Source organism: Pseudomonas sp. GW456-12-10-14-LB2 (genome assembly GCF_002884345.1).
Classification (GTDB): Bacteria; Pseudomonadota; Gammaproteobacteria; order Pseudomonadales; family Pseudomonadaceae; genus Aquipseudomonas; species Aquipseudomonas paraglycinae.
Window position 1 is genome coordinate 1 of record NZ_POHV01000033.1, and the last position, 57,219, is coordinate 57,219.

Below are 57,219 nucleotides of genomic sequence, written 5' to 3' on the forward strand. Positions count from 1 at the left end.
CGCCGATCCACACCAGCAGCACCACGGCCACCGGGATTTCGAACGCCACGCCGAAAGCGAAGAACAGCGTCATGACGAAATCGAGGTAACTGGTGATGTCGGTCATCATTTCCACGCCGGCCGGGGTGGCCGAGGCGAAGAACTTGAAGATCAGCGGGAACACGAAGAAGTAGGCGAACGCCATGCCGGTGTAGAACAGCAGGATGCTGGAGATCAGCAACGGCACTGCGACGCGCTTTTCGTGCTTGTATAGGCCCGGCGCGATGAAGCCCCAGATCTGATGCAGGATCACCGGGATCGCCAGGAACAGCGAGACCATCATCGTCAGTTTCAGCGGCGTCAGGAACGGCGACGACACGTCGGTGGCGATCATCGTCGCGCCGGCCGGCAGGTATTCGCGTAGCGGCGTCGAGACGAAGGTGTAGATCTGCTGGGTGAAGGCAAACAACCCGGCGAAGATGATGAAGATCGCCGCGACGCAACGCAGCAGGCGGGTGCGCAACTCGGTGAGGTGCGAAACCAGCGGCATGTGCTGGTCGTTTTCGGGGAGATCGCTCATGGGGCTCGCGGCGGCAATGTTGGGTCGTGAGGCGCTGGTGTGGTCGGCGCGGCGGTTGGTGTTACGTGTTCAACCGAGGCTGGCGCGACGACAGGCGCTGGTTCGATTGGCGCTACAGCAGGTGCCGCTGGCGTTGGAGCGGCAGGGCTGTGAATCGTCTGCTCACCCACGTGCTCGACCGGCGTCGGCTCCTGCTGAACCGGCGTGAAAATCTTCCGCGCCTCCTGTTCCAGCGACAGGATGTGCTCGTTGTGCAGTTGCCGACGGATTTCGTCGGCACCGATTTCACGCTCAACTTCCTGTTTGATCGCGTTGAAGCTGCGCTTCAGCCGTCCGACCCACAGGCCGGCGGTGCGTGCAGCGCCCGGCAGACGCTCGGGACCCAGCACCAGCAGGGCAACGAGGCCGACGAGCAGCAGTTCAGAGAAGCTGATACCAAACATTAGTCAGTGCTCACACGTCTTTGCGGATCGGCTCTTCGACTTTCTGCGCCTGCACGTCGATGGTGTGCGGCGGGTTGGCCTGAGCGGTGGCTTGCGGCTGAACCGGCGGCACCGGTTGCGCAGGCGTGACGGTCGGATCGGCCGGTTTCTCGTCGTCGTTCATGGCTTTACGGAAGCCCTTGATCGACTCGCCGACGTCGGTGCCGAGGTTTTTCAGTTTCTTGGTACCGAACACCAGTACCACGACCACCAGGATGACGATCCAGTGTTTCCAGTCAAAAATGCCCATGTTGCTGTTCCTCTCTAATAGTTGTTCAGGCGGACGGGCGCGAGGCTTTCTCGACGTGTCCGGACAGGCCGAAACGGCGATCCAGTTCATCCAGCACCGCCTGCGGATGCTGCCCCAGCTGGGCGAGCATGACCATGCTGTGGAACCACAGGTCGGCGGTCTCGTAGATCACGTCGCTGCAGTCGCCGCTGACGGCGGCGTCCTTGGCGGCGATGATCGTTTCGACCGATTCTTCGCCGACCTTTTCCAGAATCTTGTTCAAGCCCTTGTGATACAGACTAGCCACATACGAACTGTCGGCAGCAGCGCCCTTGCGCTCTTCCAGCACCTGAGCGAGGCGGGTCAGGGTGTCACTCATGTTTGTGTCCTGCGGAGTAAATAGCGTGCGGGTCTTTCAGGACCGGGTCGACCGTTTTCCAGTCGCCGTTTTCGAAGACGCGGTAGAAGCAGCTTTGACGGCCGGTATGGCAAGCGATGTCGCCGATCTGTTCGACCATCAGGATGATGACGTCGGCGTCGCAGTCCAGACGCATTTCATGCAGCGTCTGTACGTGGCCGGACTCTTCGCCCTTGCGCCACAGCTTGCCACGGGAACGTGACCAATAGATGGCACGGTTTTCCGCCGCGGTCAGCTCCAGGGCTTCGCGGTTCATCCAGGCCATCATCAATACGCGTCCGGTCTTGTGATCTTGGGCAATCGCCGGCACCAGGCCATCGGCGTCCCACTTGATCTCGTCCAGCCAGTTTTTCATCTTCGACTCCGACAGCGAACCCACACTTCAATAGTCGGGCTCAGGCGTTGAAACAGTGTGCCAGCCGATCACGGAACTGGCTATCGGCGAACGACCAGATACAAGCCGACTGCCACCATGATCCCGGCGGGCCAATGCCCCAGTTCGTGCATCGGGCCACCGGCGGCGAGGATCGTACCACCCGCCAGATGGGCGCTGCCGAGCAGGCGCAGGAACCAGTCGTCCTTGCGCTTTTTCCACGGCGGTGGCGGGTCGTTGGCGTGAGGTTGGGACATGCGTTCGAGCAGGTCGCGGGCCATGTTGGCCAGGTGCGGCAGTTGTTCGAACTGGCTCTGGACGTTGCCGATCAAGGCTTTCGGGCTGACGCGCTCGCGCATCCAGCGTTCGAGGAACGGCTGCGCGGTGTTCCACAGATCCAGATCCGGATACAGCTGACGGCCCAGGCCTTCGATGTTCAGCAGGGTCTTTTGCAGCAATACGAGTTGCGGCTGCACTTCCATGTTGAAGCGGCGCGCGGTCTGGAACAGGCGCATCAGCACCTGGCCAAATGAAATATCTTTTAATGGTTTTTCGAAGATCGGCTCGCACACGGTACGGATCGCCGCTTCGAATTCGTTGAGCTTGGTTTCCGCCGGCACCCAGCCCGAATCGATGTGCAATTGCGCCACGCGGCGGTAGTCGCGCTTGAAGAAGGCGAACAGGTTGCGCGCCAGATAGTCCTGGTCTTCCGGGGTCAGGCTGCCGACGATGCCGCAGTCGATAGCGATGTACTGCGGGCTCCACGGGTTGACGGTGCTGACGAAGATGTTGCCCGGGTGCATGTCGGCGTGGAAGAAACTGTCGCGGAATACCTGGGTGAAGAAGATCTCCACGCCACGTTCGGCAAGCATCTTCATGTCGGTGCGCTGGTCGGCGAGGGTCGCCAGATCCGTCACCTGAATCCCGTAGATGCGCTCCATCACCAGCACTTTCGGCCGGCACCAGTCCCAATAGACTTGCGGCACGTACAGCAGCGGCGAGCCTTCGAAGTTGCGTTTCAACTGGCTGGCGTTGGCTGCCTCGCGCAACAGGTCGAGTTCGTCGTAGATGGTTTTTTCATAGTCGCTGACCACGTCCACCGGGTGCAGCAGACGAGCGTCGGCGGAGACCTTTTCGGCGGCGCGGGCGAGGATGAACAGCCACGCCAGATCCTGGGCAATGATCGGTTTCAGGCCCGGGCGGATCACCTTGACCACTACTTCTTCACCGGTCTTCAACTGCGCGGCATGCACCTGCGCCACCGAGGCCGAGGCCAGCGGTTCGACGTCGAAACGGCTGAACACTTCGCTGATCTTCTTGCCCAGTTGCTCTTCGATCAGCTTGACCGACAGCTGCGAATCGAACGGCGGCACGCGGTCCTGCAACCGCATCAGCTCATCGGCGATGTCTTCTGGCAGCAGGTCGCGGCGGGTCGAAAGGATCTGCCCGAACTTGATGAAGATCGGCCCCAGGTCCTGCAAGGCCAGGCGCAGGCGTGCGCCACGGCTCAGGTCCAGCGGCTTGCGCGGGAACCAGCGCCACGGCAAGACGTAGCGCAGCGCCAGCAAAAACCACGGCAAAGGCAGATCGAACAGCAGGTCATCGAGGCGGTAGCGGATCACGACGCGCTGGATGCGCAACAGACGGCGGACGGCGAGCAGCTTCATGCGTTATCGCTTGGGTCGAGGGATCGGGAAAGGCGCTCGAAGCGCGCCTCGAGACGTTCCAGATCGAGTTTGATCCGGTCCAGTTCGCTGAAGCGGGCTTCGGCTTCGCGCTGCCCGACGAGGGTGCGCGATTCTTCGGCCAGGTATTCGGCGAGGTTCTGGTTGAGGCTGGCAAATCCTTGTTGATACCAGCGGGCGCGGCTGCGTAGGTGACCGCCGACCAGTTGCGTGGCGACAGGTCCCAGCCAGCGCGAGAGTTCGTACTCCCAGTCCAGCTCCAGATCCTGCAGCACGCCCGCCAGTTCCAGCAGCACGCCGCTGTCACCGTCGAGTTCGACTTCCGGTGCGTGCAGCACCGCGGTCTTGTCCTTGCTCAGGGCCAGTTTCACCAGACTCGAAGCGGGGGCACGCAGGGTGCAGTCGACGCCGGTTTCCCAGTGGGACGCCAGCATCAGGCCTTCGTCGCTCGGCAGGATGAACAGTTGCAGCGCCGGGCTGCGGCAATCCACGGCAATCACTTTGCCGGTCAGATGCGCCAGTCGCGGCAGCGCCGTGCTGTCGAGACGCAGCACGCGGTTCAGGCCGAGTTCGACGCTGGCGAGCAGCCCGGTCAGCAGCATCAGGGTTTGATGCCGCGGTGCAGGGCGACGATGCCTGCGGTCATGTTGTGATAGGTCACGCGGTCGAAACCGGCGTCGACCATCATCGACTTCAAAGTTTCCTGATTCGGGTGCATGCGGATCGATTCGGCCAGGTAGCGATAGCTTTCCGAGTCATTGGTGATCAGCTTGCCCATCAGCGGCATGAAGGCGAACGAGTAGGCGTCGTAGGCCTTGGACATCAGCGCGTTGGTCGGCTTGGAGAATTCCAGCACCAGCAGGCGGCCGCCCGGCTTAAGTACGCGCAGCATCGAACGCAGGGCGTCTTCCTTGTGCGTCACGTTGCGCAGGCCGAAGGCGATGGTCACGCAGTCGAAATGGTTGTCCGGGAACGGCAGCTTTTCCGCGTCGGCCTGGACGAACTCGACGTTGCCCGAAACACCGACATCCAGCAGGCGGTCACGACCGACCTTGAGCATGGATTCGTTGATGTCCGCGAGAACCACCTGACCGGTCGGGCCGACCAGGTGCGAGAATTTCTTGGTCAGGTCGCCGGTGCCACCGGCAATGTCCAGCACGCGGTTGCCGGCGCGCACGCCCGACAGTTCGATCGCAAAACGCTTCCACAGACGGTGCATGCCGCCCGACAGAAGGTCGTTCATCAGGTCGTACTTGGCGGCCACGGAGTGGAACACCTCAGCGACTTTTTCCGCTTTCTGGCTTTCCGGAACGTTTTTGAAGCCGAAGTGAGTGTTGGGTTCGGCATCGCTGCCTTTGCGCTGATCAGTCATATCGCTGTCACCAAAAGAGAATGCGCGACATTCTAATCCCCAAGCCATGCTTTGTCTTGGAATGGCTAAAGGTAAGATGGGCAACCTTCGGGACGATTTGCCGCAGTGGCGGTCAAGATTCGTTGCAGGCATTCATAGCCCCATTCAAAAAGCAGGAGTCATTCAATGGCCCATATCAGTGTTGAGCGTGCCCACAGCCTGGGCAAGGAAGCGGCCCGCGAGAAAGCCGACAAACTGGCGCAGAAACTCTCCGATCAATATGGTCTGGAGCCGCAGTGGTCGGGCGATGTCCTGAACCTCAAGCGTTCGGGCGTGAAGGGCGCGGTGCATGTGGCCGAGGATTCGATCCGGGTCGACGTGGAACTGGGCCTGATGATGTCGGCCATGAGCGGCATGATCAAAGCCGAGATCGAAAAGGCGCTGGATAAAGCGCTGGTCTGATCAGGACAAAACGGGGAGCTTCGGGCTCCCCGTTTTTTTCTCGTGCACCTGCCTTTTATGTCAGTTGTTAGGGTGCCGTTTCTAATTTTTCTCCCTACTTTGTGCCTGAGCCCGACACTCGTCAGGGCAGTTCCTCAAACCTTCTGCGCGTGAGGTGCACCATGGCCAAAGTCATTTTGAAGAAAAAAATCGACGCTTCGACTTCCGCTCTGAGCGACGTCAAATCCTATGCCCGCAAGATCTGGCTGGCAGGCCTGGGTGCCTACACCAAGGTCGGTCAGGAGGGCAGCGAGTACTTTCAGGAGTTGATCAAGGCTGGTCAAACTGTTGAAAAGAAAGGCAAAAAAGCCGTCACCGAAAAACTCGAAGCGGCCAACGCCGAGATCGATGAAGCCAAGAGCGAAGTCAGCTCTTTCAAAGGCCGGGTCGAAGTTCAGCTCGACAAGGTCGAGAAGGCGTTCGACACGCGTGTGGCCAGTGCCTTGAATCGTATCGGCATTCCGTCTAAACATGACGTTGAGGCACTCTCTGCTAAGCTCGATGAGCTGACGGCATTGCTCGAACGCGTCGCGCGTAAATCTTAAGGAGAACGGGATGGCTGGTAAAAAGAACACCGATAAAGAAGGCAGCTCGTGGATCGGAAAAGTCGAAGACTATTCCCGCAAGATCTGGCTGGCTGGTTTAGGCGTGTACTCGAAGATCGACACTGACGGCAGCAAGCTCTTCGATACATTGGTCAAAGACGGCGAGAAAGCCGAGAAGCTCACCAAGGCTGCAGTCGGCAAGAAAGTCGATGCTGCCAAGGATTCTGCAAGCTCGGCAAAATCGCGCATCAGCGGCGTGAAAGATCGCGCACTGGGCACCTGGGATCAGCTGGAAGGGGCTTTCGACAAGCGCCTGAACAGTGCGATTTCGCGCCTGGGCGTACCGAGCCGCAACGAGGTGAAGGATCTGCACAAGAAGGTCGATACCCTGACCAAGCAGATCGAAAAACTCACCGGCCTGAAAGCTCAGCCTGTCGCGGCCAAAACCGCAGCAGCCAAGCCTGCGGCCAAAACCGCTGCCAAGCCACTGGCTAAAGCCGCCGCCAAACCGGCCGCAAAACCAGCAGCCAAAACCGCTGCCGCCAAGCCTGCAGCGAAAGCCGCGGCCAAACCGGTTGCTGCCAAGGCCGCCGCCAAGCCGGCTGCAAAATCAGCCGCTAAACCTGCGGCCAAGCCAGCAGCCAAACCAGCAGCGAAAACCGCAGCAGCCAAACCCGCCGCCAAGCCTGCCGCCAAACCGGCTGCGGCGAAAAAGCCTGCAGTGAAAAAACCGGCCGCGCCGAAAGCCGCTGCACCGAAAGCTGCAGCACCAAAACCGGTGACCACACCGCAAGCACTGGCAAGCACGTCGAACTCCGCCTCGGCTCCAACCCCGGCGCCTGCTCCGACTGCTGCATCGACGCCGTCGACGCCAACCAGTCAGTCCTGATTTTTCAGGGCTCAAGAAAACGCCCGGCCTGTGAAGGTCGGGCGTTTTTTATATCTGATCCAAGAGCCCCTCACCCCAGCCCTCTCCCGGAGGGAGAGGGGGCCGATTGGGGGATGCTTCAGTCTTACGTCGGCCTGAAAGTGAAGCATTGAATCCATAATCGATAAGGTCTTTCAGGTCGATGTCTAGCGTAAGACAACTCCGTAGGTTCCCTCTCCCTCCGGGAGAGGGCTAGGGTGAGGGCAGCGATCTACCTGACTCACTCGTGATCTTCGAGGTACTGCAAAGCCATCCTCTCCGTCGCCACCTTCACCGGCGGCAACAGATGCGGCGCCACCAGCATCATGATCTGGTACACCACCAGCCGCACTTCCCCTTCGCGATCGAGAATCCGCTGATAGTCCAGCGAGAACAGCAGCGTCATGGTGATCTGCTCCACCAGTTGCCCCAGCGCCTGGGTGTCGCTGACCAACTGCCCCGACGCCTTCAACCGCGCCAGCAATGACGCCAGCGTGCGCTTGAGCACGTTGAGGAACTGGCGAATGCCCTTGGCCAGTTTCGGCAGGCGCCCGGCCAGGTTCGACAGGTCCTGGAACAGAAAACGGTACTGCGCCAGCCGTTCGACGATCAGGTGCAGGAACAGCCAGTAATCCTCCGGCGCCAGTTCGACATCGGCGGGAGGGTCGAGCAGCGGGGCGAGGTCGTTCTGGAAGCGCTCGAACAGTCCGAGAATCAGCGGTTCCTTGCCGTGGAAGTGGTAGTAGAGGTTGCCGGGGCTGATCCCCATTTCATTGGCAACCTCCATGGTGGAGACGTTCGGCTCGCCCTTTTCATTGAACAACTGCAGGGCACATTCGAGGATCCGTTCGCTTGTTTTCATCCAGTCTTCTTAAAAGGGCTTGAGTCAGTCAGCGCACACGCACATAGGTGCCGGGTGCCGCTTCCATCGGTGGATAATTGGCGTTGCCGAGGGTCATCTGGGTTTCGCGCAGGGTGCCGGAGCGCTGCTGGACCCACTCCAGCCATTGCGGCCACCAGCTGCCGTCGACTTTCTTGGCGTCGTAGTACCAGGCGCGCGGATCACCGCTGAGCTTTCCGTTCTCGACGTAATGGGCTTTCGGGTTGCCCGGCGGGTTGAGGATGCTCTGCACGTGGCCGCTGTTGGACAGCACGAAGCGCCGCTCACCGCCCAGCAACAGCGTCGAGCGATAGACCGCATCCCACGGCGTGATGTGGTCGTTCATGCCGGCCACGCTGAAACTGTCGACCGTGACCTTTTGCAGATCAATCGGCGTGCCGCACACTTCCAGGCCACCCGGGTGGGTCAATGGGTTGTGCTTGAAGAAGTCCAGTATGTCGCCGTGAAACGCGGCGGGCAGGCGGGTGCTGTCGTTGTTCCAGTAGAGAATGTCGAACGCCGGTGGCTCCTTGCCCAGCAGGTAGTTATTGACGAAATAACTCCAGATCAGATCGTTGGGGCGCATCCAGGCGAACACCTTGGCCATGTCGCGACCGTCCAGCACGCCTTTCTGATAGGAGCGCCGCTTGGCCGCTTCGAGCGTTTGCTCATCGGCGAACAGGGTGGCCGGGGTATTCATCTCACTGTCGAGCAGGCTCACCAGATAGGTGGCGCTGGAGACCCGCCGCAACTGCCGCTTGGCCTGCAGATGCCCTTGCAGCGCCGCGATGGTCAGCCCGCCGGCGCAGGCGCCCATCAGGTTGACCTCACGGGCGCCGGTGATCGCCCGGCAGATGTTCATCGCTTCTTCCACGGCTTCGACGTAGGTCGACAGGCCCCATTCGCGATGGCGCACATCCGGGTTGCGCCAGCTGATCATGAAGGTCTGCAAGCCGTTCTTCAGGGCGAACTGGACGAAGCTGTTGCTCGGGCTGAGGTCGAAAATGTAGTACTTGTTGATTTGCGGCGGCACCACCAGCAGCGGTTTCGAATACTGCTTTTCGCTCATCGGCCGGTACTGGATCAGCTCGAGCATTTCGTTGCGAAACACCACCGAGCCGGTGGTGGTGGCGACGGTCTTGCCGACTTCGAATGCCTGTTTGGTCACCTGGCGCGGCAGGCCGTCGTTGTGCAACAGGTCGTCGATCAGATGGCTGAGACCGCGCACCAGACTGTGGCCGCCAGAGTTGAACAGTTCCTTGACCGCCAGCGGATTGAGCAGCGTGTTGGAAGGCGCCACGGCGTCGTTGAGCAGGGTGAAGGCGAAGTGTGCGCGGGCGCGGTCGTCGTCGCTCATGCTGCTCTCGTCGATCCAGCTCTTGACCTGTTTCTGCCAGGCCAGATAAGCCTGAAGGCTGCGCCGATAGAACGGGTTCAGGCTCCACGCCGGATCGGCGAAGCGACTGTCCTGCGGATTGGTCGGGTGGAGGGTTTCGCCGAGCAGCACGCGTCCGAGCGCGCCTCCCAGCTTCAAGGCGTGTTTTGCACTGTGGATCGGATTGCGCAGCCCGTGGGCCGCAACGTTGCGCAAGGTCGAGATCAGGTCGCGGCCGCGCAGACCGGTCATGGCACTCTGTGCATTGATGAACACGGCGGGGCTGGGCACGACGCCCGTCGCTGGTTTGTCACGCATGACTCAACACTCCTTCGTCTTCAGGCCAAAAACAAACACACCGAACCAGAACACCATAGACGCTGTTGCGGGTTGCTGCCTGCGTGGCCTCCTGCCACGCACCTGTCCAGACGCGTTGCAAAACGCTGTCCATAAATCCGTGCCGGGACGGTTATCCGCCCAGCGGTGTCGGGTGCGGATGCATCACCGCACGCTGACGTTCCTCCTGGAGGAATTTCATGATGATCGGCGCCACCGCCTCGGCCCGGGTAATCAGGAACAGATGCCCGTCGTCGATGATGTGCAGCTGCGCGTTGGGGATTCGCCAAGCGAGCATGCGCATGTTGATCAGCGGGATCAGCGGATCGTCATCGCCGGCCAGCACCAGCGTCGGCTGGTGGATCTTGTGCAGCCAGTGAATGCTGGTCCAGCCCAGGCCGGCGAACAGTTGCCAGTAGTAACCGAGCTTGCCCGCCGAACGCACCTTGGCCGCATGGCTGGCGGCGAGTGTCGGGTCGCGGCGGAACGAGCCGCCGTAGATCATCGGGGCGATGCGGATCACATGGGACGGCTGGATATAGCGCCGCGGGCTGGCCATCATCCACAGCACTTTCGGCTTGCCCGGCACCATCACCGCACCGGCGGCGGTCGCCGCCAGCACCAGCTTCTTGCAGCGCTCGGGATAGTCGTAGGCAAACTGCTGCGCCAGCGCGCCACCCCAGGACACGCCGATCACGTTGACCTGTCCGTAGTCGAGGTAATCGAGCATCCGTGCGGTGAGTTTCGCCAGTCCCGGAAAGCGATACGGTCGGCTCGGCGTCGAGGAACCGCCGACACCGGGCACGTCGAAGGCGATCACTTCCAGGTCCGGATCCAGCGCCGCGACAAAAGGAAACACCAGCTCCAGGTTGGCGCCGATGCCGTTGAATATCAGCAAGGGCGTCAAGTGAGGCTTGCCGGGGCGGACCGCCGTACGGATAGTCTGGCCATCCAGCTCGACAGTTCGAAAGATGAACGGGTGCGGCATGCTTCAAGGCCCTGTGGGTCGATCTTTATGTCAGCCTCAATCCCCTGTGGGAGCGAGCCTGCTCGCGATAGCGGTGTATCAGTCAGCACATTGTTCCGGCTGTCGACGCCATCGCGAGCAGGCTCGCTCCCACAGTGTGGGGCGAGGTGTGTCGGTTACCGCTCGTGAACGTAAGTGCCCGGTGAAGCTTCGCCTGCCGGATACGCTTTGTTGCCCAGCTTGGTCGGCGCCTTTTTCAGCTCGCCCGAGCGCGCGGCCTGCCATGCCTGCCAGTACAACCACCAGGAGTCGGCGTGTTTGGTCGAGTTTTCCTGCCAGTCATCGGCATTCGCGGTCATTTCATCGCTGGTCATGTAGCGCGATTTCGGGTTGCCCGGCGGGTTCAGAATGCTCTGGATATGCCCGCTGCTGGACAGCACGAATTCGACCTTGCCACCAAACAGCTGCGCCGACTTGTAGCAGGACTTCCACGGGGTAATGTGGTCGTTGGTGCCGGCCAGCGAGAAGATGTCGGCGGTTACCTGCTTGAGGTCGATCGGCGTGCCGCACACTTCCAGTGCATTGGGGCGGATCAGTGGGTTGTTTTTGAACATCTCGATCAGGTCGCCGTGGAACGCCGCCGGCAGTCGAGTCGTATCGTTGTTCCAGAACAGGATGTCGAACACCGGCGGCTCGTTGCCGAGCAGGTAGTTGTTGACCCAGTAGTTCCAGATCAGATCGTTGGGGCGCATCCAGGCGAAGACCTTGGCCATGTCTTTGCCTTCGAGCACGCCGGCCTGATACGAATGGCGCTTGGCGGTCTCCAGGGTCTGCTCGTCGACGAAGAGCGCGACGTCGCTGTCCAGCGTTGTATCGAGCACGCTGACCAGCAGGGTCAGGGCGTTGACCTTGTTCTCGCCGATCGCCGCGTAGTGGCCGAGCAGGGCGGTGCAGGTGATACCGCCGGAGCAGGCACCGAGCATGTTGACGTCCTTGCTGCCGGTGATCGCGGTGACCACGTCGACCGCTTCCTTCAGGGCTTCGATGTAGGTCGAGAGGCCCCACTCACGCTGTTCCTTGGTCGGGTTGCGCCAGCTGACGATGAAGGTCTGCACATTGTTGCGCAGGCAGAAACGCGCCAGGCTCTTGTCCGGGCTCAGGTCGAATACATAGAACTTGTTGATCTGCGGCGGCACCACCAGCAGCGGGCGCTCGTGCACCTGCTCGGTGATCGGCTTGTACTGGATCAGTTCCAGCACATCGTTGCGAAACACCACCGCGCCTTCGGTCACGCCAAGGCTCTTGCCGACCTCGAACGCGCCCATGTTGACCTGGCTCGGCATGCCGCCGTTGTGCACCAGATCCTTGGCCAGATGCGAGAGGCCGTCGAGCAGGCTCTTGCCGCCGGTCTCGAAGAAGCGTTTGACCGCTGCCGGATTGGCTGCCGTGTTGGTCGGGGCCATGGCCTCGGTCATCAGGTTGATCACGAAGTGGCCACGCGCGATGTCCTTGGGCGAGAGGCTGCTGTCGTCGATCCAGGCATGGAGTTCCTTGCGCCATGCCAGGTAGGTTTGCAGATAACGTTTGTACAGCGGGTTCTGACTCCACGCCGGATCGACGAAGCGACGGTCATCGCCCGCCGGTTGCAGGTCGGATTTGCCGAACAGCACGTTCTTCAGTTCGAGGCCGAACTGGGTGACGTGTTTGACACTATGGATCGGTTGTTTGATGGCCTGGGTCAGCACCATTCGAGCAGAGGCCAGCAGATCTTTTCCGCGAAGCCCAACGACAGGATTCAGCCCCAGGGTGTTTTCCGAGGCCTGGTACTTCAAATCATCGTTATTCTTGTTACTCATCTACGACGCTCCATTGTCCTGAGACAAGTACCCGGTTTTCTGCTGTGCAGTTCCACAGCCAATGCCAGGTACTACTGCTCGGGTGACCGTTGATTCTGCATAGCTGCTTTACAGTCGTAGAGCACTGCAGGGAACTTGCCAGTTCCATTGGTTACCCGAGATTGATTTTTTTCGCAAGCAGCCGATCCCGGGCCGCTTTAGCGGAGCATTCAAACAGATGAATCTAGAAAATGCCCTCTAAACAGTCCAGGGCGCGGACTAGAGCATCAGCTTGACGACGGACTGGTCCGGGTCGCGGGTTTTGCCGGCGGCTTTGAGCTCGGCCAGATAATCCGCCCAGAGTGCGTCATAACGTCGCCCCAGCTCGTACAGATAATCCCAGGTGAACAGACCGCTGTCGTGACCGTCGTCGAAGGTCAGTTTCAGTGCGTACTGACCGGCCGGTTCTACCTTGGTCAGGCCGACGTTCAGCTTGCCGAATTGCAGGATCGGTTTGCCGTGGCCCTGAACCTCGGCGGAGGGGGAATGCACGCGCAGGAATTCGGCGGGCAGGGTGTATTCCTCGCCGGACGCGTATTTGAGCGACAGGGTTTTCGAGGCTTTGTGCAGTTTGATGTCGGTGGGAAGCATAGAAAAAAGCCTTTAGCTGCAAGCTACAAGCGGTAAGCTTAACTCAGCTTGCCGCTTGTAGCTCGGAGCTGGCAGCTCTACAGAATATAACGGGACAGGTCTTCGTTCTGCGCCAATTCGCCCAGGTGGCTGTTGACGTATTCGGCATCGATCTGGATCGCCTTGTCGTCGTGGGCGCTGGCCAGATCGCCGGCGCTGAACGATACCTCTTCCAGCAGACGCTCGAGCAGCGTGTGCAGGCGACGGGCACCGATGTTCTCGGTCTTCTCGTTGACCTGCCAGGCGATTTCCGCCAGACGCTTGATGCCTTCCGGCTGGAACTGGATGTTCAGGCCTTCGGTTTTCAGCAGCGCGCAGTATTGCTCGGTGAGCGAGGCGTGCGGTTCGCTGAGGATGCGTTCGAAGTCCTGCGGGCTCAGGGCCTTGAGTTCGACGCGGATCGGTAGACGACCTTGCAGCTCCGGAACCAGATCGCTCGGCTTGCTCAGGTGGAACGCACCGGAGGCGATGAACAGGATGTGGTCGGTCTTGACCATGCCCAGCTTGGTGTTGACGGTGCAGCCTTCGATCAGCGGCAGCAGGTCACGTTGCACGCCCTCGCGGGACACATCGGCGCCGCCGACATTGCCGCGCTTGGCGACCTTGTCGATCTCGTCGATGAACACGATGCCGTGCTGCTCGACCGCTTCCAGGGCCTTGGCCTTCAACTCTTCTTCGTTGACCAGACGACCGGCTTCTTCATCGCGTACCAGCTTCAGCGCTTCCTTGACCTTGAGCTTGCGGGCCTTCTTCTTGCCCTTGCCCATGTTGGCGAACAGGTTCTGCAACTGGTTGGTCATTTCTTCCATGCCAGGAGGCGTGGCGATCTCGATGCCGGCCATTTCGGCGACTTCGATCTCGATTTCCTTGTCATCCAGCTGACCTTCGCGCAGGCGCTTGCGGAACAGTTGGCGGGTGTTGGAATCCTGGGTCGGCGCTTCTTCGTTGCTGAAACCCATGCGTGCCGGTGGCAGCAGGGCGTCGAGGATACGGTCCTCGGCGGCGTCTTCGGCACGGTGGCGAACGCGGGTCATTTCCTGCTCGCGCAGCATCTTGATCGCGGCGTCGGCCAGATCACGGATGATCGATTCGACGTCACGGCCGACATAGCCGACTTCGGTGAACTTGGTCGCTTCGACCTTGATGAACGGTGCGTTGGCCAGCTTGGCCAGACGACGGGCGATCTCGGTTTTACCGACACCGGTCGGGCCGATCATCAGGATGTTCTTCGGGGTCACTTCAACGCGCAGCTCTTCAGGCAGCTGCATGCGGCGCCAGCGGTTGCGCAGGGCAATCGCGACGGCGCGCTTGGCATCGTCCTGGCCGATGATGTGGCGGTTGAGTTCGTGGACGATTTCGCGGGGAGTCATGGACATAATAATTGACGGTCCTCAAGCAGAAACAAGCCGTGGCACAGGGGCCGCGTCAGGCTTATTCAGCGAGATCCTGCTCCTCAATGGTCTGGGTGTGGTTGGTGAATACACAGATGTCGCCGGCGATGCCGAGAGCGGTCTCGACGATTTCGCGGGCCGACAGGTCGGTCTTCTTCAGCAGCGCGCTGGCGGCGGCTTGCGCGTAGGCGCCACCGGAACCCATGGCGATCAGGCCGTCTTCGGGTTCGACCACGTCACCGTTGCCGGTGATGATCAGGGATGCGTCCTTGTTGGCGACCGCGAGCATCGCTTCGAGGCGGCTCAGGGAGCGGTCGGTGCGCCATTCTTTGGCGAGTTCGACGGCGGCGCGAACCAGGTGGCCCTGGTGCTTTTCAAGCTGGCCTTCGAAACGTTCGAACAGGGTAAAGGCGTCGGCGGTGGCACCGGCGAAACCGGCGATGACTTCGCCGTGGTACAGGCGACGAACTTTCTTCGCGTTGCCTTTCATCACGGTGTTGCCGAGAGAAACCTGGCCGTCGCCGCCCATGACGACTTTGCCGTGGCGGCGGACTGAAACGATGGTGGTCAAGGGAAGAGTCTCCACACTGCGGGGCGAAAATGCCTTATGCCCATTCATATGGGGGTGGTGGAGAGGATTTCAACTGCGGGGCGGGAGAGGGGACGAGCGGTGGTTTGCAAGTGATCGCTCCCACGCAGAGCTACATGATCGTTCCCACGCTCCGCGTGGGAATGCCTCAATGGACGCTCCGCGTCCCCGCGGCAAGGGACGCGGAGCGTCCCGGGCTGCATTCCCACGCAGAGCGTGGGAACGATCGGTGGGGGAGGATCAGCGGCTCTGGCGTTGTTGTAACAACAGGTTGCTGAAGCCCGCGCCCGCCAGTTGTTTCTGGGCGGTGGTCAGTTGTTCGCGGTTGCTGAACGGGCCGACCAGTACGCGGTACCAGGTTTCATCCTTGACCGTCCCGGACTCAACCGCGACCGCCTGGCCAAGCAGAATGATCTGCGCGCGGACCTTGTCGGCATCTGTCTCTTTGCGGAACGAGCCGGCCTGCAGGAAGAACTTGGTCACCGGTGCAGCCTTGGTCACCGGTGGCGCTGGTGGCGGGGTGATCCCGGCCAGTGCAGCCTGTGCGCGTGCGGTGTCGATTTTCGCCGCTTCCGCCGGGGTCACCGGCGTGGTCGGGATTGCCGGCACTTGTGGCGTCGGCAGGGTTTTCTCCGGCACCGCGTCCGGCGGCACGATCACTTCCGATTCCGGCAGCAGGGTGTAGAAGTCGTACTTCGGCTTCACCGGTTGCGTCGGGCTCGGCGGGGTCTTGTTGGCCTCGGCGATCTTGCTGGCTTTCTGTTGTTGCTGTTGCTCGACCTTCTCGCGCTTGACCGTGTCGCTGCCCTTGCCCGGCTCCAGTTTCATCAGGAACACGATGAACGCGCCGACCGTCAGGCCGATGGCCATCCACAGCCAGCCCGGAATCGGCTGCTTCGCTGGAGCTTGGTAACGGCTGGCGCCACGCTTGGGTGCAGGTTTTTTCTTGGCAGCCAACTTACATGCGCTCCAGGGTTTCCAGGCCGAGCAGTTCCAGGCCTTGCTTGAGGGTACGGCCGGTCAGCGCGGCAAGGCGCAGACGGCTTTGCATTTGTGCCGGGGTGTCGGCGGCGAGGATCGGGCAGTTCTCGTAGAAGCTGGAGAACAGACCGGCCACGTCGTACAGGTAGGTGCACAAGGTATGTGGCGTGCCCTTTTCCGCAACGTTGTTCAGCACTTCACCGAACTGCGCCAGTTTGGCTGCCAGTTCCTGCTCGTGCGCGGCCTCGAGGACGATCTGGCCGTCGACTTCGCTGAAATCCTTGCCCAGTTTGCGGAATACGCCGGCCACGCGGGTGTAGGCGTACAACAGGTATGGCGCAGTGTTGCCTTCGAAATTGAGCATCAGGTCGAAGTTGAAGCTGTAGTCGCTGGTGCGGTGCTTCGACAGGTCGGCGTACTTCACCGCGCCGATGCCGACCACTTTGGCGATCGCGCGCAGTTCGTCTTCGGCCAGTGTCGGGTTCTTTTCCTTCACCAGGCTGTAGGCACGTTCCTGCGCTTCGGTCAGCAGGTCGATCAGCTTCACGGTGCCGCCGTCACGGGTCTTGAACGGACGGCCGTCGGCGCCGTTCATGGTGCCGAAGCCCATGTGCTCCATTTCCATCGGATGGGTCACGAAACCGGCCTTGCGCGCCACGGCGAACACTTGCTGGAAGTGCAGGGCCTGACGCTGGTCGACGAAGTACAGCGCACGGTCGGCCTTCAGCTTGCCGCTGCGGTAGCGCACGGCCGCCAGGTCGGTGGTGGCGTACAGGTAGCCGCCGTCAGCCTTGACGATGATCACCGGCAGCGGCTCGCCTTCGGCGTTCTTGAATTCGTCGAGGAACACGCACTGGGCGCCGTTGCTTTCGACCAGCATGCCGGCGGCTTTCAGGTCGTTGACCACGTTGATCAGGTCGTCGTTGTAGGCGCTTTCGCCCATCACGTCGGCCATGGTCAGTTTGACGTTGAGCAGTTCGTAGATCTTCTGGCAGTGCGACAGCGAGATGTCCTTGAACTTGGTCCACAGCGCCAGGCACTCGGCATCGCCAGCCTGCAACTTGACCACCAGACCACGGGCGCGGTCGGCGAATTCCGGAGATTCGTCGAAGCGTTGCTTGGCGGCGCGGTAGAAGTTTTCCAGGTCCGACAGTTCGTCGCTGGTGATCGGGTTTTCCTGCAGGTACGCCATCAGCATGCCGAACTGGGTGCCCCAGTCGCCGACGTGGTTCTGACGGATGACGGTGTCGCCGAGGAATTCGAGTACCCGCGCCACGCCGTCGCCGATGATGGTCGAGCGCAGATGGCCGACGTGCATCTCTTTGGCGAGGTTCGGTGCCGACAGGTCGACCACGGTGCGTTGCGCCGGGCCGGCCTTGCGCACGCCAACGTGAGCGTCGGCCAGTGCGGCGTCGAGGCGCGAGGCCAGCGCTTGAGTGTTCTGGAAGAAGTTGATGAAGCCGGGGCCGGCGATTTCGGCCTTGGTGACGTTCTCGTCAGCCGGCAGGGCGGCGATGATTTTCTCCGCCAGGTCGCGGGGCTTCATGCCCGCAGGCTTGGCCAGCATCATCGCGATGTTGCTGGCGAAGTCGCCGTGGGTCTTGTCCCGGGCGTTTTCCACCTGGATCGCCGGCGTCAGGCCTTCAGGCAACACACCTTCGTTGACGAGTTGGGTGAGGGCTTGTTGGATCAGCTGGCGAATGGTGTCTTTCATGGTCTTCTCTTTCGACCGCAAGCGCGGCGGCGCATCGATGCGCGGGTGGAAAAACTGGGCATTATCCGTTGCGAAGACGGGCTTGCCAACCTTAGCAGGCAGGATGTGGATGTGTGGTGACAATTCGGCCGGTTTTGCCCGGTCAGTACAGATCCACCGGATCGACATCCAGCGACCAGCGCACCGCACGGCCGCTTGGCATCTGCTCCAGTACCAGCAGCCAGCTCGCCAGCAATCGGTGCAGCGGCGCCCGGGCCGTGGCCTGCAACAGCAGCTGCGCGCGGAAGCGTCCGGCCCGGCGTTCCATCGGCGCTGGCACGGGTCCCAACAGTTCAATGCCGGTCAGGTTCTGTTCGACCAGCAAACGCTCGGCCTCGCTGCACGCCTCATCAAGAAAGCCTTCGGCCTGCCCCGGCTTGTGCGCTTCGGCGCGCAGCAGGGCGAGGTGGGCGAACGGCGGCAGGCCGGCGGCGCGGCGTTCGCTCAGGGCCTGCTCGGCGAAGGCGAAGTAACCCTGCTCGGTCAGTTGCACCAGTAAAGGATGGTCTGCGAGGTGGGTCTGGATGATCACCTTGCCCGGTTCTTCCGCCCGCCCGGCCCGGCCGGCAACCTGCACGATCAACTGCGCCATGCGCTCGCTGGCGCGGAAGTCACCGGAAAACAATCCGCCGTCGGCATCGAGGATCGACACCAGCGTCACCCGAGGGAAATGGTGACCCTTGGCCAACATCTGGGTGCCGACCAGAATGCACGGCTGACCTTTCTGGATCGTGGCGAACAACTGGTTCATCGCGTCCTTGCGCGACGTGCTGTCCCGGTCGACGCGCAACACCGGATAGTCCGGGAACAGAATCGCCAGCCGTTCCTCGGCCCGCTCGGTACCGGCGCCCACGGGCCGCAGATCGACCTTGTTGCACTTCGGGCACTGGCGCGGCACGCGCTCGACGTAACCGCAGTGGTGGCAGCGCAGTTCGCCGTAGCGCTGATGCACGGTCATCCGCGCATCGCAGCGCTGGCATTCGGACATCCAGCCGCAATCGTGGCACAGCAGAGTCGGGGCAAACCCCCGGCGGTTGAGGAACACCAGCACCTGCTGGCCGGCGGCGAGGGTCTGGCCGATGGCTTGCTGCATCGGCCCGGAAATGCCGCTGTCCAGTGGGCGACTTTTCACATCGAGGCGCAGGAAACGTGGCTGCTTGGCGCCGCCGGCCCGTTCGTTCAGGCGCAGGAGTCCGTAGCGGCCGGTGTAGGCGTTGTGCAGGCTTTCCAGGGATGGCGTCGCGGAGCCGAGCACGATCGGGATGTTTTCCTGCCGCGCCCGCACCAGCGCCAGATCCCGCGCGTGATAGCGCAGGCCTTCCTGCTGTTTATAGGAGCCGTCGTGTTCTTCATCGATGATGATCAGCCCCGGATTTTTCATCGGGGTGAACAGCGCCGAGCGGGTGCCGATAATAATGTCGGCCTCGCCGTCACGGGCGGCGAGCCACGCGTCCAGACGATCACGGTCGTTGACCGCCGAGTGCAGCAGGGCGATGCGTGCATTGAAGCGTTGTTCGAAACGGGCGAGGGTCTGCGGGCCGAGGTTGATCTCCGGAATCAGCACCAGCGCCTGCTTGCCGGCCTCGAGGGTTTCGCGGATCAGCTGCAAATAGACTTCGGTCTTGCCGCTGCCGGTGACCCCGGCGAGCAGGAACGCGTGATAACTGTCGAACCCGGCGCGGATCGCCTCGTACGCGGCGCGCTGCTCGCTGTTGAGCGGCAGTTCGGGCTGGGCCAGCCAGTGTTCATGGCGCGCGCCGGGGGCGTGGCGGCGCACTTCGACTTGCACCAGATCCTTGGCCAGCAGCAAATCGAGGCTGTCCTTGCTCAGCATCAGTTTGCTCAGCAACTGATGGGCGACGCCGTGAGGATGCTGGGCCAAAGTCGCCAGGGCTTCACGCTGGCGCGGGGCGCGGGCGATGCGCGGGTCATCGAGGCTGGCGCCGGGAGCGGCGGACCAGAAGCGCTCCTGCCGCGCTTCGGCCAGTTCGCCCTGTCGCAACAGCACCGGCAGCGCCCAGCTCAGGGTATCGCCGAGGCTGTGCTGATAATACTGCGCCGTCCACAGGCACAGCTTGAACAGCGCCGGCGGTAGCGGAGCGGTGGCGTCGAGCAGGGCCAGCGCCGGTTTGAGCTTTTCCACCGGCACTTCGCTGGTGTCAGTGACTTCCACCAGAATCCCGATCATCTCCCGCCGACCGAACGGCACCCGCAGGCGCATGCCCGGTTGCAACTGCGAACGCAGCACACCGGACGGGGCCCGATAGTCGAACAGGCGGCGCAGGGGCGAAGGCAGGGCGAGGCGCAGAATGGCGTCGGGCACGCGGAGGATTCTCATAGGCGGGGCGGTGGAGAAGGGCGGGAGCCTAGCAGACGGTCGGTTCTGTGTCCTCCATCAGGAAAGCGTTCAAATGTTGACGAGTGGATTTTGGCGTCAGGCAAGGCGCTACGACGACTCATAGCTTGCTATGGGGAGGAGTAGCAACGCAGCCTGACGTCAAAAGACGCCGTCAACATTGAACAGTCTTTTCTGATGGAGGGCACCCCTGACAGCTTGCGTGATCGGGATTGTCTGGTAGAATCCGCGGCCTAATTACGTGCGGTATTCAACAATCGTGTTGGATGGCGGCACGCCAGCTGAGGAAAACACCATGAAAGCCGATATCCACCCGAATTACCCAGAAGTTGCAGTAACTTGCAGCTGCGGCAACAAGTTCGAAACCCGTTCGACCTTCGGCAAAGCCCTGGCGATCGACGTTTGCAACGAGTGCCACCCGTTCTACACCGGTAAGCAGAAGACTCTGGACACCGGTGGTCGCGTTCAGAAGTTCGCCGACCGTTTCGGTGCTTTCGGCGCGAAAAAGGCCTAAGGCCCTTCATTCTGGAAAACCTCAGCGGCTTTTCCGGTCTGATGAAAAAGGCGTCCCTTGCGGGCGCCTTTTTTGTGTCCGCGATTTGGCTCTCCTCCGTTCAGGCCTTCTGCCCGGCGCCGACCGGTCTGGACAGCGCCACGGTTCAGCGGGTGGTCGACGGCGACACCCTGCGCCTGATCGACGGGCGCAATGTGCGGATGATCGGCCTCAATACGCCCGAACTCGGCAAGCAGGGCCGCAGCGACGAGCCGTTTGCAGTGGCCGCGCGCAAGCGCCTCGAAGCCCTGGTCGCCGAGAGCGACGGGCGGGTAGGCCTGCGACTCGGCGTCGAGTCCAGGGACCGTTACGGGCGAACACTGGCCCATGTTTTCAGCGCCAGGGGTGAGAATCTCGAAGCGCAGATGCTCGCCGATGGCCTCGGTTTCCAGGTTTCGGTAGCGCCAAATGTAGATCTGGTCGATTGTCAGCAAGCCGCTGAACGCCGCGCGCGACAGGCCGGGCTTGGCCTGTGGAAACGCTCACCTGTACTGAAAGCGGAGCAGATCGAGCGCTCGGGTTTCGCGCTGGTCAGCGGGCGTGTGAGCAAGGTTCAACGCAATCGCGGCGGAATCTGGATCGAGTTGCAGGACAAGCTTGTACTGCGCGTTGCACCCAATCTGCTGCATCGCTTCGATGGCGCCTCTCTGCAGGCATTGAAGGGCAAGCAGATCGAGGCTCGTGGCTGGGTGGTCGACCGTTCCCGGCGCGGTGGACTGAAATCAGGTCAGGCGCGCTGGTTGCTGCCGCTGACCGATCCTTCGATGCTCCAGCCGTCCCGCTGAATAAAAAAGTTGTAGACATTTTTTCTGTCGATTGTGAACAGTCTAACCCTTGTGCGCCGTGGCTCTTGGCCCAAAGTCGTAGGGCAGGGCGCTTGACAGGGGTGACCGGGCAGTCTTGTGGGGACTTTGCGAGGCGCGTATCCTCGCTGACCAGTCTGTCCAACAGTAAAAAGCGGAATGCCAAAATGTCTGATCTGAAAACTGCCGCTCTCGAATATCATGCCAATCCTCGTCCAGGAAAGCTGAGTGTCGAGCTCACCAAGGCCACTGCTACCGCCCGCGACCTGTCGCTGGCCTACAGCCCCGGCGTAGCTGAACCAGTGCGCGAGATCGCCCGCGATCCTGAACTGGCCTACAAGTACACCGGCAAGGGCAACCTGGTTGCAGTCATTTCCGATGGCACCGCGATTCTGGGCCTGGGTAACCTCGGCCCACTGGCTTCCAAGCCAGTGATGGAAGGTAAAGGCGTGCTGTTCAAGCGCTTCGCCGGCATCGACGTCTTCGACATCGAAGTCGACTCCGAAAGCCCGCAAGCCTTCATCGACACCGTAAAACGCATTTCCATCACCTTCGGTGGCATCAACCTGGAAGACATCAAGGCGCCTGAGTGCTTTGAGATCGAGCGCGCTCTGATCGAGCAGTGCGACATTCCGGTATTCCACGATGACCAGCACGGCACCGCGATCGTGACCGCTGCGGGCATGATCAACGCCCTGGAAATCGCAGGCAAAACCCTTGCCGACGCCAAGATCGTCTGCCTGGGCGCTGGCGCAGCCGCCATCTCCTGCATGAAATTGCTGGTGAGCATGGGCGCCAAGGTCGAGAACATCTTCATGGTTGACCGTACCGGCGTGATCCACGCTGGCCGTGACGACCTGAACCAGTACAAGGCTGTGTTCGCTCACCCTACCGAGAAACGCACCCTGGACGACGCCATCGAAGGCGCTGACGTATTCGTCGGCCTGTCGGGCCCGAACCTGCTGAGCGCCGAGCAACTCAAGCGCATGGCGGCCAACCCGATCGTCTTCGCATGCTCCAACCCGGATCCGGAAATCTCCCCGGAACTGGCTCACGCCACCCGAAACGACGTGATCATGGCCACCGGGCGTTCGGACTACCCGAACCAGGTCAACAACGTGCTGGGCTTCCCGTTCATCTTCCGCGGTGCCCTGGACGTTCGCGCCAAGCGCATCAACGAAGAAATGAAGATCGCTGCCGCCAACGCCCTGCGCGAACTGGCCAAGCTGCCGGTTCCTCAGGAAGTCTGCGACGCCTATGGCGGTATCTCCCTGGAATTCGGCCGTGAGTACATCATTCCGAAGCCAATGGACAAGCGCCTGATCACCGTGATCTCCGACGCCGTGGCCAAGGCCGCGATCGAGACCGGTGTGGCGACCCTGCCGTATCCGAAGAACTACCCGCTGAAAAGCGTGGATGACGTGTTCAACGGCTAAGTCGTTGTAGCGCTTCAAGCGAAAGCCCCGGCTGGTGTGAGTCGGGGCTTTTTTGTGCCTGAGGGTTTTTCGTTGCTCTTCAGGGCCTTTTCGCGAGCAGTTAATGCCTCGGTTGGCAGGCATAAAAAAGCCCCGCACTTCTCACGAAGGCGGGGCTTTTTGCGGATCAGGATCAGAACAAATCGATCGGCGCCTGTTCATCCGCCGGCAGCGGACTGCCCGGAACTGTGCCGTTGCCGATCTCATTGACCGACGGTGGCGTGTCCTCAGCCTTGAACAGCTCGAAGTACGCGCCTGGTGTGCTCGGCGATGCCGCACGACCGCTGACCGGATCCACCCGCAGGCTGAGGATGCCTTCCGGCTCCGGCTGGACGTGCGGCGGCTTGTCCTTGAGCGCGGCGGCCATGTAGTTCATCCAGATCGGCAGTGCCACGGTGCCGCCGAACTCTCGGCGACCGAGGCTTTCCGGCTGGTCGAAACCGGTCCACACGGTGGTCACGTAGTCGGCGTTGTAGCCGGAGAACCACGCGTCCTTGGATTCGTTGGTGGTACCGGTCTTGCCGGCGATGTCGCTGCGGCCCAGGGCCAGTGCGCGACGACCGGTGCCGAGCTTGATCACGTCCTGCAACATGCTGTTGAGGATGTAAGTGGTACGGCCATCGACGATACGCTCGGCGACTGCTGGAGCTTGCGGCACAGCCGCGCTGCCCGGCGCTTCACCCGGAACCGGCGCGGCATTGACGGTAAACGATTCGGTAGCGGGTGCCGCGATGCCATCGGTGGCCGCGCCGCCCTGCGGTACGGTCGGCGGGTTGGCGACGAACAGCGTATCGCCGTTGCGGCTTTCGATCTTGTCGATGATGTACGGGGTGATCTTGTAGCCGCCGTTGGCGAAGGTGCTCCAGCCGGTGGCGATTTCCATCGGCGTCAGGGTCGCGGTGCCCAGCGCCAGGGACAGGTTTGGCGGCAGGTCCTGCTTGTTGAAGCCGAAACGGGTGATGTAGTCGATGGTCTTGCCCACGCCCATCGCCTGCAGCAGTCGGATCGAAACCAGGTTGCGCGACTTGTACAGCGCTTCACGCAGACGGATCGGGCCGAGGAAGGTGTTGGTGTCGTTCTTCGGACGCCAGACCTTGTCCAGGTACTCGTCGACGAACACGATCGGCGCGTCGTTGACCAGGCTGGCGGCGGTGTAGCCGTTATCCAGTGCGGCGCTGTAGACGAAAGGCTTGAAGCTCGAGCCCGGCTGACGCTTGGCCTGCATCGCACGGTTGTAGTTGCTCTGCTCGAAGGCGAAGCCGCCGACCAGCGAACGGATCGCGCCGTTCTGCGGATCCAGCGACACCAGCGCGCCTTGCGCCTGCGGAATCTGGCTGAACTTCAGCGAATTGTTCGGCTGGCGCTGCACGCGAATCAGGTCGCCGATTTGTGCCACATCCGACGGCTGACGCGGCGCGGCACCCATGCTGTTGGTGTTGAGGAACGGGCGTGCCCATTTCATGGTGTCCCATGCCACGTGCTCTTCGCCGGTGCGGGTCAGCACTTGCAGGCCGTTCTTGTCGACCTGGGTGACGATGGCCGGTTCGAGGCTGCTGATGGTGCGTTGCTTGGTCAGTTCGGTGGCCCAGGCTTCGCGGGTCTTGCCCGGCAGGCGCGATTCAGGACCACGGTAGCCGTGACGCTGATCGTAGGTCATCAGGCCTTCGTGCAGCGCGGTGTTGGCCATTTCCTGGAGGTTGCTCGGCACCGTGGTGGTGACGCGGAAACCTTCGGTATAGGCGTCGCTGCCGTAGCGGCCGACCATTTCGGCACGGGCCATCTCGGCGATGTACGGCGCGTTCACTTCCGGAGTCGGCACGTGATAGCTGGCGTTCAGCGGTTCGTTGATCGCGGCGGTGTAGTCGGCCTCGGTGATCTTGCCGAGCTTGTACATGCGGCCGAGGATCCAGTCGCGACGCTCCTTGCTGCGCGCCGGGTTGGCCAGCGGGTTGAAACGCGACGGGGCTTTAGGCAGGCCGGCGATCATCGCCATCTGCGCCAGGCTGACTTCGCGGATCGACTTGCCGTAATACACCTGTGCCGCCGCCTCGATGCCGTAGGCGCGGTTGCCCAGATAGATCTTGTTCACGTACAGCTCAAGGATCTCGTCCTTGGTCAGCTGGCGTTCGATCTGCAGGGCGAGAAGGATTTCAGTGGTCTTGCGCGAGAAGCTGCGCTCGCTGGTCAGGAAGAAGTTCTTCGCCACCTGCATGGTGATGGTGCTGCCGCCGGACTGGATGTGCCCGCTCTTGACCAGTTGCGTCGCGGCACGCATCAGGCTGCTCGGATCGACGCCATAGTGATTGGCGAAGTTGTCGTCTTCAGCACTTAGTAACGCATTGATGAAATTGGGGGGAATGTCGGCGAAACGGATCGGTGTGCGGCGCATTTCGCCAAATTCTGCGATCAACTTGTTGTCGCTGCTGTAGACCCGGAGCGGAATCTGCAACTGAATGCTTCTCAGCGCCTCCACAGATGGCAAACCCGGACTAAGGTAAAGAAACGCGCCGCTGAGACCTAAAAGCAGTCCGCAGAAAACGGCGACGATGGACCAACCGAAAAATTTCAGCAGACGAATCAAGGCTTTTGGACATCCACGGCAAATAATGAATTGGGCGACAGGGTCCCGGCTAACACACAGAACGACCCGCGCCGGCAGTAAAAAGCGGAAAAAAACGCTGGGCATTATAAGCACTTTTCCGCTGGGGGCGTCATTTGCGCTTCTGTCAAGACGGGGCGAGGGAACGCAATGCGCATTACAGAGTCCGTAACTCACGGAAAGTCATAGGGAATTGGTAGTGCTAGGACTCTTCAATAAAAAGGCCAATACGTTACTGGGGATCGATATCAGCTCCACGTCGGTGAAGCTACTGGAGCTGAGCCGTCAGGGGGAGCGCTACCGGGTCGAGGCGTACGCGGTGGAGCCGTTGCCGGCCAACGCCGTGGTCGAAAAGAACATCGCCGAGCTCGAGGGCGTTGGCCAGGCTCTGTCCCGGGTGCTGGTCAAGGCGCGCACCGGGCTGAAAGCCGTGGCGGTGGCGGTGGCTGGATCTGCGGTGATCACCAAGGTCATCGAGATGGACGCCGGGCTGTCCGACGACGAGCTGGAAAACCAGCTCAAGATCGAAGCCGATCAATACATTCCCTATCCACTGGATGAGGTCGCCATCGACTTCGAAGTCCAGGGCGTTTCGCCGCGCAACCCCGAACGGGTCAACGTGCTGCTGGCCGCCTGTCGCAAGGAAAACGTCGAAGTCCGCGAAGCGGCGCTTGCACTGGCCGGGCTGACGGCGCGGGTGGTGGATGTCGAGGCTTATGCGCTGGAGCGCTCGTTCGGCCTGCTGGCCACGCAACTGGCCGCGTCACAGGATCGGCTGACGGTGGCCGTGGTCGACATCGGCGCCACCATGACCACCCTCAGCGTCCTGCACAACGGCCGGATCATCTATACCCGCGAACAGCTGTTCGGCGGTCGACAGCTGACCGAGGAAATTCAGCGCCGTTATGGCCTGACCCTTGAGCAGGCGGGGCTCGCCAAGAAACAGGGCGGTCTGCCGGACGACTACGTCAGCGAGGTGCTGCAACCGTTTCGCGAGGCGCTGGTGCAGCAGGTGTCGCGCTCCCTGCAGTTCTTTTTCGCCTCCGGCCAGTACAACGCCGTCGACCATATTCTGCTGGCCGGCGGCACGGCGTCGGTGCCCGGGCTCGATCGGCTGATCGAAGAGCGTCTGAACACCCCGACCCAGGTCGCCAACCCGTTTTCCGACATGGCCTTGAGCAGCAAGGTCAACGCCGGGGCCCTGGCGAGCGATGCGCCGGCCCTGATGATTGCCTGCGGGCTCGCGCTCAGGAGTTTCGACTGATGGCGCGGATCAACCTTTTACCCTGGCGCGAGGAGCGCCGCGAAGAACGGCGCAAACGCTTCCTGCTGGCCTTGACCGGCGTGGTGGTCGGTTCGGTGGGGGCGGTGCTCATTGCCGATCAGATCATCAGCGCCGCCATCGCGCGGCAGGTCGCGCGCAATGACTACATCGGCAAGCAGATCGCCGTGGTCGACGAACGGATCAAGCAGATCAGCGAGCTCAAGGCCCATCGTCAGCAACTGGTAGAGCGCATGCGCATCATCCAGGACTTGCAGGGCAACCGGCAGATCAGCGGGCGGATCTTCGATCAGCTGGCGCGCACCTTGCCCGACGGGGTGTATTTCACCGACGTGAAAATGGTCGGCAAGACCCTGTCGATCAGCGGCGCGGCGGAGTCGAACAATCGGGTGTCCGACCTGATGCGCAACCTTGATGCCTCCGACTGGTTCGATGCGCCCAACCTCAATGAAGTGAAAGCCACCACCGCTGGCCAGGTGGATCAGGCCAACGTCTTCCAGCTGACCGTTCGCCAGACTCGACCCCGGATCGAGGAGGACGACCAATGAAGCCGTCCGAGTGGCTGGACAGCCTGCGCAATGTCGATTTCAACGACCTGGACACCAGCAACATCGGCTCGTGGCCGCCAGTGGTCAAAACCCTGGCCGGCGGGCTGTTGATGGTGCTGGTCCTGGCGCTTGGCTATAACTTTTTCATCAGTGACCTGGAGAACCAGCTCGAGCTCAAGCGTGAGGAGGAGGTCACCCTCAAGGAGCAATTCGCGAGCAAGGCGCGCATGGCGGCCAATCTGGAGCTGTACACCCAGCAGATGAAAGAGATGGAAAACTCGTTCGGCGTGCTGTTGCGACAACTGCCCAGTGACACCGAGGTGCCAGGGTTGCTGGAAGACATCACACGTACCGGGTTGGGTAGCGGTCTTGAATTCGAAGAGATCAAACTGCTGCCGGAGGTCACCCAGCAATTCTACATCGAGCTGCCCATCCAGATCACCGTGACCGGGGCCTATCACGACCTTGCCACCTTCGTCAGCGGCGTGGCCGGGCTGCCCCGCATCGTCACCCTGCACGATTTCGAGCTGGCGCCAGCCAATCCTGAAGGTGGGCCGAAGCTGCGCATGAGCATCCTCGCCAAGACCTACCGCTATAACGACAAGGGGCTGCAGAAATGAGCCCGATCCGTTTTATCGCCTTGTCGGCATTGTTATTGATGCTCGGTGGCTGTGGCGGCGATGACTTCAGTGACCTCGACGCCTACATGAATGAAGTGCGCCTGCGTCCGCCGGGCAAGATCGAGCCGACCCCGACCTTCCGCTCCTACCCGACATTCACCTACAGCGCCGCCAACCTGCGCAGTCCGTTTTCGCGTCAGCTACGGGTCGATCTGGCCGGGCAGAAACACGGCTCGCGGGACGTGAAACCTGATCCCAACCGGGTCAAGCAATACCTCGAAGGTTTCAACATCGAGCAGTTCGAAATGGTCGGCACGATTGCCAACGCCTCCGGTTCCTTCGCTTTGCTGCGGGGGGCGGGCGGGGTTCATCGGCTAAAGGTCGGCGATTACCTGGGGCGCAACGACGGGCGGATCGTTGCGATCAGCGCTTCACAGGTCGAGGTGGTGGAAATCGTTCCGGATGGCCAGGGCGCCTGGCTTGAGCGGCCGCGCACCATTCCTTTGAAAGAGCACTCATAAGTGGAAGTCGAATAATGAACAGGATTTTTTCCACCCTCGGTTTTTCGCTATGGATGGCGCTGCTTTCACCGATGGTACAGGCAGCCAATCTGAAGGCGCTGGACGTCGCGGCACTGCCGGGCGACCGGGTCGAGCTGAAGCTGTCATTCGACGGCCCGCCTCCGCAGCCCAAGGGCTACACCACCGACTCGCCGGCACGGATTGCCCTCGATCTGCCAGGTGTTGCCAGTCAACTGGCGAGCAAGACTCGCGATCTGGGCAGTGGCAATGCCCGCACGGCCACGGTGGTCGAGGCCAATAACCGGACGCGGCTGATCATCAGCCTGACGCAACTGGCGCCGTACGACACCCGGGTCGAAGGCAATACGGTGTTCGTGGTGGTCGGGCAAGGCAGCAAAGCCGTTGCCCAGCGTACGGCGGCTCGTGCGCCGCGCGCAGCACCTGCGGCAGCGCCGGTCCGCACGTTTGCGCCGACCGCCAGGGCCATTCGCGGCGTCGATTTCCAGCGTGGTACGGCAGGTGAGGGCAATGTGGTCATTGATCTGTCCGACCCGGCCATTGCCCCGGACATTCAGGAACACGACGGCAAGATCATCCTCAATTTCGCGCGTACCCAATTGCCCGAGCCGCTGCGGGTGCGCCTCGACGTCAAGGATTTCGCCACCCCGGTGCAGTTCGTCAATGCCGGTGTCAGCGGTGATCGGGCGACGATCACCGTCGAACCCAGCGGTACTTTCGACTATTCCACTTACCAGACCGACAACAAGCTGACTGTCAGCATCCGGCCGTTGACCGTCGATGACCTGCAAAAGCGCAACGCCGACCGCAACAGCTATAACGGCGAAAAGCTCTCTCTCAACTTTCAGGACATCGATGTGCGTTCGGTGCTGCAACTGATCGCCGACTTCACCAACCTCAATCTGGTGGCCAGCGATACGGTGCAGGGCGGCATTACCTTGCGCCTGCAGAACGTGCCGTGGGATCAGGCGCTGGATCTGGTGCTCAAGACCAAAGGCCTGGACAAGCGCAAGGTCGGCAATGTGCTGCTGGTGGCGCCGGCAGATGAAATCGCCGCCCGCGAACGGCAGGAACTGGAATCGCAGAAACAGATCGCCGAACTGGCGCCGCTGCGCCGCGAACTGCTGCAAGTGAACTACGCCAAGGCTGCGGACATCGCCAAGCTGTTCCAGTCGGTCACCAGTGCCGAGGCCAAGGTCGACGAACGGGGTTCGATCACCGTCGATGAACGGACCAACAACATCATTGCCTACCAGACCCAGGATCGCCTCGACGAGCTGCGGCGGATCGTGGCGCAGCTGGATATCCCGGTGCGTCAGGTGATGATCGAGGCGCGGATCGTCGAGGCCAACGTCGATTACGACAAGAGCCTGGGCGTGCGCTGGGGCGGCTCGATCCAGAACAAGGGCAACTGGAACACGTCCGGGGTCAGCAACGGTTCCTCGACCACCATCGGCACGCCGGGCAGCACCAGCACCAACTCGCCGTTCGTCGACATGGGCACGGTCAACAACACGTCCGGGATCGGCATCGCCTTCATCACCGACAACGTCTTGCTCGACCTTGAGCTGACCGCGATGGAGAAGACCGGCAACGGCGAAATCGTCTCGCAGCCCAAAGTGGTCACCTCCGACAAGGAAACCGCAAAGATCCTCAAGGGCACCGAGATTCCGTATCAGGAAGCCAGCTCCAGCGGCGCTACGTCGGTGTCCTTCAAGGAGGCGTCGCTGTCGCTGGAAGTGACGCCGCAGATCACCCCGGACAACCGCATCATCATGGAGGTCAAGGTCACCAAGGACGAACCGGACTACCTGAACAAAGTGCAGGATGTACCGCCGATCAAGAAAAACGAGGTCAACGCCAAGGTGCTGGTGAACGACGGCGAGACCATCGTGATCGGGGGCGTTTTCTCAAATACTCAGAGCAAGGTTGTAGATAAGGTGCCATTTCTTGGCGATGTGCCGTATCTTGGCCGCCTTTTCCGGCGTGATGTGGTTTCGGAGAAAAAATCCGAGCTGCTGGTATTTCTCACTCCGCGTATCATGAATAACCAGGCGATTGCTGTGAGTCGTTGATTCTGTGCGAAATTTGATTCTTGTAGGACCGATGGGGGCTGGAAAAAGCACCATCGGCCGATTACTGGCCAAAGAGCTGCGCCTGCCGTTCAAGGATTCCGACAAGGAAATTGAACTGCGTACGGGCGCCAATATCCCGTGGATCTTCGACAAGGAAGGCGAGCCCGGCTTTCGTGACCGTGAGCAGGCGATGATCGCCGAGCTGTGCGCGTTCGACGGCGTGGTGCTGGCGACCGGTGGCGGCGCCGTGATGCGCGATGCCAACCGCAAGGCCCTGCACGAGGGCGGGCGGGTGGTGTATCTGCACGCCTCCGTCGAACAGCAGGTCGGCCGCACCTCTCGCGACCGCAACCGGCCGTTGCTGCGCACCGCCAATCCGGAGAAAACCTTGCGCGATCTGCTGGCGATCCGTGATCCGCTCTATCGGGAAATCGCCGATCTGGTGGTGGAAACCGACGAGCGGCCACCGCGCATGGTCGTGCTCGATATTCTCGACCGCCTGCAGCAACTTCCGCCCCGTTAAAGCGCCGCACGAAATGCGCTATCCTCGGCGACCTGTAATGGCCGCCAAGGGTTGTGGCGGATGGCGTGCGAGTGGCGTCACACCAGCACATGCCGTGAACATTCGATAATTCCAGGCAGGACGCCTGCTTCATCTTCATCGTGGGGACACATGCAGACACTCAAGGTCGACCTAGGCGAGCGCAGCTACCCGATTCACATTGGCGAAGGATTACTGGACCAGCCTGAACTGCTGGCCCCGCATATCCACGGGCGGCAAGTGGCAATCATCTCCAACGAGACCGTTGCGCCGCTCTATCTCGAACGTCTGACCCGCAGCCTGGCGCAGTTCTCGGTGGTTTCCGTGGTGCTGCCCGACGGCGAAGCCTTCAAGAACTGGGAAACCCTGCAACTGATCTTCGACGGCCTGCTGACCGCCCGTCATGACCGTCGCACCACGGTGATCGCCCTCGGCGGCGGTGTGATCGGCGACATGGCCGGTTTCGCGGCCGCCTGCTACCAGCGCGGCGTCGATTTCATCCAGATTCCTACCACGCTGCTGTCCCAGGTCGATTCGTCGGTGGGCGGCAAGACCGGGATCAACCATCCGCTGGGCAAGAACATGGTTGGCGCGTTCTATCAGCCGAACGTGGTGCTGATCGATACCGCGTCCCTGAAAACCCTGCCAGCGCGCGAGCTGTCGGCCGGTCTGGCGGAAGTCATCAAGTACGGTCTGATCTGCGACGAGCCGTTCCTGACCTGGCTCGAAGACAACGTCGACGCCCTGCGTGCGCTGGATCAAACGGCCCTGACCTATGCCATCGAGCGCTCCTGCGCCGCCAAGGCTGCAGTGGTCGGCGCCGACGAGAAGGAAACCGGCGTACGGGCCACGCTCAATCTCGGCCACACCTTTGGCCACGCCATCGAAACCCACATGGGCTATGGTGTCTGGTTGCATGGCGAAGCGGTCGCCGCTGGCACCGTGATGGCGCTGGAAATGTCCGCGCGCCTGGGCTGGATCAGTGAGCAGGAGCGCGATCGCGGCATTCGCCTGTTCAAGCGTGCCGGTCTGCCGGTGGTTCCGCCGGAAGAGATGACCGAAGCCGATTTTCTTGAACACATGGCAATTGACAAAAAAGTGATCGACGGTCGCTTGCGCCTGGTGCTGCTGCGCCGGATGGGCGAAGCGGTGGTGACCGACGATTATCCGAAAGAGGTTCTACAGGCCACGCTGGGAGCGGATTACCGCGCTCTGGCTCAGCTTAAAGGTTAATAAGATTCCGATGACTAGTTTGCATGCCGACGAGGCGTTCCTCGGCCATTTCCAGTTAAGTCACGACCCTTTCGCGCCGCGGGTGCCGGGCTTCAAATTCTTCCCGGCCCAGCGCAAGCCGGTGCTGGGTCAGTTGCATCATCTGGCGCGTTACAGCCAGTTGCTGCTGGTGGTCACCGGCCCGCAGGGCAGCGGCAAGACCCTGCTGCGTCAGGCGCTGGTTGCCAGCACCAACAAGCAATCGGTGCAGAGCGTCGTCGTTTCCGCCCGTGGCGCCGGCGATGCAGCTGGTGTGCTGCGCCAGATCGCCCAGGCGCTGGACGTGGCCCAGGCCGAAGTCGGGGCGATCCTCGATCAGGTCGTGCAGCTGGCGCTGACCGGTCAGGAAGTCTATCTGCTGGTGGACGATGCCGAGCAGCTCGACGAGTCCGCGCTTGAAGCCTTGATGGCGCTGGGCGCCGGCGCGCCGGAAGGCCGCCCGCATGTGTTCCTGTTCGGTGAGTCGTCGCTGATCGCGCAGCTCGAGGCTTTGCACCTCGAGGAAGAGCGCTTCCACGTCATCGAATTGCAGCCGTACACCGAAGAAGAAACCCGCGAGTATCTCGACCAGCGGCTAGAAGGCGCGGGCCGGGGTGTCGAACTTTTCACCGCGGATCAGATCTCTGATATTCACGAAAGCTCCGAGGGTTGGCCGGGCAACATCAACCAGGTTGCTCGCGATGCTCTGATCGAAGTCATGATTGCCAGCCGCTCTGCGGTCAAGCGTCCAAGTATGGGGTTCAACATGCCGAAGAAACACGTATTGGCGATTTCCGCCGTCGTTGTGGTCGCGGTCGCTGCCGCCTGGCTGATGCCGGGTCGCAACAAGGCACCGACCACCGGTGCGCCGGCCAACGAGCAGGCGCAACTGCCCTTGGGCCAGGGTACGCCGCAAGCGGGTGGCGCACCGTCCGTCGAATTCAACGGCAATACCCAGCCGATGCCGCTGCCATTGGTCGGCAACTCGCAGCCGGTAATGCGCGGTCCGCTGGCTGAAGCCGCGGGTGGTATCACTGAAGGCGACGACGGTGTGCCGGTTGAAGGCTCCAGCAACACGCCGCCGACCGTGACCACCACTGCGCCACCGGCGGGCGTTCAGGCCGGCCCTGCACCGACCCCGGTTCCAGTTCCGGCACCGAAGCCGACCCCGGCGCCGACTCAGGTCGCTACCGCCAAACCTGCTCCTGTTCCGGCAGCTCCAGCAGCGAAACCGGCTCCGGCGCCTGCCAAGCCTGTTGCCGCCGCCAAACCGGCCGAGAAGCCGGTCACCGTCGCCAAGGCTGCCGGTGGCAGCTGGTACGCCGGTCAGCCGACCAGCAACTACGTGGTGCAGATCCTTGGTACCAGCTCCGAAGCGACCGCGCAAAACTTCGTCAAGGAACAGGGCGGCGAGTACCGTTATTTCAAGAAAGTCCTCAACGGCAAGCCTCTCTACGTGATCACCTACGGCAACTTCGCCAATCGTGATGCAGCCGTTTCTGCCATCAAGGCCTTGCCAGCGAAGGTTCAGGCTGGTAAACCTTGGCCTCGCACTGTCGCCAGCGTCCAACAGGAACTGGCAACAACTCGCTGAAGATTCGGCGGCCTTACCCAGGCCGCCTCTCCAAGCACCTCAAAATTTCTACAAGTGCGCGCCGCCCTTACGGGTCGCGTGCCTTGTGGTGTCTGCGTCACAGTAGTCTTTGAGTCGTTGCGGTCAAAACTAAAAAAGTTTTGACTAGCACAGCAGATCGCTTTAAACCTTTCACAAATGCGACATGAATTTGCGACATTTCGTCGTCAAATTTGTGAGCCTCTGTGTCGCTGTGTACAATGACCACCCTTTTGCCCCCGCTAAGCCGGCGTACGTTCGGCGCGAGATGCAAGTGGTTGAATTGAAAAGAAATTTGCCTCGAAAAGAGGCAGCCTGGTGAGAAAGTGTCTATGAAAGCAGGTCTGTACCAACCAGATGAATTCAAGGATAACTGCGGTTTCGGCCTGATAGCCCATATGCAGGGCGAACCCAGTCATACCCTTTTGCAAACGGCCATCGAGGCCCTGACCTGCATGACCCACCGCGGTGGGATTAATGCCGACGGCAAGACCGGTGACGGTTGCGGTCTGCTGATTCAAAAGCCCGACGCGTTCCTGCGTGCCATTGCCCAGGAAACCTTCAGCGTCGAGCTGCCCAAGCAATATGCCGTGGGCATGGTCTTCTTCAATCAGGATCCGGCCAAGGCCGAAGCCGCTCGCGAGAACATGAACCGCGAGATCCTGGCCGAAGGCCTGCAATTGATCGGCTGGCGTAAAGTGCCGATCGACACCAGCGTCCTCGGCCGCCTGGCCCTTGAGCGCCTGCCACAGATCGAGCAGGTGTACATCGGCGGCGAAGGCCTGAGCGATCAGGACATGGCGGTCAAGCTGTTCAGCGCCCGTCGTCGTTCGTCGGTGGCCAACGCCGCCGACACCGACCACTACATCTGCAGCTTTTCCCACAAGACCATCATCTATAAAGGCCTGATGATGCCGGCCGACCTGGCCGCGTTTTATCCGGACCTGAGTGACGAGCGCCTGCAAACCGCGATCTGCGTGTTCCACCAGCGCTTCTCCACCAACACCCTGCCGAAATGGCCGCTGGCCCAGCCATTCCGCTTCCTCGCCCATAACGGCGAGATCAACACCATCACCGGCAACCGCAACTGGGCCCAGGCCCGTCGCACCAAGTTCACCAACGATCTGATGGATCTGGAAGAACTCGGCCCGCTGGTCAACCGTGTCGGTTCCGACTCCTCGAGCATGGACAACATGCTTGAGCTGATGGTCACCGGCGGCATCGACCTGTTCCGTGGCGTGCGGATGATCATTCCGCCAGCGTGGCAGAACGTCGAAACCATGGACCCGGATCTGCGTGCGTTCTACGAGTACAACTCGATGCACATGGAGCCGTGGGACGGCCCGGCTGGCGTGGTAATGACCGACGGTCGCTACGCGGTGTGCCTGCTCGACCGTAACGGTCTGCGTCCGGCGCGCTGGGTCACCACCACCAACGGTTTCATCACCCTCGCGTCGGAAATCGGCGTGTGGGACTACAAGCCTGAGGACGTGATTGCCAAAGGCCGTGTCGGCCCGGGCCAGATCTTCGCCGTGGACACCGAAACCGGGCAGATCCTCGACACCGACGCGATCGACAACCGTCTCAAATCCCGTCATCCGTACAAGCAATGGCTGCGCAAGAATGCCCTGCGCATCCAGGCGACCATGGAAGACAACGATCACGGTTCGGCTTTCTACGACGTCGATCAGCTCAAGCAATACATGAAGATGTATCAGGTCACGTTCGAAGAGCGCGATCAGGTACTGCGTCCGCTCGGCGAGCAAGGCTATGAGGCCGTGGGCTCGATGGGCGACGACACGCCGATGGCCGTGCTGTCCCAGCGCGTGCGCACGCCGTACGACTATTTCCGCCAGCAGTTCGCGCAGGTGACCAACCCGCCGATCGACCCGCTGCGTGAAGCGATCGTGATGTCGCTGGAGATCTGCCTCGGTGCCGAGCGCAACATCTTCCAGGAATCGCCGGAACACGCCTCGCGCGTGATCCTCAGCTCGCCGGTCATTTCCCCGGCCAAGTGGCGCTCGCTGATGAACCTCGACCGCCCGGGTTTCGAGCGGCAGATCATCGACCTCAACTACGACGAAAGCGTCGGCCTCGAAGCGGCGATCCGCAACGTCGCCGATCAGGCTGAAGAAGCCGTGCGCGCCGGTCGTACCCAGATCGTACTGAGCGATCGCCATATCGCTCCTGGCAAACTGCCGATCCACGCCTCGCTGGCCACCGGCGCGGTGCACCACCGCCTGACCGAAAAAGGCCTTCGCTGCGACTCCAACATCCTGGTTGAAACCGCCACCGCACGCGATCCGCACCACTTCGCCGTGCTGATCGGTTTCGGCGCCTCGGCGGTCTATCCGTTCCTCGCGTACGAAGTGCTGGGCGACCTGATCCGTACCGGTGAAGTGCTGGGCGACCTCTATGAGGTGTTCAAGAACTACCGCAAAGGCATCACCAAAGGTCTGTTGAAGATCCTGTCGAAGATGGGCATCTCGACCATCGCGTCCTATCGCGGTGCTCAGCTGTTCGAAGCCATCGGCCTGTCCGAAGAAGTCTGCGACCTGAGCTTCCGTGGCGTGCCGAGCCGCATCAAAGGTGCGCGTTTCATCGACATCGAAGCCGAGCAGAAAGCACTGGCCACCGAAGCCTGGAGTCCGCGCAAGCCGATCCAGCAGGGCGGTCTGCTGAAGTTCGTCCACGGTGGCGAATATCACGCGTACAACCCGGACGTGGTCAACACCCTGCAAGCCGCCGTGCAGCAGGGCGACTACGCCAAATTCAAGGAATACACCTCGCTGGTGGACAACCGTCCGGTGTCGATGATCCGTGACCTGTTCAAGGTCAAGACCCTCGACACGCCGCTGGACATCAGTGAAGTCGAGCCGCTGGAATCGGTGCTCAAGCGCTTCGACTCCGCCGGTATCTCGCTGGGCGCCCTGTCGCCGGAAGCTCACGAAGCCCTGGCCGAAGCCATGAACCGCCTCGGTGCGCGTTCCAACTCCGGCGAAGGCGGCGAAGACCCGGCCCGCTACGGCACCATCAGGAGCTCGAAAATCAAGCAGGTCGCGACCGGCCGTTTCGGGGTGACCCCGGAGTACCTGGTCAACGCCGAAGTGCTGCAGATCAAGGTCGCCCAGGGCGCCAAGCCGGGCGAGGGCGGGCAACTGCCGGGCGGTAAAGTGAACGGGTTGATCGCCAAACTGCGTTACGCAGTGCCGGGCGTGACCCTGATTTCGCCACCGCCGCACCACGACATCTACTCGATCGAAGACTTATCGCAGTTGATCTTTGACCTGAAACAGGTCAACCCGAAGGCGCTGGTTTCGGTGAAACTCGTGGCTGAAGCAGGCGTCGGCACCATCGCCGCCGGTGTGGCCAAGGCCTACGCGGACTTGATCACCATCTCCGGCTACGACGGTGGCACCGGTGCTTCGCCGCTGACCTCGATCAAATACGCTGGCGCTCCGTGGGAACTCGGCCTGGCCGAAACCCACCAGACCCTGCGCGGCAACGACCTGCGCGGCAAGGTTCGGGTACAGACCGACGGCGGCCTGAAGACCGGCCTCGACGTGATCAAGGCTGCGATCCTCGGCGCCGAAAGCTTCGGCTTCGGTACTGCACCGATGATCGCGCTGGGCTGCAAATACCTGCGTATCTGCCACCTGAACAACTGCGCTACCGGCGTCGCGACTCAGAACGAGAAGTTGCGCAAGGATCACTACATCGGCACCGTCGACATGGTGGTGAACTTCTTCACCTACGTCGCCGAAGAAACCCGTGAGTGGCTGGCCAAGCTGGGCGTGCGTTCCCTCGAAGAGCTGATCGGCCGTACCGATCTGCTGGAAATCCTCGAAGGCCAGACCGCCAAGCAACATCACCTGGATCTGACTCCGCTGCTGGGCAGCGACCACATCCCGGCGGACAAACCTCAGTTCTGCGGCGTCGAGCGCAACCCGCCCTTCGACCAGGGCCTGTTGGCCGAGAAAATGGTCGAGATGGCGACGTCGGCGATCAACGACCTCAGCGGCGCCGAATTCGATCTGGATATCTGCAACTGCGACCGTTCGATCGGCGCACGGATCTCCGGCGAAATCGCGCGCAAGCACGGCAACCAGGGCATGGCCAAAGCGCCGATCACCTTCCGCTTCAAGGGCACTGCCGGTCAGAGCTTCGGCGTGTGGAACGCCGGCGGTCTGAACATGTACCTGGAAGGCGACGCCAACGACTACGTCGGCAAAGGCATGACCGGTGGCAAGCTGACCATCGTGCCGCCGAAGGGCAGCGTTTATAAGACTCAGGAAAGCGCCATCATCGGCAACACCTGCCTGTACGGCGCCACGGGCGGCAAGCTGTTCGCCGCCGGCACCGCAGGCGAGCGTTTCGCTGTGCGCAACTCCGGTGCCCACACGGTCGTGGAAGGCACTGGCGATCACTGCTGTGAGTACATGACCGGTGGTTTTGTCTGCGTTCTGGGCAAGACCGGTTACAACTTCGGCTCTGGCATGACCGGCGGTTTCGCCTACGTGCTCGATCAGGACAACACCTTCGTTGACCGGGTCAACCACGAACTGGTGGAAATCCAGCGGATCAGCGGCGAGGCGATGGAAGCCTATCGCAGCCACCTGCAGAACGTGCTGAACGAGTACGTCGCGGAAACCGACAGCGAGTGGGGTCGTGAGCTCGCCGAGAACCTCGATGACTACCTGCGTCGTTTCTGGCTGGTCAAGCCGAAGGCTGCCAACCTGAAGTCGTTGCTTTCCAGCACCCGTGCCAACCCGCAGTGATATGCGCCTGAAGAGTTTGATGAGGTTTTAACAATGGCTGAACGTCTGAATAACGACTTCCAGTTCATCGATGTCGGGCGCAAGGATCCGAAGAAGAAACTGTTGCGTCAACGCAAGAAAGAGTTCGTGGAAATCTACGAACCGTTCAAACCCCAGCAGTCGGCCGACCAGGCCCACCGCTGCCTGGGTTGCGGCAACCCGTATTGCGAATGGAAGTGCCCGGTGCACAACTTCATTCCGAACTGGCTAAAGCTGGTGGCCGAGGGCAACATCCTCCAGGCCGCCGAGCTGTCGCACCAGACCAACACTCTGCCGGAAGTCTGTGGCCGGGTGTGCCCGCAGGATCGTCTGTGCGAGGGTGCCTGCACCCTCAACGACGGTTTCGGTGCGGTGACCATCGGTTCGGTCGAGAAGTACATCACCGACACCGCGTTCGCCATGGGCTGGCGCCCGGACATGTCCAAGGTCAAACCGACCGGCAAGCGTGTCGCGATCATCGGTGCAGGCCCGGCGGGCCTCGGTTGTGCCGACGTGCTGGTGCGTGGTGGCGTGACCCCGGTGGTGTTCGACAAGAACCCGGAAATCGGCGGTCTGCTGACCTTCGGCATCCCCGAGTTCAAGCTTGAGAAGACCGTGCTGAGCAATCGCCGCGAAGTCTTCACCGGCATGGGCATCGAATTCCGCCTCAACACCGAGGTCGGCAAGGACGTGACCATGGAGCAACTGCTCGCCGAATACGATGCCGTGTTCATGGGCATGGGCACCTACACCTACATGAAAGGCGGTTTTGCCGGTGAAGATCTGCCGGGCGTTTATGACGCGCTGGACTTCCTGATCGCCAACGTCAACCGCAACCTGGGCTTTGAAAAGTCGCCGGAAGATTTCGTCGACATGAAAGGCAAGAAGGTAGTGGTGCTGGGCGGTGGCGACACGGCGATGGACTGCAACCGCACGTCGATCCGCCAGGGCGCCAAGTCGGTGACCTGCGCTTATCGTCGTGACGAAGCGAACATGCCCGGCTCGCGCAAAGAGGTGAAAAACGCCAAGGAAGAAGGCGTGAAATTCCTCTACAACCGCCAGCCGATCGCCATCGTCGGCGAAGACAAGGTCGAAGGCGTGAAAGTGGTCGAGACCCGTCTCGGCGAACCGGACGCCCGTGGCCGTCGCAGCCCCGAGCCGATCCCGGGCTCCGAAGAGATCATCCCGGCCGACGCCGTGGTCATCGCTTTCGGTTTCCGTCCGAGCCCGGCGCCGTGGTTCGAGCAGTTCGAGATCCAGACCGACAGCCAGGGCCGCGTCGTTGCGCCTGAGCAAGGTCAGTACAAGCACCAGACCAGCAACCCGAAAATCTTCGCCGGTGGCGACATGGTGCGCGGTTCCGACCTGGTGGTGACGGCGATCTTCGAAGGCCGCAATGCAGCTGAAGGGATTCTGGATTACCTGGGCGTCTAAACCCTCATCCTGAGCCAATGATCGTTCCCACGTCGAGGCGTCGAACCGTCTGCGTGGGAATGCCTCCCGGGACGCTCTGCGTCCCAAAAGGCGTGACGCGGAGCGTCACTGGCGGCGTTACCACGCGGAGCGTGGGAACGATCTTCTGTGAAAAAAACGCGACAAATTGACCCGATAGACAAAAGGCTGACCTGCATCCGTGCCTTTTGCGTCGCGCTCTGAGAAAATGCCCGCACTTTTTTTCCGGATGCCGACATGACTGCCCTGAAGAACGACCGTTTCCTCCGCGCCCTGCTCAAGCAACCCGTAGACGTCACCCCTGTGTGGATGATGCGCCAGGCCGGCCGCTACCTGCCGGAATACCGCGCCAGCCGCGCCCAGGCCGGTGATTTCATGAGCCTGTGCATGAATCCGGAATTCGCCTGCGAAGTCACGCTGCAACCGCTGGACCGCTATCCGCAACTGGACGCGGCGATCCTGTTCTCCGACATCCTCACCATTCCCGATGCCATGGGCCAGGGCCTGTACTTCGAGACCGGTGAAGGTCCGCGCTTCAAGAAAGTCGTCAGCACCCTGGCCGACATCGAAGCCCTGCCGATCCCGGATCCGCACAAAGATCTCGGTTATGTGATGGACGCGGTCAGCACCATCCGCCGCGAGCTGAACGGCCGTGTACCGCTGATCGGTTTCTCCGGGAGCCCGTGGACCCTCGCCACGTACATGGTCGAAGGCGGCTCGTCGAAAGACTTCCGCAAGACCAAGGCGATGCTCTACGACAACCCGCAAGCCATGCACCTGCTGCTGGACAAGCTGGCGCAGTCGGTGACTTCTTACTTGAACGGCCAGATCCAGGCCGGCGCGCAAGCGGTGCAGATCTTCGATACCTGGGGCGGCAACCTGTCGGCGGCGGCGTATCAGGAATTCTCCCTGGCCTACATGAAGAAAATCGTCAGCGGCCTGATCCGCGAGCACGACGGTCGCAAGGTGCCGGTGATCCTCTTCACCAAGAACGGCGGCCTGTGGCTGGAAAGCATCGCCGACGCCGGCGCCGACGCACTGGGTCTGGACTGGACCTGCGACATCGGCAACGCCCGCGCCCGCGTCGGCGACAAGGTCGCGCTGCAAGGCAACATGGACCCGACCGTGCTGTACGCCAAACCTGAAGCGATCCGCACCGAAGTCGGACGCATCCTCGCCAGCTACGGTAAAGGCAGCGGCCATGTGTTCAACCTCGGCCACGGCATCACCCCGGAAGTCGACCCGGAACACGCCGGCGCGTTCCTGCGTGCGGTGCATGAGTTGTCGGCGCAGTATCACGAGTAATCGGCGCTCAGCGCTAAAGGTAGAAAACAAAAACGCCCGGCTTATGCCGGGCGTTTTTTGTGGGTGTGAATCAGGCTTTGACGCCACCGAGCGGCGGCAGCTTCGCCAGCTTCAACGCCACCAACAGCGCCACCAGCAACAGCGCGCCGATGAACAGGCCGATCCCGTTCCACCCGGCAAGGTGCCAGAACACTCCGCCGGCCGTCCCGGCGATGCTCGACCCGGCGTAATAGCTGAACAGGTACAACGACGACGCCTGGCCCTTGGCCTTGAGCGCCCGGCGGCCGATCCAGCTGCTGGCGACCGAGTGCGCGGCGAAGAAGCCGAAGGTGAAGATCAGCATGCCGATGATCACCAGCGGCAGCGGTGTGAACATGGTCAGGGCGAGGCCGGCGAACATCAGCGCGATGGTCGCCCACAGCACTTTGCGGCGGCCCAGTTTGTCGGCCAGCGAACCGATTTTCGCCGAGCTGTAGATACCCGACAGGTACACCACCGACAGCAGCCCTACAAACACTTGATCCATGTGGTACGGCTCGGCCAGCAGGCGATAACCGATGTAGTTGAACAACGTGACGAACGCGCCCATCAGCACGAACGCTTCGAGGAACAGCAACGGCAGGCCGGCATCGCGAAAGTGCATGGTGAAGCCGTCGAGCAGGCTGCGCGGATGCAGCGAGCGGGAGCGGAAGTTGCGCGATTCCGGCAGGATTTTCCAGAACACCGCCGCCGCAATCAGCGCCAGGCCGCCGATCACCATCATCGCTGTGTGCCAGCTGACGAAGTCGATCAGCACACCGGTGATCAACCGCCCGCTCATGCCGCCAATCGCGTTGCCGCCGATGTACAAACCCATCGCCAGCCCGATGTGCTGCGGATGGATTTCCTCGCTCAGGTACGTCATCGCCACCGCCGCCAGGCCACTCAATGACAGCCCGATCAGCGCACGCATGATCAGCACGCCGTGCCAGCTCGGCATCATCGAACTGGCGATGGTGCATAGCGCAGCAGCAAACAGCGCGGCGACCATCACCGGTTTGCGCCCGACCCGATCGGAAATCGGGCCGGTGATCAGCAGACCGAACGCCAGCATGCCGGTGGCCACCGACAGGATCAGGCTGCTCTGCGCAGCGTTGATCGAATACTCGTGGGACAGCAGCGGCATCATCGGCTGCACGCAGTACAGCAGGGCGAAGGTGGCGAAGCCGCCACTGAACAGCGCGAGCACCGTGCGCATGAACGCGGGCGTGCCTTTCTCGATGTAGATCTCTTGCAGCTCGGTCAGCACATCGTCCGCCGAAGCGGGCGGGACTTCATGGGCCAGTGGAGCGACGGCGGTTTTCACATCAGACCTCGGAGGGCGCGGGCAGGCAGGCAATGAAAAAATCATATAGCTGGCTAATGTTTCTATCCAATATATTGTTCGACCTGTTTGATAGCTTTCACGACCTAATGGGGTGTTCATGGAATTGCGTCATCTGCGCTACTTCATCGCCGTCGCCGAAGAACTGCACTTCGGCCGCGCCGCGCAGGTACTGGGCATCTCCCAGCCACCGCTGAGCCAGCAGATCCAGGCACTGGAACAGGAAGTCGGCGCGCGACTGTTCGAGCGTACCAATCGTCGGGTCGAGCTCAGCGAGGCCGGGCGGTTGTTTCTGGAGGAAGCACGGCTGGTGCTCGCACAAGTCGATAAAGCGGCCGACGTGGCCCGCCGTGCACAGCTCGGCGAGCTGGGAGAGTTGAAGATCGGTTTCACCTCTTCGGCGCCGTTCAACTCGACCATTCCCCAGGCAATTTTTTCCTTCCGCCAGCGTTTCCCGGCCGTGCACCTGAACCTGCGCGAGATGAGCAGCACCATGGTGGCCGATGCGTTGGTGGACGAATCGATCGAGGTCGGCATCATGCGCCCGCTGGGCCTGCCGGATTCGCTCAGCGTGGTCGAACTGATGCGCGAGCCGCTGGTGGCCGTGCTCAGCTCCAAACATCCGTTGGCGCAGGGCTCTGAAGAGGGGCTGTTCCTCTCGGCGCTGGCCCTCGAGCCGTTCGTGTTCTTCCCGCGCAGCTACGGCAGTGGTCTGTATTCGCAGTTGATCAGTCTGGCCCGCGATGCCGGGTTCAGCCCGCACTTCGCCCAGGGGGCCGGTGAAGCCATGACCATCATCGGCCTGGTGGCAGCGGGTCTGGGCGTGTCGGTCATGCCGGCGTCGTATCAGCGGATGCGCATCGACGGCGTGGTCTACCGACCGCTGCTCGATCCCGAAGCCGTGACGGCGGTGTGGCTGGTGCAGCGCAAAGACCAGAAATCACCGATGGCCAAGGCGTTTGTCGAACTGCTCACGCGCAAGCTTGAAGCCGGTTGATCAGGGCAGCCGCACCAGATCACCCTTCAACGCCACTCGCGTCACAAAGATGCCGGCGCGACATTCGTAAGTGTTCAGATCCTTGCGCACATGCTGGTCGTAGTAGCTGACGATGTTGGTCACCGCATTCGCCCCGACACGCTTGGCCTCGGCCTGCAGCGCAATCAGATTCGACTGCAACACCCACTCGCAGGAGTCGTGATCGCTCTTGTTGAAGCCGTTGGTCTTCAAATCGCTGACCACCCCGCGCCGCAACAACCGCTGAGTGCCCTGAGGCCCGTTGCCGACCAGATAAAACTTCACACTGCCATCCAGCCGCCCGGCGCGCATTGCATCCGACACGACTGTTTCGAACGGCATGTACATCAGATTGGTGGCGTGGCTGGCACTGGGGAGCAGGCCGAGAAGGGCGGCGGTGATCAGGGCTTTCGCTTGCATGGTCGTCTCCTTGACGGTGAAAGAGAACCGCGAGTACTTGACCGACCGGGCTCGCCCTTCCGGCAGGCACTGTGTATTGGCCTGTTTGAGCGAGTGTAGTTGTGGTGAACAGGTTTGGTTGGCTCGACTCCGTACATTTCGAGTAACGGAACTGTCGTAGGGAATATGGCCGTTGTTGCGCAAAATCAGTTCTTTTTCAAACGAGTGTCACGGATGCCACTTCGATATCAGCCTAAGGAGGGCAGCGTTTTGATTTGCGATTTCAGGGGTTATGAAATCCCCGAGATGGTCAAAGTCAGACCTGTTGTTGTGATACGTAAACATCGAACCAACAGCCTGTTGGTAACAGTGGTGCCGCTAAGTACTACCGCCTCTGATTGCATGCTCGGGCACCATCTCGAACTTGCAAGTCACCTTCAGGGAGCCAGCCCGACCTGTTGGGCAAAGTGCGACATGATTGCCACGGTCAGTCTCTCGCGGCTTGATCGGATCAAAAGCCGGGATCGGCAAGGCAAGCGCATTTACCTGATCTCACATCTTGCAACAGACGAGTTTCACGCCATTAAAACTGCGGTCAGACGGGCGTTGGGACTGTGATGGCAACGGAAGTGGCGCATCGAAGCCAAATGCCAGCCGTTGCTCGGCATGAGGTTTCAGGCAATACTGCCGGCGTTCCCGAAAGGGGCTTGTGAGACTCTGAGGATCCTGGGCAACCAGCCATCGCAGAGCCAGACAGGTGAGAGGCGATGACAAGCCAACCTGTTTGTGAAAGGGCGCCGAAAGGCGCCCTTTGTCGTTTCCGGCCGTTACTGAACCGTCGCCAGATCGCCCTTCAACGCTACGCCCGCCATGATGGCGCCCGCGTGGCATTCGTAGGTTTTCGCATCCTTGCGCTCGTTGCTCTTGTAGAAGCTGACGATGTTGGTCACGGCGTTGGCGCCGGCGTTTTTTGCGGCCTGGTGCAGGCTGATGATCGCCGATTGCACGACCCACTCGCAGGCTTCCTGGTCGGTCTTGTTGAAGGCGTTGGTCTTCTTGTTGGTCACGGCGCCGGGGCTGACGACAGTGACCTTGCCGGCCGGGGCGTTGCCCGCCAGATAGAACTTCACGCTGCCGTCGATCTTGCCGGTGCGGGTCGCTTCGGCGACGGCCTTGTCGAACGGCAGGTACACCGCCGTGTCACGGGCCTGGCTGACGGCCGGCATGGCGCAGATGATCAGGGTGGCAGCGAGTTTCTTGAAGTGCATGGAGGTCTCCTTGACCTGGATTAATTCGGTTGGGGCCAGCGACGGAAAATCAGCGAGGTGTTGACCCCGCCGAAAGCGAAATTGTTGTTCATCACGTATTCGTGGCTCATCTGCCGGAATTCGCCGCGCAGGTAGTCGAGCTTGCCGCAGTGCGGATCGACTTCGTCGAGGTTGAGCGTGTGCACGTACAGGTCGCGGTTGAGCATCTCGATGCTGAACCACGACTCCAGCGCCCCGCAGGCGCCGAGGGTGTGGCCCAGGAAGCTCTTTTGCGAACTGATCGGCATGCGTTCGCCGAACAGCGCACTGGTGGCCAGAGTTTCGGCGACATCGCCCTGTTCGGTGGCGGTGCCGTGGCCGTTGACGTAGCCGATGACGTCCGGCGCCAGGCCTGCATCTTCCAGCGCCAGTTCCATTGCCCGGCGCATGGTGACTTGTTCGGGGCGGGTGGTGTGCTGGCCGTCGGCGTTGCTGCCGAAACCGACGATTTCGGCGTGAATGTGCGCCCCGCGTGCCAGGGCGTGTTCCAGTTCTTCAAGCACCAGCATGCCGCCGCCCTCGCCGATCACCAGACCGTCGCGGCCCTTGTCGTACGGGCGTGGCGAGGTGTGCGGCGCGTCGTTTTTCAGGCTGGTGGCGTACAGCGCGTCGAACACCATGGCTTCGGTCGGGCACAGTTCTTCGGCGCCACCGGCGAGCATCAGCGGCAGGCGTCCGAACTTGATCGCCTCGTAGGCATAACCGATGCCCTGGCTGCCGCTGGTGCAGGCGCTGGAGGTCGGGATCAAGCGGCCAGTGAGGCCGAAGAAGATGCTGATGTTCGCTGCCGTGGTGTGCGGCATCATCCGCACGTAGGAGTTGGCGTTGAGGCCCTCGGCCACCGAGTTGAGCAGCATGTTGCCGAACGCCTTGATCTCGTCGGTGCTGCCGGTGGACGAACCGCAGGCCACGCCCATGCGCCCGTCCTTGATCGACTCGTCGCCGAGCAGGCCGGCATCGGCCAGCGCTTTTTCCGCCGCGCCGACGGCCAGCCGCGAAACACGGCCCATGCTGCGCAGCTGTTTGCGGGTCCAGTGCGCCGGCACCTGGAAATCATCGATGGGCCCGGCCAGGCGTGTGTTGAGTTCGCTGAAGCGATCCCACTCGTCCATCCGGCGAATGCCGCTGCGGTTGGCGGCGAAATTGCCGGCGATGGTGTCCCAGTCGCTGCCCAGCGAGGTAATGCCGGCCATGCCGGTGACGACAACGCGCTTCATCAGCACAAGCCTCCGTTGACCGCCAGCACCTGGCGGGTGATGTACGACGCTTCCGCCGACATCAGGAAATTCACCGCACCGGCCACCTCTTCAGGCGTGCCCATGCGTTGTGCGGGGATCATTTTCATCAGTTCTTCCACCGGCACGTTTTCATCCAGCATCGCCGTGTCGATCAGGCCCGGCGCAACGCAATTCACCGTGATCTTGCGCTTGGCCAGTTCGATCGCCAAGGCTTTCGCGGCGCCGATCACGCCCGCTTTCGACGCGCTGTAATTGACCTGGCCACGGTTGCCGATCAGCCCCGAGACTGAGGTGATGCAAACGATGCGACCCGCGGCGCGGCGGCGGATCATCGGCATCATCACCGGGTGCAGGACGTTGTAGAAACCGTCGAGGTTGGTGCGCAGCACCACGTCCCAGTCGTCGTCGCTCAGTGCCGGAAAGGCGCCGTCGCGGGTCAGGCCGGCATTGAGCACCACGCCGTAGTAGGCGCCGTGGGCTTCAACGTCGGCTTCGAGGATGGCTTTGCAGGTTTCGCGATCCGCCACGTCGAATTGCAGGATGCGCGCGGTGCGGCCGAGCGCTTCGACTTCGGCTTTCACTGCTTGCGCTTCCGCTACGCCGCTGCGGCAATGCAGGACGATATCGTGGCCGGCACTGGCCAGGCGCAGGGCAATGGCGCGGCCGATGCCACGGCTGGAGCCGGTGACCAGTATTGATTCAGTCATCGTTCGACTCCTTGGATTGCTCTAGATAGTCCGCTGCCTGGGGCGGGCGGAACACGTTCAGCCGGGCGCTGGCCTCGATGCCGGGCGCGTTGATATGGCATTCAAATACGCCCATGCCGTTGTCGTCTTCCAGCGAGCGCAGGCCATGGATGGTCAGTTCGCTGCCAACCGGAAAGGCTGCGACATTGCATTCGAACTTGCGTGTGCCGAGCAGAAAGCCCAGCTCCACCGGGTTGCCTTTCTGCCGCGCATGGCAGCCGGCGAACGCGGCGACGCTTTGTGCCATCAACTCGACGCCGACCCAGGCCGGCAGGCTGCCGTCGGGCAGGCTGAACAGGCCGCCGGGCCGGACGGTGAGGGTGGTGTGGATCTGTTCGTCGTCAAAGCTCAGGATCCGGTCGATCAGGATCATGTCGCCAGCGTGGGGCAGCAGTTCGGCGAGCGGCCAGTGGCTCATGGGGCGTCTCCGATAATCAGGCTGACGTTATTGCCACCGAAGGCAAACGAGTTGCTCATCAGGTAGCGCGGTGCAATGGACGCCAGGCGCTCGCTTGCGGTCACCCACTTCAGCGCTGGCAATGCCGGGTCGGCCTGGCCGTCCCAGATGTGCGGCGGCAAGGCGTGGTCGGGGTTGTCGGCACTCAGGCTCAACCAGCAGAACGCCGCTTCCAGTGCGCCGGCGGCACCGAGGGTGTGGCCGGTCATCGGTTTGGTCGAGGAACACGGCACGCCTTCGGCAAACAGCGCGTCGACGGCCAGGCTTTCCATGGCGTCGTTGTGCTGGGTCGCGGTGCCGTGCAGGTTCAGGTAGCTGATGTCACCGGCCTGCAAGTGGGCTTGATCGAGGGCTTTTTGCATCGATTGCAGCGCGCCACGGCCGGTCGGCTCCGGTGCGGAAATGTGGTGCGCGTCGGAGCTGGCGCCCGCGCCGAGCAGGGCAATGCCCGGCCCTGCACCGCGCTCTTTGCTCATCACGAACAGCACCGCCGCTTCGCCGATGTTGATGCCGTTGCGGTTGGCGGAAAACGGATTGCAGCGCTCGTCCGAGACCGCTTCCAGCGCACTGAAACCGTTGAGGGTCAGTTTGCACAGGCTGTCGACACCGCCGCACAGCACCGCGTCGCACAGGCCCAGATCGAGCAGGCGTCGGGCGCTCATCAGCGCGCGTGCGCTGGAAGTGCAGGCGGTGGAAATGACATAGGTCGGGCCGCTCAGTTGCAGCCAGTCGGCGAGGAAATTCGCCGGGGCGCCGAGTTCCTGTTGCCGGTAATCGTAATCGGCCGGGAACTGCTGGTCGCGAATGTAGTGCGCCAGGCCACGGCTGGCCTCGTCGATGCCCGAAGTGCTGGTGCCGAGCACCACGCCGATGCGCTCGCGGCCGTAAGTCTGGATCGCGTGCTCGATGTCATCGCGAATCTGCAACGCGGCTTCCAGCAACAGTTGATTGTTGCGGCTGCGCTGGTCGGCCAGCGCTTCGGGAATCGGCGCCAGATCGCCGTGCACGGCGGCCACCGGCAGCTCGCGCTCCGGCACCCAGCCGGACTCGCGGCGCATGCCCGAGCAGTCGCCGGCAAACAGGTTGCGTGCCACGGCTTGCTTGTCGCGCCCCAGGGCGCAGATCACGCCGAGGGCATTGAGGTAGGCGGTCATGACGTCGGTTCACCGAGTGGCGTTACGCGATAGTGTGGGCCTTGTGGCAGGTTCAATTCGAAGCTCAAGGGTTGGGTGTAACGGATGTCCCAGCGCGCCGGCAGGGAACGTTGGCCGCCCTGTTGCTGCGCGTCGGGGTAGTTGCGCGACAGCTCGCCCGCAGGGGTCAGGGCGAACAGCAGCGCGGCGAACAACTCCCGGGCTTCCGGGTTGGGCGGCAGCAGGCCGTCGGCCTGCCAGTGCCCGTCGATCAACTGCTGACGCGCCTGGGGAATGCCCAGCGGATCCATCATCGACCAGCGGATGCCGGGCCCTTCGCGCTGGATCACCAGCAACCAGTCTTGCTGTTGCCCGGCCAGGTGGCGCTCGATATGCAGCTGCATCGGCAGCGGCAGGCTCGGGTTGCCGGCCGGCAGCGGCGCCTGACTGGCGCAGGCACCGAGCAGCAAAACGCAGGCGAGCAGCAGAACACGCAACATCAGACAGCCTCGTTGAAGGGTTTGCGGGCCACCACGTTGACCAGGGTTTCTTCCCGCTGGCCAAAGGGCTTGGGCTGGCGCAGACCAAAACGCTCGAGCAGACCGAAATCCTTCGACCGGCTCCACCACAGGTACGGGTACGAAACGTTCTGTTCGGCGAACTCGAAACCCTGCTGGCGAATCATCTCCAGGTACTGCGCCGCGCTCTTTTGCACGTGCATCGGATGACGGAACAGCCAGCGAATCACCCACGTATCAATGTAAGCCTCGGTGGACTCGGCGAACAGCAGATAACCGCCCGGCTTGAGCACCCGATAGAACTCGGCGAGGGCCTTTTCCTGCTCCACCAGATGATGGAAGGTCTGGTGACAGAACAGCAGGTCGACGCTTGAATCCGGGACATTCAAAGTCGCGCAGTCGCTGCCGATCAGCTCAACGTCGAAGCCCTGACGCGCGGCCTCGGCGGCGCTCAATTCCAGGCTGTGCGGATCGGCATCGACGCCGATCAGGCGCTGTGGCGCGAACGTCTGGCGCAGGTGGCCGAACGACTTGCCCTGACCGCAACCGGCATCCAGCAGCACCGGACTGGCCGGCAACGATTCGCTGAACAGTCCGCGCAGATCGTTGATCGCCACGCGCAGCACATGGTGTTGCCAGGTGTGGCTGCGCAGGAACCAGAAGCCGAAGCGGGTTTCCTCGACGTAGTTGTCGCTCAGGTAATTCATGTGTCGTCCCTTGCACAGAGTTCGGAGATCGTCTTCAGCCGACGGCGCGCTTCACTGACGAACGGGTTGCGTTCGTCCCAGGCGTAGCCGGCGAGGATCGAGCAGATCATGCGGCGGATTTCCGGGGAGCCTTGCTCGTGGAAAATCACGTCCTGGAAAGTGCCGGCGTACCAGCCTTCGACGTAGCAGCGGAAAGTGTCGACCCCGCGTTTCAGCGGCTCGGCAAACTCCCGTTGCCAGTCCACGGTTTCGCCCTGCAACTGTCGGTGCAGCACAGCGGAGGCCATGCTCGCCGAACGCATGGCAATGGTCACGCCCGAGGAGAATACCGGGTCGAGAAATTCCGCCGCGTTACCCAGCAGCGCAAAGCCCGGGCCGTGCAGGGTTTTGACGTTGGCCGCATAGCCGCCGAGAGTGCGCGCCGGGGTATCCCACACGGCGTTTTTCAGCACCTTGGCCAGGCTCGGGGTTTCGGCGATGAAACCGCGCAGGCAGGCGTCGAGGTCGGTGTCGCGACCTGCGAAATGTTCAGCGGCAGCCACCACGCCCACCGAGCAGCGACCGTTGCTGAACGGGATCGACCAGAACCAGATATCGCGGTGCTGCGGGTGGGTGGTGATAAGGATCTTCTCGCGGTCGAAACCGGGATGATCAATGTGGTCTTCAACGTGAGTGAAGACGGCCTGGCGAACCGGGAAATTCGATGGTGCTTCCAGGTCGAGCAAACGTGACAACACGCGGCCGTAACCGCTGGCATCGAGGACAAAGTCGGCTTCGACGCGGTATTCGCTGCCGTCTTCGCGGCGCACATTCAGCTGCGGTCGCGGGCGTTCGAAATCGACGCTGACAATCGCGTCGCCGTAGCGGATTTCCGCGCCCTGCAATGCCGCCTGATCGGCCAGCAATTTGTCGAAGTCGGCGCGTTGCACCTGCAGCGTCGTGGGCTTGCCGGCGGTGAAGGTGTCACCAAAATCGAAGGCGCTGTAGCGCTCGCCCCAGGCGAATGCCGCGCCGTTCTTGCGCTGGAACCCGGCGGCATTCACCGCCTCGAGCATGCCGGCTTCTTCGACGAAATCCAGGCAATGGCAGAGCAGGCTTTCACCGATGGAGAACCTCGGGAAATGCTGGCGCTCGATCACCAGCACGTCGTGCCCCTTGCGCTTGAGCAATGCGGCGGCGATGGCGCCGGAGGGGCCGGCGCCGATGATCACGACCTGACGGGATTCCATTTCAACGATTGGCACGCGAGCTCCTGGGTACGGCAATAGGGTTCAGTGACGCCCGGTGCAGGCCGATGAAGGCCGGCAACAGCGTCGCGATCAGACCCATCAGCATCAGCGCAAAGTACAACGCCGGGCTGATGAGTTGTTGTTGCAACAGCAGGTTGAGAAAGACGATTTCGCTCAATCCGCGAATGTTCAGCAGCACGCTTTCGCGCCAGCGACTGGCGCCTGCGAACGACGCGCCGGCCCAGCCGAGGCCGAGCCAGTTGCCCACGATTTTGCTGGCGACCGGCAACAGCAGCAGCGCTGCCCATTGCCCGGCGCCGAGGCTGGCGAGGGCGCTGTGCACGTCGATCTGGACGATGCCGAAAGTCAGGATCAGCGGAATCGCGACCCACGTCTGCAAGCGGTTCATCCAGTGCGCCGGGATCGGCAATACCAGTGGCACCTTGAGCGCGGCCATGCACAGCAGATAGCCGATGCCGAAAATCAGCGCGTTGAGTTTGTAGTGTTCGGCCAGCACCAGCAGCGCAAAAAAACCGAGGCTGTAGGTCAATGGCCGGCGTATGCCGAATACCCGCAGCAGCACCGGCACGCAGGCCATCCCCAGCGGTATCAGCAGACTGCTCAGGTGCAGGCTGCCCTGGGCGAGGCCGAACAGGGTCCAGCAGGTCAGGTCGATCAGGATCGCGGTCTGCACCAAACGCCGGGTGGCGGCGGGCGGGTAGTCGATGTGGCGCAGGTACAGGTACAACACCGGGATCGCGGTGATGGCGAACACCAGACCGATCGCCAGCGAGTTGATCCACGGCTGCGTCGGCAACAGCCAGTACGCCGTCGCCAGGCCGCAGGTGAACGGCACGGCGAAACTCGGCAGGGCGATCTTCACGCTCTGACGGTCCAGGCGCAGGTCGATCACGTCGCTGAGGATGTGCCCCAGCAAGAGGGCGAAGCTCAGGCTGTAGAGGTTTTTCAGCCAGCCCGGCGCGATCAGTTCGGCGCCGTTGAGTTGCCAGCCCGGTTCGATCCAGAAGTACATCAGCAGCGGCAGGCCGAAGCTGGCCAGCAGCAATTGACTGACGATCGGGATCAGCCCGAAATGCCGGCCGACCCGGGTGGCGACGAAAAACAGCGCCAGGACCATCAGCCAGAAAGTCACCACCATCATGCTGAAGGCTCCGTGACGGCAACCGCGTGGGCCTGACGCCCGGCCCACGGCGCGAGCATGAAGCTGAACGCCAGCCCGAGGCTCACCGACAAGCCGAAGTTACTCACCGCCGGCGTACTCGACACCGCCAGCAGACCGAACGACAGCCAGGTGGTGGCGGCCGCGAGCAAGGTGCCGAGCAGGCTGACGGCCGCGCCGCCGACCTGCTCGCGCATGAGGATCGCGTAGTCGACGCTGATCGCCGTCACCAGCAACAGGCCGAACAGGCTGAACAGGGTCAGCGGCTGACCGAGCCAGCCCAGGCTGGCGAGGCTGCACAGCGCAGCGAGCAGCGGCAGGGCGACGATTCGCAGGGCGCCACCAAGACCGAACGGCAGGATCAGCACCAGCACGATCAACACGCAGGACGCGAGTTTCAGCTCAGCGGCGCTGATCTGGGTCTGGGCGAACACCTTGTTCAGATCGCCGAGCCGGTCCACCAGCATCACGCCGGGCAGGTCCAGCGCCTGCACCCGCAGCAGCGACGGATTGTTCAGGCCTTGCAGGCTGACCATCGCTGCCACGCCGTCCTCGGTCGGCCCCAGCCACAGCGTGCGGTACGGCTCGCCGAGGGGGCCGGCCAGTGCTGCATCGATGTCCTCGGCGGGCAGGGCCTGCAACTGTTGCAGTTCAGTTTGCAGCGCCGCCAGCGGCACGCCGACTTCCAGCAACGGCTGCCAGAACTGCGGCAACTTGCTCAGCGCTTCACGCACTTGTTGTTGCTGAGCCGGCGGGCTGACCAGTTGATTGAGCGCCAGATAACCCTGCAACTTGTCGAGGTTGACCAGTTGATCCAGCCGCTCGCTCAGGGCCGCTTGCCGTTCCAGCAATTGCTGCTGATCGGCGGCGCGCAACAGGAAGAACTGGCTGGTCGGCTGGTAGCCGGTAATCCGCGCAATAGTCTGCGCCTCATCGGTCAGACGTTGCGGCGCGCCGACCCACTGGCGAATGTCGTTCCTGCTCTCCAGTTGCAGCAGGCCACCGACGCAGAAGGCGATCAGCAGGGCCAGCAACACCGGCGTCCTGACGTGTTCGAGCAGGGTTTCCCGCAACCGCACCAGACGCTCGGCCAGTTGCAGCTGCCATTGCGCCGGGCGCAGTTCGACGTTTTTCAGCAGCGCCGGCAGCAGGCACACTGCCGACAGGTAGGCGCCGAGCAAACCGGCGGCGGAGAACACCGCGATCTGGGTCAGCGCCGGGAAAGGCGTCCAGGCCAGCGCCAGGTAACCGATGGCGCTGGTGATCAGGCTCAACGTCAGCCCGGACAGGGTCAGGCGCAACGCCGGCCAGCTGTGCCAAGGTTTGAGACTCCAGCTCTTGGACAGGTAGTGCAGCGGGTAATCCACCGCCACGCCGATCAGGCTGGAACCGAGCACCAGCGTCATCACGTGCATGTGCCCGAACAGCGCCACGCAGGCCACCGCACCGAACAGCATGCCGACCAGCACCGGAATGAACGCCAGCAGCACCCGCCAGCGGCGGAAGGCGAGCAGCAACAGCAGCAGAATGCCGATGGTGGCGCCGCCGCCGACCCAGGTCATTTCCCGGGTCGCCTGCTGCTGACCGTTGGCGGCGTACAGCAGGCCGCTGGCGGCCAGCAATTGCACGTCGGCACTCGCCGCTTGCTCACGGCTGTGTTGCAGCAGGGCGGCGACTTGCAGCGGTTGATTCATGTCGAAGGCGCTGCCGGTGGTGCGTGCGCGCAGCAGCACCCAGCTCTTGCCGTCGGCGTCGGCGATCAACGCGCCGCTGCCGATGTCCAGTTGCACCGCGCCATGTTGCGGCTGGCTGTTCTGGATGCGCCCGGTCAGGCCCAGCCAGTCGTCCTGACTCGGCACCAGACTGAACCCGGTGAACGGGTCGAACAGTGCCTGTACCCGTTGCTGGATAAAGGCGTCGGGATGTTCTATCAGCAGTTGTCGGTCATCCGCCGAGAGCATCGCCAGCCGCCCTTGCAGCAACTGCGTGCGCAGGGCCGGCAGGTCGGCTTGCAGGTTCCACTGGACCTTTTCGAACAGCCCGCTGGCCTGCCATTGCTCGCCCAGGGTCTGGGCCATGGCGACCGCTTGCTGGCGATCGGCGTGACCGACCAGCACCAGCATGTCGCGGTTGAGCGGCTCCTGCATGCGTTGTTCGGCGCGCAGTTCGAGGGCGTCCGGGTGGGTGCCGGGTACCAGTTCCATCAGGTTGGCCGACAGCGGCGCACCGTCGCGCCACTGCCAGGCGCCCAGTGCGACAACCGCCAGCAGCAGGATCAGGAACAGCCAGGGCAGCCTGCGTTCACTCGGCAAAGTCATGTTGCTCCGCGTCGCTCAGAGGTTGGCCGGCGGTGCTGTCCTGCATGCGCAGCACGGTGCTGTCGCCCTGGGTTTCCAGCAGTTCGATGGTGTTCACCAACGCGCCGCCGCTGATGTTGATCTGATTGAACACCTGCTTGAGCAGCACCGAGCGCGGGGTCAGGGTCAGTTGCCATTTCTGCGCATCGCCGCTCAGGGCCAGTTCGAAATCCCGTTGCAGACCGCTGCTGTCGCCTTGCAGCACCGCCAGGAACAAGCGGTTCTGCTCGGCCCCGGCGCTCTTGTTCGGCAGCAGTTGCCAGCCGGTGGCGTCACGCCGGGCGATGCCCTTGGCGCTGATGCGGTAATCCTGTTGCAGCGGGGATTTCAGCAGCCACAGCAGGCCGTGGTTTTTGGCGAGGACAAAACTGCCTTTGCTGATCAGCGGCTGGGGCAGGGCGCGCAGGTGTTTTTCCTGGGTGAACTGGCCGTGGATCACGTCCGGCTTCGCCAGTTGCTCGCTCAACTGTTGCAGGTCGAAGGCGTTGGCCAGCGACGACAGCGTCAGCAGTGCCAGGGCCCCCAAGGATTTCAACAACACATTCATCGCAGCATCCTTTCCACGGCATCGGTGAAGACTTTCGGCGAGGCCAGTTGCATCTCCCGGCTGCTCATCTCGACCGCCACCTGCACCGAGCTGGCGCGGGTCAGGCGTTCACCGGTCTCGGCATCGGTGATCAGGTAGTGAATCTTCAGGCGGTTTTCCCACTCCACCAGACTGGCGCGCACGTTCAGCCGCTGACCGAACACCGCGCCGCGCACGTAGCGCAGTTGCAGGTCGATCACCGGCCAGGCATAGCCCGAGTCGACCATCTGGTTGTAGTTGTGGCCGATCTTGTCGAGCAGTGCACAGCGCGCCACTTCCAGGTATTTCACGTAATGGCCGTGCCAGACGACGTGCATGGTGTCGACGTCAAAGAACGGCACGAGGATTTCCGTATCGGCGTGAAGCACTCCGGCACTACGCATGCAGCCTCCAGTGTTGCTCGGCGATGCGTTGCAGGCACAGGCGCAATTCACCTTCCAGGGCACGGTCTTCGATCACCGGCGGGAAGTCCCGGGCCAGTTGCTCGTGCATGGCGGCCAGCGATGGCGGCAGTGGTCGTGCATCTTCATCGCGGCCGCGCAGCCATACGCCTTGATTGGCCGCCAGCAACGTGGCGGCGGCGACCTGTTCGGTCAGCTCCAGCACACGAATGGCGTCGCGGGCGGCGATGGTGCCCATGCTCACCTTGTCCTGGTTGTGGCACTCGGTGGAGCGCGAGAATACGCTGGCCGGCATGGTGTTTTTCAACGCTTCGGCGGTCCAGGCACTGGCGCCGATCTGCACGGCCTTGAAGCCGTGGTTGAGCATCGCGCGGTCGGCGCTGGCGCCGGACAGGTTGCTCGGCAAACCGTGGTTGTAACGCTCGTCCACCAGCAGCGCGAGTTGTCGGTCGAGCAGGTCGGCGACGTTGGCCACGAGGTTTTTCAGGCTGTCCATGGCGAACGCGATATGTCCGCCGTAGAAGTGCCCGCCGTGTAGCACGCGCTCGGCTTCGGCGTCGATGATCGGGTTGTCGTTGGCGCTGTTGAGTTCGGTCTCGATGAACGAACGCAGCCAGTTCAGGCTGTCAGCCAACACGCCCAACACATGCGGTGCGCAGCGCAGTGAGTAACGATCCTGCAAACGGTGCAGCGGAGCGGTCGGTGCGTCGATCGCCAGATCCTTGCGCAGCCACGCGGCGACCTGCATCTGCCCCGGATGCGGCTTGGCGGCGAACAGGCGCTCGTCGAAGTGTTCAGGATTGCCTTGCAGCGCCACCACGTTCAGCGCGGTGATGCGGGTGGCCAGTTGCAGCAGGTAATCGGCGCGGGCGTAAGCCAGGCAGGCCAGACCGGTCATCACGGCGGTGCCGTTCATCAATGCCAGCGCT

Annotated in this window: 53 protein-coding genes (1 of these 53 only partly in view); 19 read left to right on the forward strand and 34 right to left on the reverse strand. The window is 62.2% G+C overall.

The window, feature by feature from the left end:
- The 8 genes from tatC to ubiE all read right to left on the reverse strand — a co-directional run.
- The coding region (gene tatC, locus C1X29_RS21190) for a twin-arginine translocase subunit TatC (protein ID WP_173940205.1) at positions 1-577 on the reverse strand (577 nt) is incomplete at its 3' end.
- On the reverse strand, positions 556-1,002 hold the full coding sequence (gene tatB, locus C1X29_RS21195; RefSeq protein WP_102718294.1) for a Sec-independent protein translocase protein TatB: 447 nt from the start codon (positions 1,000-1,002) through the stop codon (positions 556-558). The genes tatB and tatC, both read right to left, overlap by 22 nt.
- Positions 1,003-1,012: 10 nt before the next feature.
- On the reverse strand, positions 1,013-1,291 hold the full coding sequence (locus tag C1X29_RS21200; RefSeq protein WP_007952423.1) for a twin-arginine translocase TatA/TatE family subunit: 279 nt from the start codon (positions 1,289-1,291) through the stop codon (positions 1,013-1,015).
- A 25-nt stretch (positions 1,292-1,316) separates the two neighbouring features.
- The gene (locus C1X29_RS21205; RefSeq protein ID WP_007952422.1) at positions 1,317-1,649 is read right to left on the reverse strand and encodes a phosphoribosyl-ATP diphosphatase; all 333 of its coding nucleotides are present in this window, start codon (positions 1,647-1,649) and stop codon (positions 1,317-1,319) included.
- Complete coding sequence (hisI, locus tag C1X29_RS21210; RefSeq protein ID WP_007909357.1) at positions 1,642-2,043, reverse strand: phosphoribosyl-AMP cyclohydrolase; 402 nt, start codon at positions 2,041-2,043, stop codon at positions 1,642-1,644. The genes C1X29_RS21205 and hisI overlap by 8 nt, the downstream gene beginning before the upstream one ends.
- Positions 2,044-2,123: 80 nt before the next feature.
- Positions 2,124-3,728 (reverse strand): ubiquinone biosynthesis regulatory protein kinase UbiB, encoded by a 1,605-nt coding sequence (gene ubiB / locus C1X29_RS21215; protein ID WP_007952420.1) that lies wholly within the window; start codon positions 3,726-3,728, stop codon positions 2,124-2,126.
- Complete coding sequence (locus C1X29_RS21220) at positions 3,725-4,348, reverse strand: SCP2 domain-containing protein (RefSeq protein WP_007952419.1); 624 nt, start codon at positions 4,346-4,348, stop codon at positions 3,725-3,727. Before C1X29_RS21220 ends, ubiB begins: the two co-directional genes overlap by 4 nt.
- Entirely contained in the window at positions 4,348-5,118 is a 771-nt protein-coding gene (gene ubiE / locus C1X29_RS21225) for a bifunctional demethylmenaquinone methyltransferase/2-methoxy-6-polyprenyl-1,4-benzoquinol methylase UbiE (protein WP_102718295.1), read from the reverse strand. The genes C1X29_RS21220 and ubiE overlap by 1 nt, the downstream gene beginning before the upstream one ends.
- 165 nt (positions 5,119-5,283) lie before the next feature.
- Between ubiE and C1X29_RS21230 the strand changes: the two genes are divergently transcribed.
- The 3 genes from C1X29_RS21230 (at position 5,284) to C1X29_RS21240 (ending at position 7,032) form a co-directional block, all read left to right on the forward strand.
- Entirely contained in the window at positions 5,284-5,559 is a 276-nt protein-coding gene (locus tag C1X29_RS21230) for a polyhydroxyalkanoic acid system family protein (protein WP_007952417.1), read from the forward strand.
- A gap of 161 nt (positions 5,560-5,720) precedes the next feature.
- A complete protein-coding gene (locus tag C1X29_RS21235) occupies positions 5,721-6,143 on the forward strand; it encodes a phasin family protein (RefSeq protein WP_007952416.1) in 423 nt (140 codons plus the stop codon).
- Between the two features lie 10 nt (positions 6,144-6,153).
- Positions 6,154-7,032 carry a phasin family protein gene (locus tag C1X29_RS21240; protein ID WP_102718296.1) on the forward strand — a complete coding sequence of 293 codons (879 nt, stop codon included), beginning with the start codon at positions 6,154-6,156 and terminating at the stop codon, positions 7,030-7,032.
- Between the two features lie 259 nt (positions 7,033-7,291).
- On the opposite strand, the gene C1X29_RS21245 is transcribed toward C1X29_RS21240, so the two are convergent.
- From C1X29_RS21245 to C1X29_RS21295, 10 genes are all read right to left on the reverse strand, one after another.
- Entirely contained in the window at positions 7,292-7,912 is a 621-nt protein-coding gene (locus C1X29_RS21245) for a TetR/AcrR family transcriptional regulator (RefSeq protein ID WP_007952414.1), read from the reverse strand.
- Between the two features lie 28 nt (positions 7,913-7,940).
- On the reverse strand, positions 7,941-9,623 hold the full coding sequence (gene phaC / locus C1X29_RS21250; RefSeq protein WP_085746408.1) for a class II poly(R)-hydroxyalkanoic acid synthase: 1,683 nt from the start codon (positions 9,621-9,623) through the stop codon (positions 7,941-7,943).
- A 151-nt stretch (positions 9,624-9,774) separates the two neighbouring features.
- Positions 9,775-10,629: a poly(3-hydroxyalkanoate) depolymerase gene (gene phaZ, locus C1X29_RS21255; protein ID WP_007952412.1), complete on the reverse strand. Its 855-nt coding sequence runs from the start codon at positions 10,627-10,629 to the stop codon at positions 9,775-9,777.
- A 155-nt stretch (positions 10,630-10,784) separates the two neighbouring features.
- Positions 10,785-12,464: a class II poly(R)-hydroxyalkanoic acid synthase gene (gene phaC / locus C1X29_RS21260; RefSeq protein WP_039772445.1), complete on the reverse strand. Its 1,680-nt coding sequence runs from the start codon at positions 12,462-12,464 to the stop codon at positions 10,785-10,787.
- 258 nt (positions 12,465-12,722) lie between these two features.
- On the reverse strand, positions 12,723-13,094 hold the full coding sequence (locus C1X29_RS21265) for a gamma-butyrobetaine hydroxylase-like domain-containing protein (RefSeq protein ID WP_102718297.1): 372 nt from the start codon (positions 13,092-13,094) through the stop codon (positions 12,723-12,725).
- 77 nt (positions 13,095-13,171) lie between these two features.
- On the reverse strand, positions 13,172-14,509 hold the full coding sequence (gene hslU / locus C1X29_RS21270) for an ATP-dependent protease ATPase subunit HslU (RefSeq protein ID WP_007952406.1): 1,338 nt from the start codon (positions 14,507-14,509) through the stop codon (positions 13,172-13,174).
- Between the two features lie 55 nt (positions 14,510-14,564).
- Positions 14,565-15,095, reverse strand: coding sequence for an ATP-dependent protease subunit HslV (gene hslV / locus C1X29_RS21275; protein ID WP_003196958.1), 531 nt, complete (start codon positions 15,093-15,095; stop codon positions 14,565-14,567).
- Positions 15,096-15,353: 258 nt separating this feature from the next.
- Positions 15,354-16,070: an SPOR domain-containing protein gene (locus tag C1X29_RS21285; RefSeq protein WP_039772438.1), complete on the reverse strand. Its 717-nt coding sequence runs from the start codon at positions 16,068-16,070 to the stop codon at positions 15,354-15,356.
- Between the two features lies 1 nt (position 16,071).
- Positions 16,072-17,808 carry an arginine--tRNA ligase gene (argS, locus tag C1X29_RS21290; protein ID WP_102718298.1) on the reverse strand — a complete coding sequence of 579 codons (1,737 nt, stop codon included), beginning with the start codon at positions 17,806-17,808 and terminating at the stop codon, positions 16,072-16,074.
- Positions 17,809-17,950: 142 nt separating this feature from the next.
- The gene (locus tag C1X29_RS21295) at positions 17,951-20,170 is read right to left on the reverse strand and encodes a primosomal protein N' (RefSeq protein ID WP_102718299.1); all 2,220 of its coding nucleotides are present in this window, start codon (positions 20,168-20,170) and stop codon (positions 17,951-17,953) included.
- 328 nt (positions 20,171-20,498) lie between these two features.
- On the opposite strand from C1X29_RS21295, the gene rpmE reads away from it, so the two are divergent.
- The 3 genes from rpmE (at position 20,499) to C1X29_RS21310 (ending at position 22,995) form a co-directional block, all read left to right on the forward strand.
- Entirely contained in the window at positions 20,499-20,717 is a 219-nt protein-coding gene (rpmE, locus tag C1X29_RS21300) for a 50S ribosomal protein L31 (RefSeq protein ID WP_007952398.1), read from the forward strand.
- 41 nt (positions 20,718-20,758) lie between these two features.
- Positions 20,759-21,541 (forward strand): thermonuclease family protein, encoded by a 783-nt coding sequence (locus tag C1X29_RS21305; RefSeq protein ID WP_085746413.1) that lies wholly within the window; start codon positions 20,759-20,761, stop codon positions 21,539-21,541.
- A 185-nt stretch (positions 21,542-21,726) separates the two neighbouring features.
- Positions 21,727-22,995: a malic enzyme-like NAD(P)-binding protein gene (locus C1X29_RS21310; RefSeq protein ID WP_007952395.1), complete on the forward strand. Its 1,269-nt coding sequence runs from the start codon at positions 21,727-21,729 to the stop codon at positions 22,993-22,995.
- 172 nt (positions 22,996-23,167) lie between these two features.
- On the opposite strand, the gene C1X29_RS21315 is transcribed toward C1X29_RS21310, so the two are convergent.
- Entirely contained in the window at positions 23,168-25,615 is a 2,448-nt protein-coding gene (locus tag C1X29_RS21315; protein ID WP_102718300.1) for a penicillin-binding protein 1A, read from the reverse strand.
- A gap of 217 nt (positions 25,616-25,832) precedes the next feature.
- On the opposite strand from C1X29_RS21315, the gene C1X29_RS21320 reads away from it, so the two are divergent.
- The 11 genes from C1X29_RS21320 (at position 25,833) to hemE (ending at position 41,654) form a co-directional block, all read left to right on the forward strand.
- A complete protein-coding gene (locus tag C1X29_RS21320; RefSeq protein ID WP_102718301.1) occupies positions 25,833-26,897 on the forward strand; it encodes a pilus assembly protein PilM in 1,065 nt (354 codons plus the stop codon).
- On the forward strand, positions 26,897-27,463 hold the full coding sequence (locus C1X29_RS21325; protein WP_007952387.1) for a PilN domain-containing protein: 567 nt from the start codon (positions 26,897-26,899) through the stop codon (positions 27,461-27,463). The genes C1X29_RS21320 and C1X29_RS21325 overlap by 1 nt, the downstream gene beginning before the upstream one ends.
- The gene (gene pilO, locus C1X29_RS21330) at positions 27,460-28,083 is read left to right on the forward strand and encodes a type 4a pilus biogenesis protein PilO (RefSeq protein WP_085746418.1); all 624 of its coding nucleotides are present in this window, start codon (positions 27,460-27,462) and stop codon (positions 28,081-28,083) included. Before C1X29_RS21325 ends, pilO begins: the two co-directional genes overlap by 4 nt.
- Positions 28,080-28,604, forward strand: a complete 525-nt coding sequence (locus tag C1X29_RS21335) for a pilus assembly protein PilP (RefSeq protein ID WP_007952383.1) — start codon at positions 28,080-28,082, stop codon at positions 28,602-28,604. Before pilO ends, C1X29_RS21335 begins: the two co-directional genes overlap by 4 nt.
- A gap of 14 nt (positions 28,605-28,618) precedes the next feature.
- A complete protein-coding gene (pilQ, locus tag C1X29_RS21340) occupies positions 28,619-30,697 on the forward strand; it encodes a type IV pilus secretin PilQ (protein ID WP_102686849.1) in 2,079 nt (692 codons plus the stop codon).
- Between the two features lie 4 nt (positions 30,698-30,701).
- The gene (gene aroK, locus C1X29_RS21345) at positions 30,702-31,220 is read left to right on the forward strand and encodes a shikimate kinase AroK (RefSeq protein ID WP_045121685.1); all 519 of its coding nucleotides are present in this window, start codon (positions 30,702-30,704) and stop codon (positions 31,218-31,220) included.
- A 150-nt stretch (positions 31,221-31,370) separates the two neighbouring features.
- A complete protein-coding gene (gene aroB, locus C1X29_RS21350; protein WP_102718302.1) occupies positions 31,371-32,471 on the forward strand; it encodes a 3-dehydroquinate synthase in 1,101 nt (366 codons plus the stop codon).
- Between the two features lie 10 nt (positions 32,472-32,481).
- Positions 32,482-34,083, forward strand: coding sequence for an AAA family ATPase (locus C1X29_RS21355; RefSeq protein WP_102718303.1), 1,602 nt, complete (start codon positions 32,482-32,484; stop codon positions 34,081-34,083).
- A 350-nt stretch (positions 34,084-34,433) separates the two neighbouring features.
- Complete coding sequence (gltB, locus tag C1X29_RS21365; protein ID WP_102718304.1) at positions 34,434-38,879, forward strand: glutamate synthase large subunit; 4,446 nt, start codon at positions 34,434-34,436, stop codon at positions 38,877-38,879.
- Positions 38,880-38,912: 33 nt separating this feature from the next.
- On the forward strand, positions 38,913-40,331 hold the full coding sequence (locus C1X29_RS21370; RefSeq protein ID WP_007909438.1) for an FAD-dependent oxidoreductase: 1,419 nt from the start codon (positions 38,913-38,915) through the stop codon (positions 40,329-40,331).
- Between the two features lie 255 nt (positions 40,332-40,586).
- Complete coding sequence (gene hemE / locus C1X29_RS21375) at positions 40,587-41,654, forward strand: uroporphyrinogen decarboxylase (protein WP_007952372.1); 1,068 nt, start codon at positions 40,587-40,589, stop codon at positions 41,652-41,654.
- A 70-nt stretch (positions 41,655-41,724) separates the two neighbouring features.
- Here the strand turns inward: hemE and C1X29_RS21380 are convergent, their stop codons facing one another.
- Positions 41,725-42,999 (reverse strand): MFS transporter, encoded by a 1,275-nt coding sequence (locus C1X29_RS21380; protein ID WP_102718305.1) that lies wholly within the window; start codon positions 42,997-42,999, stop codon positions 41,725-41,727.
- Positions 43,000-43,117: 118 nt separating this feature from the next.
- Between C1X29_RS21380 and C1X29_RS21385 the strand changes: the two genes are divergently transcribed.
- Positions 43,118-44,014: a LysR family transcriptional regulator gene (locus C1X29_RS21385; RefSeq protein WP_102718316.1), complete on the forward strand. Its 897-nt coding sequence runs from the start codon at positions 43,118-43,120 to the stop codon at positions 44,012-44,014.
- On the opposite strand, the gene C1X29_RS21390 is transcribed toward C1X29_RS21385, so the two are convergent.
- A complete protein-coding gene (locus C1X29_RS21390; protein ID WP_102718306.1) occupies positions 44,015-44,452 on the reverse strand; it encodes an excinuclease in 438 nt (145 codons plus the stop codon). It abuts the gene before it with no gap.
- Positions 44,453-44,617: 165 nt separating this feature from the next.
- On the opposite strand from C1X29_RS21390, the gene C1X29_RS21395 reads away from it, so the two are divergent.
- Positions 44,618-45,049 carry a type II toxin-antitoxin system PemK/MazF family toxin gene (locus C1X29_RS21395; RefSeq protein WP_256584382.1) on the forward strand — a complete coding sequence of 144 codons (432 nt, stop codon included), beginning with the start codon at positions 44,618-44,620 and terminating at the stop codon, positions 45,047-45,049.
- A gap of 209 nt (positions 45,050-45,258) precedes the next feature.
- On the opposite strand, the gene C1X29_RS21400 is transcribed toward C1X29_RS21395, so the two are convergent.
- The 13 genes in view from C1X29_RS21400 to hutH are tightly spaced (at most 20 nt apart) and all read right to left on the reverse strand, a layout consistent with a single transcriptional unit that may run on beyond the window.
- Entirely contained in the window at positions 45,259-45,699 is a 441-nt protein-coding gene (locus C1X29_RS21400) for an excinuclease (protein WP_102686839.1), read from the reverse strand.
- Positions 45,700-45,719: 20 nt separating this feature from the next.
- Complete coding sequence (locus C1X29_RS21405) at positions 45,720-46,955, reverse strand: beta-ketoacyl-ACP synthase (protein ID WP_085611127.1); 1,236 nt, start codon at positions 46,953-46,955, stop codon at positions 45,720-45,722.
- Positions 46,955-47,683: a 3-ketoacyl-ACP reductase FabG2 gene (locus C1X29_RS21410; RefSeq protein ID WP_085746428.1), complete on the reverse strand. Its 729-nt coding sequence runs from the start codon at positions 47,681-47,683 to the stop codon at positions 46,955-46,957. The genes C1X29_RS21405 and C1X29_RS21410 overlap by 1 nt, the downstream gene beginning before the upstream one ends.
- The gene (locus tag C1X29_RS21415; protein WP_085746429.1) at positions 47,676-48,140 is read right to left on the reverse strand and encodes a hotdog family protein; all 465 of its coding nucleotides are present in this window, start codon (positions 48,138-48,140) and stop codon (positions 47,676-47,678) included. Before C1X29_RS21415 ends, C1X29_RS21410 begins: the two co-directional genes overlap by 8 nt.
- Positions 48,137-49,333 (reverse strand): beta-ketoacyl-[acyl-carrier-protein] synthase family protein, encoded by a 1,197-nt coding sequence (locus tag C1X29_RS21420; protein WP_102686838.1) that lies wholly within the window; start codon positions 49,331-49,333, stop codon positions 48,137-48,139. The genes C1X29_RS21415 and C1X29_RS21420 overlap by 4 nt, the downstream gene beginning before the upstream one ends.
- A complete protein-coding gene (locus C1X29_RS21425; RefSeq protein WP_007952358.1) occupies positions 49,330-49,812 on the reverse strand; it encodes a hypothetical protein in 483 nt (160 codons plus the stop codon). The genes C1X29_RS21420 and C1X29_RS21425 overlap by 4 nt, the downstream gene beginning before the upstream one ends.
- On the reverse strand, positions 49,812-50,537 hold the full coding sequence (locus C1X29_RS21430; RefSeq protein WP_102718307.1) for a class I SAM-dependent methyltransferase: 726 nt from the start codon (positions 50,535-50,537) through the stop codon (positions 49,812-49,814). The genes C1X29_RS21425 and C1X29_RS21430 overlap by 1 nt, the downstream gene beginning before the upstream one ends.
- Positions 50,534-51,781: an NAD(P)/FAD-dependent oxidoreductase gene (locus C1X29_RS21435; protein ID WP_102718308.1), complete on the reverse strand. Its 1,248-nt coding sequence runs from the start codon at positions 51,779-51,781 to the stop codon at positions 50,534-50,536. The genes C1X29_RS21430 and C1X29_RS21435 overlap by 4 nt, the downstream gene beginning before the upstream one ends.
- The gene (locus tag C1X29_RS21440) at positions 51,768-52,928 is read right to left on the reverse strand and encodes a sodium:proton antiporter (RefSeq protein WP_102718309.1); all 1,161 of its coding nucleotides are present in this window, start codon (positions 52,926-52,928) and stop codon (positions 51,768-51,770) included. Before C1X29_RS21440 ends, C1X29_RS21435 begins: the two co-directional genes overlap by 14 nt.
- Positions 52,925-55,264, reverse strand: a complete 2,340-nt coding sequence (locus tag C1X29_RS21445) for an MMPL family transporter (RefSeq protein ID WP_102718310.1) — start codon at positions 55,262-55,264, stop codon at positions 52,925-52,927. Before C1X29_RS21445 ends, C1X29_RS21440 begins: the two co-directional genes overlap by 4 nt.
- Entirely contained in the window at positions 55,248-55,850 is a 603-nt protein-coding gene (locus C1X29_RS21450) for an outer membrane lipoprotein carrier protein LolA (protein ID WP_102718311.1), read from the reverse strand. Before C1X29_RS21450 ends, C1X29_RS21445 begins: the two co-directional genes overlap by 17 nt.
- The gene (locus C1X29_RS21455) at positions 55,847-56,272 is read right to left on the reverse strand and encodes a thioesterase family protein (RefSeq protein WP_085746436.1); all 426 of its coding nucleotides are present in this window, start codon (positions 56,270-56,272) and stop codon (positions 55,847-55,849) included. Before C1X29_RS21455 ends, C1X29_RS21450 begins: the two co-directional genes overlap by 4 nt.
- A protein-coding gene (gene hutH, locus C1X29_RS21460) for a histidine ammonia-lyase (protein ID WP_074689588.1) crosses the window boundary here: on the reverse strand, positions 56,265-57,219 show its 3' portion. Its footprint extends 590 nt past the window's final position; 955 of the gene's 1,545 nt are visible here — the last part of the coding sequence; the start codon falls outside the window, past its right edge — the gene reads right to left on this strand; it ends in the stop codon at positions 56,265-56,267. The genes C1X29_RS21455 and hutH overlap by 8 nt, the downstream gene beginning before the upstream one ends.

Coding starts and splice junctions, on each gene's coding strand:
- tatB (WP_102718294.1), bottom strand. CDS start 1,002: ATGTTTGGTATCAGCTTCTCTGAACTGCTGCTCGTCGGCCTCGTTGCC.
- C1X29_RS21200 (WP_007952423.1), bottom strand. CDS start 1,291: ATGGGCATTTTTGACTGGAAACACTGGATCGTCATCCTGGTGGTCGTG.
- C1X29_RS21205 (WP_007952422.1), bottom strand. CDS start 1,649: ATGAGTGACACCCTGACCCGCCTCGCTCAGGTGCTGGAAGAGCGCAAG.
- hisI (WP_007909357.1), bottom strand. CDS start 2,043: ATGAAAAACTGGCTGGACGAGATCAAGTGGGACGCCGATGGCCTGGTG.
- ubiB (WP_007952420.1), bottom strand. CDS start 3,728: ATGAAGCTGCTCGCCGTCCGCCGTCTGTTGCGCATCCAGCGCGTCGTG.
- C1X29_RS21220 (WP_007952419.1), bottom strand. CDS start 4,348: ATGCTGCTGACCGGGCTGCTCGCCAGCGTCGAACTCGGCCTGAACCGC.
- ubiE (WP_102718295.1), bottom strand. CDS start 5,118: ATGACTGATCAGCGCAAAGGCAGCGATGCCGAACCCAACACTCACTTC.
- C1X29_RS21230 (WP_007952417.1), top strand. CDS start 5,284: ATGGCCCATATCAGTGTTGAGCGTGCCCACAGCCTGGGCAAGGAAGCG.
- C1X29_RS21235 (WP_007952416.1), top strand. CDS start 5,721: ATGGCCAAAGTCATTTTGAAGAAAAAAATCGACGCTTCGACTTCCGCT.
- C1X29_RS21240 (WP_102718296.1), top strand. CDS start 6,154: ATGGCTGGTAAAAAGAACACCGATAAAGAAGGCAGCTCGTGGATCGGA.
- C1X29_RS21245 (WP_007952414.1), bottom strand. CDS start 7,912: ATGAAAACAAGCGAACGGATCCTCGAATGTGCCCTGCAGTTGTTCAAT.
- phaC (WP_085746408.1), bottom strand. CDS start 9,623: ATGCGTGACAAACCAGCGACGGGCGTCGTGCCCAGCCCCGCCGTGTTC.
- phaZ (WP_007952412.1), bottom strand. CDS start 10,629: ATGCCGCACCCGTTCATCTTTCGAACTGTCGAGCTGGATGGCCAGACT.
- phaC (WP_039772445.1), bottom strand. CDS start 12,464: ATGAGTAACAAGAATAACGATGATTTGAAGTACCAGGCCTCGGAAAAC.
- C1X29_RS21265 (WP_102718297.1), bottom strand. CDS start 13,094: ATGCTTCCCACCGACATCAAACTGCACAAAGCCTCGAAAACCCTGTCG.
- hslU (WP_007952406.1), bottom strand. CDS start 14,509: ATGTCCATGACTCCCCGCGAAATCGTCCACGAACTCAACCGCCACATC.
- argS (WP_102718298.1), bottom strand. CDS start 17,808: ATGAAAGACACCATTCGCCAGCTGATCCAACAAGCCCTCACCCAACTC.
- rpmE (WP_007952398.1), top strand. CDS start 20,499: ATGAAAGCCGATATCCACCCGAATTACCCAGAAGTTGCAGTAACTTGC.
- C1X29_RS21305 (WP_085746413.1), top strand. CDS start 20,759: ATGAAAAAGGCGTCCCTTGCGGGCGCCTTTTTTGTGTCCGCGATTTGG.
- C1X29_RS21310 (WP_007952395.1), top strand. CDS start 21,727: ATGTCTGATCTGAAAACTGCCGCTCTCGAATATCATGCCAATCCTCGT.
- C1X29_RS21325 (WP_007952387.1), top strand. CDS start 26,897: ATGGCGCGGATCAACCTTTTACCCTGGCGCGAGGAGCGCCGCGAAGAA.
- pilO (WP_085746418.1), top strand. CDS start 27,460: ATGAAGCCGTCCGAGTGGCTGGACAGCCTGCGCAATGTCGATTTCAAC.
- C1X29_RS21335 (WP_007952383.1), top strand. CDS start 28,080: ATGAGCCCGATCCGTTTTATCGCCTTGTCGGCATTGTTATTGATGCTC.
- pilQ (WP_102686849.1), top strand. CDS start 28,619: ATGAACAGGATTTTTTCCACCCTCGGTTTTTCGCTATGGATGGCGCTG.
- aroB (WP_102718302.1), top strand. CDS start 31,371: ATGCAGACACTCAAGGTCGACCTAGGCGAGCGCAGCTACCCGATTCAC.
- C1X29_RS21355 (WP_102718303.1), top strand. CDS start 32,482: ATGACTAGTTTGCATGCCGACGAGGCGTTCCTCGGCCATTTCCAGTTA.
- gltB (WP_102718304.1), top strand. CDS start 34,434: ATGAAAGCAGGTCTGTACCAACCAGATGAATTCAAGGATAACTGCGGT.
- C1X29_RS21370 (WP_007909438.1), top strand. CDS start 38,913: ATGGCTGAACGTCTGAATAACGACTTCCAGTTCATCGATGTCGGGCGC.
- hemE (WP_007952372.1), top strand. CDS start 40,587: ATGACTGCCCTGAAGAACGACCGTTTCCTCCGCGCCCTGCTCAAGCAA.
- C1X29_RS21385 (WP_102718316.1), top strand. CDS start 43,118: ATGGAATTGCGTCATCTGCGCTACTTCATCGCCGTCGCCGAAGAACTG.
- C1X29_RS21390 (WP_102718306.1), bottom strand. CDS start 44,452: ATGCAAGCGAAAGCCCTGATCACCGCCGCCCTTCTCGGCCTGCTCCCC.
- C1X29_RS21395 (WP_256584382.1), top strand. CDS start 44,618: ATGGCCGTTGTTGCGCAAAATCAGTTCTTTTTCAAACGAGTGTCACGG.
- C1X29_RS21400 (WP_102686839.1), bottom strand. CDS start 45,699: ATGCACTTCAAGAAACTCGCTGCCACCCTGATCATCTGCGCCATGCCG.
- C1X29_RS21405 (WP_085611127.1), bottom strand. CDS start 46,955: ATGAAGCGCGTTGTCGTCACCGGCATGGCCGGCATTACCTCGCTGGGC.
- C1X29_RS21410 (WP_085746428.1), bottom strand. CDS start 47,683: ATGACTGAATCAATACTGGTCACCGGCTCCAGCCGTGGCATCGGCCGC.
- C1X29_RS21415 (WP_085746429.1), bottom strand. CDS start 48,140: ATGAGCCACTGGCCGCTCGCCGAACTGCTGCCCCACGCTGGCGACATG.
- C1X29_RS21420 (WP_102686838.1), bottom strand. CDS start 49,333: ATGACCGCCTACCTCAATGCCCTCGGCGTGATCTGCGCCCTGGGGCGC.
- C1X29_RS21425 (WP_007952358.1), bottom strand. CDS start 49,812: ATGTTGCGTGTTCTGCTGCTCGCCTGCGTTTTGCTGCTCGGTGCCTGC.
- C1X29_RS21430 (WP_102718307.1), bottom strand. CDS start 50,537: ATGAATTACCTGAGCGACAACTACGTCGAGGAAACCCGCTTCGGCTTC.
- C1X29_RS21440 (WP_102718309.1), bottom strand. CDS start 52,928: ATGATGGTGGTGACTTTCTGGCTGATGGTCCTGGCGCTGTTTTTCGTC.
- C1X29_RS21445 (WP_102718310.1), bottom strand. CDS start 55,264: ATGACTTTGCCGAGTGAACGCAGGCTGCCCTGGCTGTTCCTGATCCTG.
- C1X29_RS21450 (WP_102718311.1), bottom strand. CDS start 55,850: ATGAATGTGTTGTTGAAATCCTTGGGGGCCCTGGCACTGCTGACGCTG.
- C1X29_RS21455 (WP_085746436.1), bottom strand. CDS start 56,272: ATGCGTAGTGCCGGAGTGCTTCACGCCGATACGGAAATCCTCGTGCCG.